60 protein-coding genes (2 of these 60 cut by a window edge) are annotated in these 55,745 nt (G+C 61.0%); 22 read left to right on the forward strand and 38 right to left on the reverse strand.

Annotation, left to right across the window (positions count from 1 at the left end):
• From IEY62_RS09780 to IEY62_RS09795, 4 genes are all read right to left on the reverse strand, one after another.
• On the reverse strand, nt 1-112 hold the beginning of the coding sequence (locus IEY62_RS09780) for a glycerate kinase (protein ID WP_189016723.1). 1,049 nt of this gene lie to the left of the window's left edge; 112 of the gene's 1,161 nt are visible here — the first part of the coding sequence; the start codon lies at nt 110-112; its stop codon lies beyond the left edge, outside the window.
• A 5-nt stretch (nt 113-117) separates the two neighbouring features.
• Nucleotides 118-1,596 carry a C4-dicarboxylate transporter DctA gene (gene dctA / locus IEY62_RS09785; RefSeq protein WP_189016727.1) on the reverse strand — a complete coding sequence of 493 codons (1,479 nt, stop codon included), beginning with the start codon at nt 1,594-1,596 and terminating at the stop codon, nt 118-120.
• 147 nt (nt 1,597-1,743) lie between these two features.
• A complete protein-coding gene (locus IEY62_RS09790; protein ID WP_189016730.1) occupies nt 1,744-2,841 on the reverse strand; it encodes a tartrate dehydrogenase in 1,098 nt (365 codons plus the stop codon).
• A 154-nt stretch (nt 2,842-2,995) separates the two neighbouring features.
• Nucleotides 2,996-3,889: a LysR family transcriptional regulator gene (locus tag IEY62_RS09795; RefSeq protein WP_189016733.1), complete on the reverse strand. Its 894-nt coding sequence runs from the start codon at nt 3,887-3,889 to the stop codon at nt 2,996-2,998.
• A gap of 560 nt (nt 3,890-4,449) precedes the next feature.
• Here IEY62_RS09795 and IEY62_RS21680 point away from each other — a divergent pair.
• Together IEY62_RS21680 and IEY62_RS09800 are read left to right on the forward strand one after the other, a co-directional pair.
• The gene (locus IEY62_RS21680) at nt 4,450-4,695 is read left to right on the forward strand and encodes an SOS response-associated peptidase family protein (RefSeq protein ID WP_268241114.1); all 246 of its coding nucleotides are present in this window, start codon (nt 4,450-4,452) and stop codon (nt 4,693-4,695) included.
• Between the two features lie 465 nt (nt 4,696-5,160).
• A complete protein-coding gene (locus IEY62_RS09800; RefSeq protein ID WP_229785175.1) occupies nt 5,161-5,358 on the forward strand; it encodes a hypothetical protein in 198 nt (65 codons plus the stop codon).
• A 142-nt stretch (nt 5,359-5,500) separates the two neighbouring features.
• On the opposite strand, the gene IEY62_RS09805 is transcribed toward IEY62_RS09800, so the two are convergent.
• Together IEY62_RS09805 and IEY62_RS09810 are read right to left on the reverse strand one after the other, a co-directional pair.
• Nucleotides 5,501-5,881 carry a hypothetical protein gene (locus IEY62_RS09805; RefSeq protein ID WP_229785177.1) on the reverse strand — a complete coding sequence of 127 codons (381 nt, stop codon included), beginning with the start codon at nt 5,879-5,881 and terminating at the stop codon, nt 5,501-5,503.
• The gene (locus IEY62_RS09810) at nt 5,868-6,617 is read right to left on the reverse strand and encodes a GAF and ANTAR domain-containing protein (protein WP_189016736.1); all 750 of its coding nucleotides are present in this window, start codon (nt 6,615-6,617) and stop codon (nt 5,868-5,870) included. Before IEY62_RS09810 ends, IEY62_RS09805 begins: the two co-directional genes overlap by 14 nt.
• A 211-nt stretch (nt 6,618-6,828) precedes the next feature.
• Here IEY62_RS09810 and IEY62_RS09815 point away from each other — a divergent pair, with 211 nt between their 5' ends.
• Nucleotides 6,829-7,560 (forward strand): GAF and ANTAR domain-containing protein, encoded by a 732-nt coding sequence (locus IEY62_RS09815; RefSeq protein WP_189016738.1) that lies wholly within the window; start codon nt 6,829-6,831, stop codon nt 7,558-7,560.
• 37 nt (nt 7,561-7,597) lie between these two features.
• Nucleotides 7,598-7,786, forward strand: coding sequence for a cold-shock protein (locus IEY62_RS09820; protein ID WP_189017320.1), 189 nt, complete (start codon nt 7,598-7,600; stop codon nt 7,784-7,786).
• Between the two features lie 272 nt (nt 7,787-8,058).
• On the opposite strand, the gene IEY62_RS09825 is transcribed toward IEY62_RS09820, so the two are convergent.
• Together IEY62_RS09825 and IEY62_RS09830 are read right to left on the reverse strand one after the other, a co-directional pair.
• Entirely contained in the window at nt 8,059-8,721 is a 663-nt protein-coding gene (locus IEY62_RS09825) for a DUF6766 family protein (protein ID WP_189016741.1), read from the reverse strand.
• Between the two features lie 938 nt (nt 8,722-9,659).
• Nucleotides 9,660-9,896, reverse strand: a complete 237-nt coding sequence (locus IEY62_RS09830) for a hypothetical protein (protein ID WP_189016745.1) — start codon at nt 9,894-9,896, stop codon at nt 9,660-9,662.
• A gap of 753 nt (nt 9,897-10,649) precedes the next feature.
• Here IEY62_RS09830 and IEY62_RS09835 point away from each other — a divergent pair.
• On the forward strand, nt 10,650-11,051 hold the full coding sequence (locus IEY62_RS09835; protein ID WP_189016749.1) for a DUF7793 family protein: 402 nt from the start codon (nt 10,650-10,652) through the stop codon (nt 11,049-11,051).
• Between the two features lie 1,138 nt (nt 11,052-12,189).
• Here IEY62_RS09835 and IEY62_RS09840 read toward each other — a convergent pair.
• From IEY62_RS09840 to IEY62_RS21865, 3 genes are all read right to left on the reverse strand, one after another.
• Nucleotides 12,190-12,609, reverse strand: a complete 420-nt coding sequence (locus IEY62_RS09840; RefSeq protein WP_189016752.1) for a DUF7793 family protein — start codon at nt 12,607-12,609, stop codon at nt 12,190-12,192.
• A gap of 795 nt (nt 12,610-13,404) precedes the next feature.
• Complete coding sequence (locus IEY62_RS09845; protein ID WP_189016754.1) at nt 13,405-13,662, reverse strand: hypothetical protein; 258 nt, start codon at nt 13,660-13,662, stop codon at nt 13,405-13,407.
• 364 nt (nt 13,663-14,026) lie between these two features.
• Nucleotides 14,027-15,499: an aminotransferase class I/II-fold pyridoxal phosphate-dependent enzyme gene (locus IEY62_RS21865; RefSeq protein ID WP_189016757.1), complete on the reverse strand. Its 1,473-nt coding sequence runs from the start codon at nt 15,497-15,499 to the stop codon at nt 14,027-14,029.
• Between the two features lie 121 nt (nt 15,500-15,620).
• Here IEY62_RS21865 and IEY62_RS09855 point away from each other — a divergent pair, with 121 nt between their 5' ends.
• Entirely contained in the window at nt 15,621-17,012 is a 1,392-nt protein-coding gene (locus IEY62_RS09855) for a M20/M25/M40 family metallo-hydrolase (RefSeq protein WP_229785179.1), read from the forward strand.
• A 408-nt stretch (nt 17,013-17,420) separates the two neighbouring features.
• On the opposite strand, the gene IEY62_RS09860 is transcribed toward IEY62_RS09855, so the two are convergent.
• From IEY62_RS09860 to IEY62_RS09870, 3 genes are all read right to left on the reverse strand, one after another.
• Nucleotides 17,421-17,687 carry a hypothetical protein gene (locus IEY62_RS09860; protein ID WP_189016763.1) on the reverse strand — a complete coding sequence of 89 codons (267 nt, stop codon included), beginning with the start codon at nt 17,685-17,687 and terminating at the stop codon, nt 17,421-17,423.
• A 110-nt stretch (nt 17,688-17,797) separates the two neighbouring features.
• Nucleotides 17,798-18,388, reverse strand: a complete 591-nt coding sequence (locus IEY62_RS09865) for a cysteine hydrolase family protein (RefSeq protein ID WP_189016767.1) — start codon at nt 18,386-18,388, stop codon at nt 17,798-17,800.
• A gap of 214 nt (nt 18,389-18,602) precedes the next feature.
• A complete protein-coding gene (locus tag IEY62_RS09870; RefSeq protein WP_189016770.1) occupies nt 18,603-18,755 on the reverse strand; it encodes a hypothetical protein in 153 nt (50 codons plus the stop codon).
• Between the two features lie 323 nt (nt 18,756-19,078).
• On the opposite strand from IEY62_RS09870, the gene IEY62_RS09875 reads away from it, so the two are divergent.
• Complete coding sequence (locus IEY62_RS09875) at nt 19,079-19,825, forward strand: GAF and ANTAR domain-containing protein (protein WP_189017284.1); 747 nt, start codon at nt 19,079-19,081, stop codon at nt 19,823-19,825.
• A gap of 531 nt (nt 19,826-20,356) precedes the next feature.
• Here IEY62_RS09875 and IEY62_RS09880 read toward each other — a convergent pair.
• The 4 genes from IEY62_RS09880 to IEY62_RS09895 all read right to left on the reverse strand — a co-directional run bounded on the left by IEY62_RS09880 (nt 20,357) and on the right by IEY62_RS09895 (nt 21,447).
• Complete coding sequence (locus IEY62_RS09880) at nt 20,357-20,536, reverse strand: hypothetical protein (RefSeq protein WP_189016773.1); 180 nt, start codon at nt 20,534-20,536, stop codon at nt 20,357-20,359.
• Nucleotides 20,537-20,555: 19 nt separating this feature from the next.
• Nucleotides 20,556-20,747 carry a three-helix bundle dimerization domain-containing protein gene (locus IEY62_RS09885; protein ID WP_189017322.1) on the reverse strand — a complete coding sequence of 64 codons (192 nt, stop codon included), beginning with the start codon at nt 20,745-20,747 and terminating at the stop codon, nt 20,556-20,558.
• A 121-nt stretch (nt 20,748-20,868) separates the two neighbouring features.
• Nucleotides 20,869-21,069, reverse strand: coding sequence for a hypothetical protein (locus IEY62_RS09890; RefSeq protein ID WP_189016776.1), 201 nt, complete (start codon nt 21,067-21,069; stop codon nt 20,869-20,871).
• A 75-nt stretch (nt 21,070-21,144) separates the two neighbouring features.
• Complete coding sequence (locus IEY62_RS09895) at nt 21,145-21,447, reverse strand: hypothetical protein (RefSeq protein WP_189016779.1); 303 nt, start codon at nt 21,445-21,447, stop codon at nt 21,145-21,147.
• 1,030 nt (nt 21,448-22,477) lie between these two features.
• On the opposite strand from IEY62_RS09895, the gene IEY62_RS09900 reads away from it, so the two are divergent.
• The 8 genes from IEY62_RS09900 to IEY62_RS09935 all read left to right on the forward strand — a co-directional run bounded on the left by IEY62_RS09900 (nt 22,478) and on the right by IEY62_RS09935 (nt 30,536).
• The gene (locus tag IEY62_RS09900; RefSeq protein WP_189016782.1) at nt 22,478-24,967 is read left to right on the forward strand and encodes a molybdopterin oxidoreductase family protein; all 2,490 of its coding nucleotides are present in this window, start codon (nt 22,478-22,480) and stop codon (nt 24,965-24,967) included.
• Nucleotides 24,964-25,425 carry a hypothetical protein gene (locus IEY62_RS09905; protein ID WP_189016785.1) on the forward strand — a complete coding sequence of 154 codons (462 nt, stop codon included), beginning with the start codon at nt 24,964-24,966 and terminating at the stop codon, nt 25,423-25,425. Before IEY62_RS09900 ends, IEY62_RS09905 begins: the two co-directional genes overlap by 4 nt.
• Before the next feature lie 138 nt (nt 25,426-25,563).
• A complete protein-coding gene (locus IEY62_RS09910) occupies nt 25,564-26,103 on the forward strand; it encodes an HPP family protein (protein WP_189016788.1) in 540 nt (179 codons plus the stop codon).
• A 492-nt stretch (nt 26,104-26,595) separates the two neighbouring features.
• On the forward strand, nt 26,596-26,802 hold the full coding sequence (locus IEY62_RS09915; protein WP_229785181.1) for a ribbon-helix-helix protein, CopG family: 207 nt from the start codon (nt 26,596-26,598) through the stop codon (nt 26,800-26,802).
• On the forward strand, nt 26,799-27,167 hold the full coding sequence (locus IEY62_RS09920) for a type II toxin-antitoxin system death-on-curing family toxin (protein WP_189016791.1): 369 nt from the start codon (nt 26,799-26,801) through the stop codon (nt 27,165-27,167). Before IEY62_RS09915 ends, IEY62_RS09920 begins: the two co-directional genes overlap by 4 nt.
• A 1,028-nt stretch (nt 27,168-28,195) precedes the next feature.
• Nucleotides 28,196-28,447: a hypothetical protein gene (locus IEY62_RS21870; RefSeq protein ID WP_189016794.1), complete on the forward strand. Its 252-nt coding sequence runs from the start codon at nt 28,196-28,198 to the stop codon at nt 28,445-28,447.
• Between the two features lie 456 nt (nt 28,448-28,903).
• A complete protein-coding gene (gene trxA / locus IEY62_RS09930; RefSeq protein WP_189016797.1) occupies nt 28,904-29,332 on the forward strand; it encodes a thioredoxin in 429 nt (142 codons plus the stop codon).
• A gap of 433 nt (nt 29,333-29,765) precedes the next feature.
• Nucleotides 29,766-30,536, forward strand: a complete 771-nt coding sequence (locus IEY62_RS09935) for an SDR family NAD(P)-dependent oxidoreductase (RefSeq protein WP_189016800.1) — start codon at nt 29,766-29,768, stop codon at nt 30,534-30,536.
• Nucleotides 30,537-30,692: 156 nt separating this feature from the next.
• On the opposite strand, the gene IEY62_RS09940 is transcribed toward IEY62_RS09935, so the two are convergent.
• From IEY62_RS09940 to IEY62_RS10015, 16 genes are all read right to left on the reverse strand, one after another.
• The gene (locus tag IEY62_RS09940) at nt 30,693-31,562 is read right to left on the reverse strand and encodes a universal stress protein (protein WP_189016803.1); all 870 of its coding nucleotides are present in this window, start codon (nt 31,560-31,562) and stop codon (nt 30,693-30,695) included.
• Between the two features lie 19 nt (nt 31,563-31,581).
• On the reverse strand, nt 31,582-32,052 hold the full coding sequence (locus IEY62_RS09945; RefSeq protein WP_189016806.1) for a GyrI-like domain-containing protein: 471 nt from the start codon (nt 32,050-32,052) through the stop codon (nt 31,582-31,584).
• An 89-nt stretch (nt 32,053-32,141) separates the two neighbouring features.
• Nucleotides 32,142-32,510 (reverse strand): DUF5655 domain-containing protein, encoded by a 369-nt coding sequence (locus IEY62_RS09950; RefSeq protein WP_189016809.1) that lies wholly within the window; start codon nt 32,508-32,510, stop codon nt 32,142-32,144.
• The gene (locus tag IEY62_RS09955) at nt 32,507-33,673 is read right to left on the reverse strand and encodes an ABC transporter permease (protein WP_189016812.1); all 1,167 of its coding nucleotides are present in this window, start codon (nt 33,671-33,673) and stop codon (nt 32,507-32,509) included. The genes IEY62_RS09950 and IEY62_RS09955 overlap by 4 nt, the downstream gene beginning before the upstream one ends.
• Nucleotides 33,670-34,842, reverse strand: coding sequence for an ABC transporter permease (locus IEY62_RS09960; RefSeq protein WP_229785185.1), 1,173 nt, complete (start codon nt 34,840-34,842; stop codon nt 33,670-33,672). Before IEY62_RS09960 ends, IEY62_RS09955 begins: the two co-directional genes overlap by 4 nt.
• A 2-nt stretch (nt 34,843-34,844) precedes the next feature.
• On the reverse strand, nt 34,845-35,774 hold the full coding sequence (locus IEY62_RS09965) for an ABC transporter ATP-binding protein (RefSeq protein WP_229785186.1): 930 nt from the start codon (nt 35,772-35,774) through the stop codon (nt 34,845-34,847).
• Nucleotides 35,775-35,823: 49 nt separating this feature from the next.
• Complete coding sequence (locus tag IEY62_RS09970) at nt 35,824-36,294, reverse strand: pyridoxamine 5'-phosphate oxidase family protein (protein WP_189016817.1); 471 nt, start codon at nt 36,292-36,294, stop codon at nt 35,824-35,826.
• A complete protein-coding gene (locus IEY62_RS09975) occupies nt 36,269-36,781 on the reverse strand; it encodes a hypothetical protein (protein WP_229785187.1) in 513 nt (170 codons plus the stop codon). The genes IEY62_RS09970 and IEY62_RS09975 overlap by 26 nt, the downstream gene beginning before the upstream one ends.
• Before the next feature lie 27 nt (nt 36,782-36,808).
• Nucleotides 36,809-37,339 carry a cation transporting ATPase C-terminal domain-containing protein gene (locus IEY62_RS09980; protein WP_189016819.1) on the reverse strand — a complete coding sequence of 177 codons (531 nt, stop codon included), beginning with the start codon at nt 37,337-37,339 and terminating at the stop codon, nt 36,809-36,811.
• 3 nt (nt 37,340-37,342) lie between these two features.
• Complete coding sequence (locus IEY62_RS09985) at nt 37,343-37,969, reverse strand: polysaccharide deacetylase family protein (RefSeq protein WP_229785188.1); 627 nt, start codon at nt 37,967-37,969, stop codon at nt 37,343-37,345.
• Nucleotides 37,970-38,292: 323 nt separating this feature from the next.
• Nucleotides 38,293-39,735 carry a DUF4389 domain-containing protein gene (locus tag IEY62_RS09990; RefSeq protein WP_189016823.1) on the reverse strand — a complete coding sequence of 481 codons (1,443 nt, stop codon included), beginning with the start codon at nt 39,733-39,735 and terminating at the stop codon, nt 38,293-38,295.
• A 2-nt stretch (nt 39,736-39,737) separates the two neighbouring features.
• Nucleotides 39,738-40,502: an ABC transporter permease gene (locus IEY62_RS09995; protein WP_189016825.1), complete on the reverse strand. Its 765-nt coding sequence runs from the start codon at nt 40,500-40,502 to the stop codon at nt 39,738-39,740.
• Entirely contained in the window at nt 40,499-41,482 is a 984-nt protein-coding gene (locus IEY62_RS10000; protein WP_189016827.1) for an ABC transporter ATP-binding protein, read from the reverse strand. Before IEY62_RS10000 ends, IEY62_RS09995 begins: the two co-directional genes overlap by 4 nt.
• A 1-nt stretch (nt 41,483) precedes the next feature.
• Entirely contained in the window at nt 41,484-41,930 is a 447-nt protein-coding gene (locus tag IEY62_RS10005) for a universal stress protein (RefSeq protein WP_189016829.1), read from the reverse strand.
• Nucleotides 41,930-42,397, reverse strand: a complete 468-nt coding sequence (locus IEY62_RS10010) for a flavodoxin family protein (protein WP_189016831.1) — start codon at nt 42,395-42,397, stop codon at nt 41,930-41,932. Before IEY62_RS10010 ends, IEY62_RS10005 begins: the two co-directional genes overlap by 1 nt.
• Complete coding sequence (locus IEY62_RS10015; RefSeq protein ID WP_189016834.1) at nt 42,394-42,723, reverse strand: DUF3040 domain-containing protein; 330 nt, start codon at nt 42,721-42,723, stop codon at nt 42,394-42,396. The genes IEY62_RS10010 and IEY62_RS10015 overlap by 4 nt, the downstream gene beginning before the upstream one ends.
• Before the next feature lie 126 nt (nt 42,724-42,849).
• Here IEY62_RS10015 and ppsA point away from each other — a divergent pair, with 126 nt between their 5' ends.
• The 4 genes from ppsA (at nt 42,850) to IEY62_RS10035 (ending at nt 49,896) form a co-directional block, all read left to right on the forward strand.
• Nucleotides 42,850-45,261, forward strand: a complete 2,412-nt coding sequence (ppsA, locus tag IEY62_RS10020) for a phosphoenolpyruvate synthase (RefSeq protein WP_189016837.1) — start codon at nt 42,850-42,852, stop codon at nt 45,259-45,261.
• A gap of 4 nt (nt 45,262-45,265) precedes the next feature.
• Nucleotides 45,266-48,433: an HAD-IA family hydrolase gene (locus IEY62_RS10025; RefSeq protein WP_189016840.1), complete on the forward strand. Its 3,168-nt coding sequence runs from the start codon at nt 45,266-45,268 to the stop codon at nt 48,431-48,433.
• The gene (locus tag IEY62_RS10030) at nt 48,430-49,455 is read left to right on the forward strand and encodes a 6-phosphofructokinase (RefSeq protein WP_189016843.1); all 1,026 of its coding nucleotides are present in this window, start codon (nt 48,430-48,432) and stop codon (nt 49,453-49,455) included. Before IEY62_RS10025 ends, IEY62_RS10030 begins: the two co-directional genes overlap by 4 nt.
• Nucleotides 49,456-49,638: 183 nt before the next feature.
• On the forward strand, nt 49,639-49,896 hold the full coding sequence (locus IEY62_RS10035) for a YegP family protein (protein WP_189016846.1): 258 nt from the start codon (nt 49,639-49,641) through the stop codon (nt 49,894-49,896).
• 239 nt (nt 49,897-50,135) lie between these two features.
• On the opposite strand, the gene IEY62_RS10040 is transcribed toward IEY62_RS10035, so the two are convergent.
• Complete coding sequence (locus tag IEY62_RS10040) at nt 50,136-51,149, reverse strand: zinc-dependent alcohol dehydrogenase family protein (RefSeq protein WP_229785190.1); 1,014 nt, start codon at nt 51,147-51,149, stop codon at nt 50,136-50,138.
• 203 nt (nt 51,150-51,352) lie between these two features.
• Between IEY62_RS10040 and IEY62_RS10045 the strand changes: the two genes are divergently transcribed.
• Both IEY62_RS10045 and IEY62_RS10050 read left to right on the forward strand, forming a co-directional pair.
• The gene (locus tag IEY62_RS10045; protein WP_189016849.1) at nt 51,353-51,799 is read left to right on the forward strand and encodes a universal stress protein; all 447 of its coding nucleotides are present in this window, start codon (nt 51,353-51,355) and stop codon (nt 51,797-51,799) included.
• A gap of 1 nt (nt 51,800) precedes the next feature.
• A complete protein-coding gene (locus IEY62_RS10050) occupies nt 51,801-52,244 on the forward strand; it encodes a pyridoxamine 5'-phosphate oxidase family protein (RefSeq protein ID WP_189016852.1) in 444 nt (147 codons plus the stop codon).
• Between the two features lie 84 nt (nt 52,245-52,328).
• Here the strand turns inward: IEY62_RS10050 and IEY62_RS10055 are convergent, their stop codons facing one another.
• From IEY62_RS10055 to IEY62_RS10065, 3 genes are all read right to left on the reverse strand, one after another.
• Nucleotides 52,329-53,192, reverse strand: a complete 864-nt coding sequence (locus tag IEY62_RS10055) for a universal stress protein (protein WP_189016855.1) — start codon at nt 53,190-53,192, stop codon at nt 52,329-52,331.
• Nucleotides 53,193-53,291: 99 nt separating this feature from the next.
• Nucleotides 53,292-54,677, reverse strand: a complete 1,386-nt coding sequence (locus IEY62_RS10060; protein WP_189016858.1) for an MBL fold metallo-hydrolase RNA specificity domain-containing protein — start codon at nt 54,675-54,677, stop codon at nt 53,292-53,294.
• Between the two features lie 101 nt (nt 54,678-54,778).
• Nucleotides 54,779-55,141: an SPW repeat domain-containing protein gene (locus IEY62_RS10065; RefSeq protein WP_189016861.1), complete on the reverse strand. Its 363-nt coding sequence runs from the start codon at nt 55,139-55,141 to the stop codon at nt 54,779-54,781.
• A gap of 239 nt (nt 55,142-55,380) precedes the next feature.
• Here IEY62_RS10065 and IEY62_RS10070 point away from each other — a divergent pair, with 239 nt between their 5' ends.
• On the forward strand, nt 55,381-55,745 hold the 5' portion of the coding sequence (locus IEY62_RS10070) for a response regulator (protein WP_189016864.1). It continues 334 nt past the right edge of the window; the window shows 365 of its 699 coding nt (coding positions 1-365); it begins with the start codon at nt 55,381-55,383; its stop codon lies beyond the right edge, outside the window.

The following is a 55,745-nucleotide window of genomic DNA, read 5'->3' on the forward strand; positions in this document are numbered from 1 at the left end:
AGCGAAGCCCTGTTGCCAGGGCCTGCGCTACTTCGCTGGCTGTGAGGCTGCCCTTGAACTTATCGGGTGCGATGAGGGTCCGCACGGTTTTGGGGCCGGTGGTTGTGTTCATGTCAGTTAGACAGTCTCCGAGCGGGTAGGGCGAGTCCCTGCCGGGGCAAGCCCGGCCACTGTACCTGCCTGCTTGGAAACACTTTCCTTGGATCCGTGGTGACCGTATTCGGTGAGATCTTCGTCGATGTCGGTGACCTCATCAACGTGGATGGGGTCCTCCGACGGCATGGGCTCCACAATTTCGCCGGCGAAGACGCGGCGAACGCGGTCTGCGTCCAGGGTACGGTCCCACCAGGCGATGAAGAGGGTGGCTACGGCGTTACCGGTGAAGTTCACCAGCGCTCGGCATTCGGACATGAACTTATCGATGCCGAATATGAGCATGATGCCGGCTGCCGGGATCGTGCCGATGGTGGTCAGCGTTGCGGTCAGGGCAATAAACCCGCCGCCGGCAACTCCTGCCGCGCCTTTGGAGGTCAGCAGCATGACCGCGAGCAGGCCCAGTTGCTGGCCGATGGTGAGGTCCGTGTTGGTGGCCTGAGCGATGTAGAGGGCAGCGAGGGAGAGATAGATCGCGGCCCCGTCGAGATTGAAGCTGTATCCGGTGGGAACAACCAGACCGACAGTTTCCTTCTTCACGCCGGCGTGCTCCAGCTTGCGAATCAGGCCGGGCAGGGCAGGTTCAGCGGTGGAGGTGCCCAGGATGAGCATGTACTCCTCCTTCAGGTGGCGGATCATCGTAAAGATGTTCAGCTTCAGGAAAGCCATCACGGAACCGAGAACAACGACGACGAAGAGGATCGAAGTGACGTAGAACAGGGCAATCAGTCCGCCCATGCTGGTCAACGACGAGACACCGTATTTGCCCACAGCGAAGGCCATCGCGCCGAAGGCACCGATGGGGGCGGCCTTCATGATGAAGCTCAGGATCTTGAACATGACACTGGTGAGGCGCTGCACGCCGTCCAGTACAGGGGCGCCGACCTTGCCCATGGCGTTCAGGGCGATGCCGAAGACCACGCTGATGAAGATGATCTGGAGGATGTCGCCCTCGACGAAGGGGCCAACAATGCTGTTCGGGATGATGTGCGTGAGGAACTGCCACCATTCCTGGTGCGCGCCTGCGTCGATCAGCTTTGCCGCGGAATCGGAGGTCTTGATGGTGCTGGCATCGGCGTTGACGCCGTCGCCCAGACGGAAGATATTGATGGCCACGAGGCCGAAGATCATTGCGAAAATGGTGCCGACTTGAAAGTAAGTGAGGGCCTTCAGGCCGGTCATGCCGACCTTTTTCAGGTCGGCGACGCTGGCGATTCCGCCAACGATGGTGAGGAACACGATGGGGCCGATGAGCATCTTCATCGAGTTCACGAACGTAGTGCCGATGGGCTCCATGGCGATACCGGCGGCCGGCGCCAGCCAGCCGACCAGGATGCCGATAACAATGGCTGTCAGTACCCAGAAGTAAAGCTGCCGGTACCAGCGGGTTTTCGGCGCCTTCGTGGCTGCCGCTGTTCCGCCGGCGGTGTTGATGTGATCCATGATTCCTACCTCGTTGTGGAATAGCTGGAGAGTCTTTTATGAATGTGGCCGACGGAAATGGACGGCGGCGGTATGCTGCACCGCCGCCCATTCCGGGCTGTGTACTGAGCGCCAGGGCTGGTCGGCCCCGGCGGCCGGAGTTTCTGGTTAGACGGTCGCTGGTGCGAGGGTCAGTGCCTTGACGATTGCCTCGGTGACATCGTCAGTGTTGGCGTTTCCGCCGACGTCGCGGGTCAGGTGACCGGTGCCGGTAGCGGTCTCGATGGCGGCTTCAACCTTGCGTGCTTCCTCGTGCAGACCGAAGTGGTCCAGCATCAGGGCGGCGGAGGCGATCGCGCCGATCGGGTTGCTGATGCCCTGGCCGGCGATGTCCGGGGCCGAACCGTGGACCGGTTCGAACATGGACGGGAAGCGGCGCTCCGGGTTCAGGTTCGCGCTGGCAGCCAGACCCAGGCTGCCGGCAAGCGCCGATCCGAGGTCGGAGAGGATGTCGGCGTTCAGGTTGGACGCCACGACGACGGACAGGTCTTCGGGCTTGAGGATGAACTTGGCGCTCATCGCATCAACAAGTACGCTCTCGGTCTGCACGTCCGGGTAGTCCAAGGCAACGCGGTTGAAGACTTCGTCCCAGAGGACCATGCCGTACTGCTGGGCGTTGGACTTGGTGACCGAGGAAACCTTCTTCACGGTGCGGGTCCGGGCCAGGTCGAAGGCGAAGCGCATGATCCGTTCGCAGCCCTTCTCAGTGAAGAGCGCGGTCTGCAGGGCTACCTCGTTGCCGGGGCCGCGGCCGCTCAGGTTCCGTCCGCCAAGGCCGGCGTATTCGCCTTCGCTGTTCTCGCGGACTACAACCCAGTCCAGCTCGGTGTTGTCGGCCTTGCGCAACGGGGACTGGACGCCGGGGAGGAACTTCACCGGGCGGATGTTGGCCCACTGGTCAAAGTTCTGGGTGATGTTCAGGCGCAGGCCCCAGAGGCTGATGTGATCCGGGACGTTCTCCCAGCCGACGGCGCCGAAGTAGATCGCGTCGAAGTCCTTCAGCGTCTCCAGGCCATCGTCGGCCATCATCTTGCCGGTCTCCGCGTAGTAGCCGCAGCCCCAGGGGAATTCGGTCCAGTCGAAGGCGAACTTGCCGTTGGAGTTCTCAGCCAGGGCGTCCAGGACGCGGCGGCCGGCGGAAACAACTTCCTTGCCGACACCGTCGGCGGGGATGGATGCGATGCGGAAATTCTGGGTGGCGCTCATGTGCCAGCCTCCTCGTTGAGTGTTTAGCAGTGAGCCTGTTAGCGGGGTCACACTGTTCTTCCTCTTCAAGTAGACGGCTTGCTCTTATGCGGCGTCCAAGACCAAGAATCGATACGGCTGATAGGAGATGCCTATCGATGGGGGTGGTGGCTGCTCAGGGTCCAGGGGAGGCATGGAGTTCTGCCACGGCCAGGAAGGCTAGGGCGGCGGGTGTCAGATCTTCCTTCCGGCTCAAGATCGCAACGTCCAGATGGGAGACGGGTTCGATGAGCCGGGTTCTGAGTCCTGACTTGTGGGCCAGGGGCGCCCAGGATGAAGGCATGACCGCGTGCCCGACGCCGGCGAGCACGAGGGGGAGGATGGAGGTCCGGTGGGCGACTTCGACAATGATTTCGGTGTCGACACCGTGGGCCAGCGCGTCATCGACCAGCCAGCGCATCAGGGAACCCCGCTGACTTGCGATCAGCCGGTGACCGCCCAAATCTTCTCGTTGTATCGCGGTTCCGGGGTTAAAGGTGTCCGCATGCGGGTTGACGATGAGAATCAGAGGTTGGCGCTCCAACTCAAGGACCTGGACTCCCGGCACCTTGATCGGCGTGGGAGAGCCGGCGAGCCCGATCTCGGTGCTGCCGGTCCGGACGGACTCTATGACTTCTTCGGGAGTGAAGGCGGCGCTGACGTTGAGCCGTACAGAAGGATGCAGCCGGGTGAAGCCGGCGATCATGGATGTCAGCGGTTCGATGCCCGGGGAGGGCATGGTGATGATATCCAACCGACCACTCCGGACGCCGCGCAGTGCCTGTACGGCCGAGGCCGCAGCATCAAGGTCCCGCATAACCAGCCTGGCGGGTCCGACGAGTTCCTTTCCCGCTTCGCTGAGGACGGCGCGGCGGCCAATGCGATGAAACAGCGGCACGCCTAAGTCCTTTTCCAGACTTGCGATGGTCTGCGAGAGCGAGGGCTGGGCGATCAGCAAATGTTCTGCCGCTCGGTTGAAGCCGTCGTGATCAACCACGGCCAGAAAGTACTTCAGCTTTCGCGTATCCAAGTCAGCTTCCCTAGGTTTCAGTCATTACGGTTGCAGGCAATTCTGCCCTGCTGCGCGTTGGCGAGGCGCCCTTTGATAGGTTGCGCCTATCGAGTGTATTGCTTCTAGGTCTTGGACGCTGCCGCAGAGGAGTGGCTCTAATGGGAACGATAGAGCAACCTGCTTGGAAGCGATGTTTGCGTGAATCAGACGTCTCCACTGGCATCCTACGAAGGTCATCATATGTACATCTCGAATCAACGGGCCTCCCTTGCTGTGCCCAGCTCACTTCGCTTGGAAGTGACGACCTGGCACTAGCTGAACGCCGGCGACACGATCGTGCTGTTGACCTCAGAAAAACTCAATCCACGGTTCGCGGGACGCATCGATGATGTCTCCCCGGATGGTCGCTACTTATGGCTGATCCAGAGCAATGGTGCCGGGCGCCGTCTATTCCACCGCGCCGAGGGGGTTACGACCCTTCTGGACTCAGTAGCGCCTAGGAATACGGATGCCGATATAAGGTAATTCGAAGCCGCGCGGGGCCTCCGCTTTAGCGGTTTTATGGGCAGAATGGGCTCATGTGCGGCAGATACGTGATGTCCAAAGCAACAAGCGACCTTCTGAGCCACTTCGATGCCAAGGAAGTTGAAGGCAACCCGCCGGGGCCGAGCTGGAACGTCGCCCCCACCCAGAACGTGCCCCACCGCTCGAGGATCTGCCGGGGAGACTCGGAGAGCGTTGAAGGATTTGGATGGTCCAATTCTGTGAAGGGGCCTTGTATTTTGCCCACACGACGCTGGGGGAGCAGGCTATGGGAGCAGTGACCGTACTAGCTGTATTGGCCATGCTCGGCCCGTTGCGTCCTTCCAGGTCCAACGGCTTTCCGGTGCTTCATTCGCTGTTGCCCCGTTTGAAGTGCCTGCTGAGCAAGACAACAGTGCCGAAACGGAGTCCTTGGTGGCTCCCTTTTTAACCGTTCTCGTGAATCCCCAAGTCTCCTGGCCATGCATGCCGGTCTGGTGCTCCGATGGAGCCGTCATGCAGCCGGCGGTTTCCACCGTGGAGGGTCCCCGGCCGGGCGGCGATAGCCCGCCCTTAGCGGTTGCTGGGCTTCCTTGAAAATTATTGGCGGACAACCTCCCGTCAGTTGAGCGCGCTGATCGGCCACGGCGTGGGTCTACTCGCCGGGATCGCCTGCCTGTACGCCTTCGGCCTCCAGAACGTTCCCGCAGGCGCCCGTCGGTGGCCTCACACCCCTCCACGTTGTCGCCGGTGCCCTGTCCGTGGCAGTGACCACCCTCATCCTGACCTGGCCGAAGAAACCCCACCCGCCAGCGGGCGCGACGACACTCATCGTCAGCCTCGGCACTCTCAGCCAAGCCCTGGAACTGCTGACCATGGCATGTGCCATCATTTGCGTGACCGCTCTCGGCTGGGGGCTCAACCTCTCGCTCGGGGCCGATCCAGCACCCAAGAACAACCCCTGAGCGGGCCTCAGCCGACGAATGAGGGGCCGGTTTCAATGGTGCGACCCTGCTGCGGTAGACCTCTAAATCGAGCGATGCCCAATAGTTCAGCGTCACCCAGGGGAACGGGGGCGGCCGGTCCGTATTCGCTGTAGGTTGGGGATCAAGGGTGCGGCTGGTGCAATAACTTCCATCTCGGAGGTAGCTGCCGGCTATGTGGCGTCGTGCCCCAAGGATGGGCCAGGGTTGCCGGGGGAAGGTTCTTCGTCGTCTTTGTAAGGGGCGCGCGGCCGGGCCGGAGGTCGTCAATGATTTCGTTCGCCGCGTGGGCCAATAAGTCCCGCTGCAGCGGGGGCAGAGACAGCAGGGATTCGAGATAGGCGTCTACTTCGTATTCACCGACCAGTCCGCCGATGCCGAAGTAGTGCAGCCACAGTTCTTCAGCGTCGATGCCGGCGCTGTCCATGGCCCGGCGAAGCCCGCCAAGTTGTGTTTGTTCATCCCGGCCCAAGCCCTCCGGATGGTTCCTCTCAGGTTCTGTCATGGGTGGTGTTCCTCGTTCCGCTGAGGATTTCGCTGCTGACACTGGCCAAGGACTGCCTGCTGGTCCGGGACAGGTGGAGGAGTTCCTCAAAGGCTTCGTCCGGGCCCAGGCCGAGCTGGCTCATGAGATATCCCTGGGCGCGGTTGATGGTGTCCCTGTGGGTCAGGGTGTCGATCAGGATACGGCTGAATCGGTGAGGCTTTTCGGAGATTTGGATGTTGTCAAGCAAGGTGGCTGCTGTAGCAGCGAGCTTCTCCAGAGGCCGCGCCGTGGCCGCGTTGTAGGCTTTCGCTTCGGTGGAGTACAACTTCAGCGCACCGATACAGGTGGTACCCGCTGTCATGGGAACACTGATGGCAGAGGCTATGGCCAGGCCTTTCGCGGTCGGGGTCCATAACGGCCAACGGTCCTCCACGCCCGTGTCGTAGAGGATCACGGTGCGCTCTGTCGCCCACGCGGTCAGGCAAGGGCCTTCGTCCAGCTCGTACTGGGCCTGGTCGGCTTGAATGACCAGCGGGCCAGTGGCCCCGGCGCTGGTTCTGCGGCCGCGCTCGTCCAGCAGCGAAACTCCCGCCCCTGCGCTTTCGGGAAAGGCGTCCCGGATGCCTTCGGCCAGCAACTGAACAGCCCTGTCGACTTTCTCCTCGGTCAGGAGCAGGCCCTTCACGCGGGCCAGTGTCAGGGTCAATTCGGCCAGGGGAAGGGCATCAGGGTTGATTGGGAGTTGTTCAGGCATGGACGCGGGCCTTCTGGTCGAGGACAGGACGATGTCCTGTTGCCGAGGCCTTCTGCTAAACCCACTACCGGGAAAAGACCGGTACATTCCAAGCCTACGAGACATCGCCCGTGATCCGGAAGGCCCCCTTGCGCCCGGCGCGCCTGCACCGTACGTTCAAAGGTGAACCCGGTAGCGGTGACGTACGCGGGGGAGGAAGGACACGTCGACCATGCGAGAGACAGAACCGGGCTCCGTTGCCGGACAACTGGAAGAACTCATCCTTGACAGCACTGATGTCCGGGACTTCCTCCAAGAACTGACAGAGTTCACCGCAAAGGAGCTTTCCAACACCATCCCTGGCATCCACGCCGCCATCACCTTGCGTAGACGCAAACGAAGCACCACCGCTGCGGCCAGCTCCCCCGAAGCCCATCTCCTCGACGAGATCCAACAATCCCACGGACAAGGTCCCTGCATCGCGGCCATGAACACCGCCCACACCATCGTCGTGGCTGATACCCGGGCCGAGCCCAGATGGCCCGGGTACTGCCAGGCTGTGGCGCATCGAGGCTACCGATGCATCCTTGGGGTGCCACTGACACTTGATGAGGGTGCCACGGCCGCACTGAATCTCTTTGCCCCCGAACCGGACAGTTTCCACGGAAGGACCGTAGAGATTTGTGAGAGCTACTCTTGCCAGGCCGGAAGGGCGCTGCGGCTCGCCGTACGGATCAGCAGCAAACAACTCCTCGCGGATGACCTCAAAGCTGCCATGGAAACCCGCACCGCGATCGACACCGCGGTGGGCATGATCATGGCCCAAAACCGGTGCACCAATGAAGAAGCCTTCAACATGCTCAGGCGGGCATCAGCCAACCGCAACCGGAAGATCCACGACCTCGCCGAAGACCTCATCAACACCGTCTCCCCAGGCCGGGCCACCACCCACTTCGAGGCATAGAACCGCCTGGACCTGCGCCGGACAGGCGCCCCGCAAGTTGAGCGATGTTGACGCGGCGAAGGGTTTCGGTTTCATCGTCCCGGACGACGGGTCCGTCGAGGTGTTTGTCCACTACACGGCCATCCTCAGCGGAAGCTACTGGACCCTACAGCGGAACCAGAGAGTGCGGTTCAACCCCGTCGGCGGCGAGAAAGGACCGCAGGCAGAGAGCGTCCAACCCCTGTAGCGGCCGCCAGGGCGCGGATGGAGTTCGAGCCGGCAAGGAGCCCGGACCGGCGTTCATGGCCTGGGTGCTGCTCGACGAGCCCGTCATGATACGGAGACTGTTCCAGCGTTCTTATCAAGGGGGTCCCCTGCAGCATGCCCCCTAACCAACCCAATAGCGAACCGGACCCGCTGGTCGGGCAGGCGGTTGCGAACGCGACCGGCAACTGAGGACCAGCAAAGCGTCCCAGAGATGCGGTCTGCATAGTCTTGGGCTGCCACCCGGTTGCTGGGTCAGGCGCCTGTCTCGTAGTGAGGTTCGGCGACGGGCTTGGACTCGGCCGAGCGCCGTTCGCGCAGGTAAATGGACGCCCCGACGATAACTGCTACGGCAAGGAACTCGCTTTGCCAGTTTTGGAATGATTCGAACCAGAACTGCGAGGTCCCGATGTATTCGAGAACGGTGACCGGTGGTTGGCCGTGGGTGATTTGTTCCTCGCTGTAGGCGGTGGCGCCGCCGATAGCGTGCAGAAAGATGGACGCGGCGAACAGCAGGAAGAAAAGGCCGGACAGTGAGTGTTCGTAGATTTTCAGGATCCAACCGCCCCGCCGGACGGGCCAGGGAGTGCTCGGACCGTGCGTGGCCTTGCGCGGGTCCTCGTCCTGGGGCGCTGCTTTGCCCACTGGTTTGGACTCGGAGGATCCTTTCTGGAAAAGGTAGGCCGTAAGGACTACGTACATTCCCATCTGAAGAAACTCCGACTCCCAGTTCTCAAAGGTCGCTTCGACGAACGCGCCCGTGGCCAAATATTCACCGATGCCCACCGCGGCTTGGCCATGGGCCTGCTGGTCCTCGCTGTAGGAAGCAGCGCCGGTGATGACCATCCCCACGAAGAAGATGAGAAAAAGGGCGATATTGGCCAGCAACAACCCGTGGTTCCGTATCCAGTCGCGCATCAGAGCACACTCCCTTCCGTTGCGGCAGCCTTTGCCCCGGCAGGGTTCCGGTTGTCGCTGCCATGTCCTTCTGATCGTTCCCATCTAACCAGCACTGACCCCCGATCCAAGCAGTGCCGGGCACTTGCCGCCGCACAAGCGAGGCTACACGTGTTCAGTACGCACGACCCACGAGAAGGCATTCAAGAAGATTCAGCCACACCTCGAATTTGGTCGTCCCGGGTTTTGTCGCTTTGAGACAATCTTGAGCTTTCCTTGAGGGGCTTCCGCCATTTTTGGAATGTCTGACGGAAGTGTAGGCGTCCCGTGTGGTCGGGTCTTGCAGTGGGCCGGTCGCGCAGTTTTCCCTTCCTGCTGGCTATGCTCTCAGTGAAAAGGGCCGGGAGGTTTAAGGTAGGCCAGGTTGATTTGAGTGACTGTTCGGTGCACCTGGAGGGCGGCGACGTTCATCAGTTGCGAAGCACGCACAGTGTTCGCCCAGTCCTCCTCCGCTTCCCGGATCGCTCTGCTCGGTGCCGACCCACCGGACCGAATGATGGTCGACTAGCAACTCAGCACGGGACAAGTCCCCTGCCCCACCCGGTTCTTCACCTCACACCCAGCTGCGCTGGCATGGCTTAGGGAACAAGAATAGGCATCCGACGAGGCCCTTCCAGCCGGCCTCTGAGCGCGGCGAATCCCATGCCACTGCCCCGCGACCGGCGGACCTCTCATTGGGAAACTTGCGATGGTCAGCGATCGCTAGAGTTCCTTGCTAAATTATTTGGCAGACCCTGCTCCTGACTCGAGGAGCTCCGTGGAAACGTGCGCCCGTCAAGTGCCGTCAAGGGTGTTTGGGCTTTGGCAGCAAGGCTCCTCGAATGGTAATACCTTGGTACGCATCTTACGCCGTAGGCGTTCGCCAGTGAGTGGGTATAGCTGTGAGCCGGGAAGAGTGTCTACCAGGGTGCGCCATCTGTTGCCCGGTGGGCCCGGGTGATGATCGTCAGGGCCGGGGCAAGGAGTTGCTTATCGGTACTGCTAACCGGGATCAGCCCATAGATGTAGGCCTCAAGTTCGATCTTTCCGGCTTTTCCGCCTAGACGGTAGAAAGCGGACCACAAATCGTCCATGGTCATTCTCTCTGTGCGTACGAGTTCCCAGGCGGCCCGCCGCACATTTTCCATAGACCTCATGATAGCCCTGTACCGCAAGTCATTGTCCCAGTCAACCAGCTGGGGGAGTTGGTAGAAGTAGTTGTATATGCTGCCGGGTCAAGGCCGGCAGGCCCTTCCCTGGGAGTTGACTGGCTGGCACGGCGCACTCGGCCCGGGAAGCGACCTAGGCCTGGCTTGAGTGCAGAACCAGGTGCAGACATGTGAAAGCCCCTCGGGGCGCTTTCACGATGAACAGGAATGGGTGCTTGGATTGGTCAGCGGTGATGCGCCTCTCCTCTCCGGACTTTTGGCCCATGTCGGTTTCAGCTCCGGTTCTGTAATAAGAGTTCTCCAACCCGGGGAGCGTGGAAGGTCACTCTGATGCGCGTCGTGCGCACGCGCCGGTTTCCCTTGAGGCGGCCTACCCCCGGGAGGTCGCATAGCAAGGCTAGTTGCCGGGTGTGCACCGATGGTTTCTGGTTGAGGTACTTTGCCGCCGGCCAGGGCGGGAGGGTGGATCCGCTCAGCCTGGACAGGCAGAGCTGCCCGCTGTTTCCGGCTCCGGCAAGTAGACGCCGCTCCACTGGCGGAAAAATTGAGTACCAATTACCCGTGCACAGTCATGGTCGGGGGTTTTTACTGATTCCAGGGATCCACGTTCTGGCGAAGATTCCCTCTGGTGGCGGGGCTGGGTAGGGTGCGTTGGAAGAGGGTTCAAGATCCTGCCGGGCCGGGCGTTCGGCCTGCGTTTTGTGTTTCTCGGTGAGATCAGGAGATATCGGAGGTGCAAGGATGGAACCGATTGATCTGGGCGACTGTTTTCTGCGTCTTGAGGGTGGTCGCTTCCTGCATCTGGTCTGGCGTCGTGGTGTGCGTATTGACGCGCCCAACGCGCGCGCTGCCATGGACGCCGTGAACAAAGCAGCCAATGGTCTGAGGTATCCATTGTTGGTGGAGATGGCTGGGACCGGTTTCGTCAGCCGCAGCGCACGGGAGGTCTTCGCGGAACCCTCGGCTGCGTCCCGGCTTGCTCTACTCGGGGCGAGCCCGGTAGACCGCGCACTGGTCGAATATCAACTCCAGACGAGCGAAGTCCCTTGCCCGACCAGGTTTTTCACGGCAGTGGCAGAGGCGTTGGCCTGGCTTGAGGAAGCCGACACGGCCGAGGACGTATCCGTTCCTGCCACGTCCTGATCCGCACGACAAATCCGGATCAACGAATGCCCGAGCAATGTGAAAGCGCCGGCTAGCATCCCCCAGGTCGCCGGGGCAACAAACCGGTTCATGTGACCAGAATTCCCGGCTTTCGCGTCGTGAATCGAACCTCAGACGCACCATACAACCAGAGAGATATCGGCGAGGTAGTCAGTCTCGGCGGCGGGCCCATCCCGTAAAGGATGCGAGGGCTTTGAGCCAGATAGTGATTTGTTCCGGTGCTGAAACGGGCGCTCATCGGGAGAAAGCTGTGGCCATGACCCAAAGCGTGCCACTGTCTCCCACCGCTCCGCCGCAGTCCGCGGCCCGCAGCGAGCCGCGCGGAAATCTGCGGCTATCCCGGTCACAACCCCGTAACCGGGCAGATGCTTGCGTGGGCAAACGCCCCGAAACGGCCGAATCCCAGCTTCAACACCGACTCCGGGACAGGCGCCCCTCCGAAAAATAGCCCGCTGTCCCAAACCCCCGGGTCGCCTGGACAAGCACCGCCGTGGTGTTGGTTGTCCCGTCATCTTGGTATCACTGATCCCGCCGGCAATGGCGCATGCAGTGGCCAAGAGGCGCATAGTTGGAAGATGACAAGCCCTTATCTGCGCGGCGGTTCCATCAGTAGCCGGGCTTCCCGTGAACATATTGAACGTGCCCTGACGGACTACGGGGCGACTGATGTCCTTTTCAGTCACCAGGGAACCCGGACTGCCATCGCGTTTCGCGGTGGAGCGAGACAGTTCCGTATCGTCGTTTCACCGCCACGACCGGATGGAACCCTGAAGGTATGGGCGGACTCAGCCGAAGGTCCCATCAGCGAAGCTAGGGCAAAAGACCTCGAACGGGCCACCCGAAGGTTTTGGTATGCCCTGGCGTTAGCGATAGATGCCAAACTGGGTGCGGCAGCAGCCGGCGTGGCCACCCTAGAATCGGAATTCCTCGCCCATCTCGTTCTCCCCGGGAACCGAACTGTACTGGTCGAACTCGAACCCATCATCGAATCCGCCTATCACTCGGGCAGAAACCCTCACATCGAGGTCCCGGCCCTGCCAACGGTGGACCCGCAACCGGCCCGGCCCCTAAAACCCTGAGACAGGGGGACAGCGTATACCCGGAACCACCGAGGCAGTCACCGTGTTGGTTTGCGTTTCCTGGAGATCCGGGCCGGGACCTCACGCTCCTGAAGCAGGAGCCACTTCATGGCTTCAGGCCGGGACGTAAAAAAGCGGGTCGGGCAGGGCGTGTCGTGCAGTCTGGGAGACCACATGGCCAGAACCCGGTCCACGGGGCCATCGCCGAGCAGCGCTATCCGCGACGCTGCGCACGGCGACGCGAAAGCCGCGCGCGCCTGACGGCTCAGCGAAACTATTCTTGCCATGTCAACCAGCATCGGATGGGATTTGTTCGCGCTGATTCCATTGACGGTTTCCATCGCAGCGACGGCATCGCGCGCCTCAATCCGGGACCCGGCCTTCCATAGAAGGTAGAAGACGTCGTCATCGCCCAGCTCTACCGATCCCTTGCCGCCTTCGAATGTTACTGGTTCCACCGGGCTTGCTCCCGAGTTCCGTCGCTCCATGCCCGTCGACACGAATAATTGCGGCCCGACGACGGCATTAGGGACCCTGTCGGGCAAAGAAGGTCCGGCCGGAATCTGAGGGACTATTCCTCACCTTAGCCACCCCGTGCCACATTCGGCAGGGGCCGGTCCATACTGGTTCACTTGGGACCCACCCAGGATCGAGGGCTTCTCGCCGTTATTCCAGGCCCGCCCTCCGGGGCGGAAAACCCAAGGGCATCCTGCGGGGCCCATCAGACCCGGAGCCGGTGTTCGGTGCCGGTTCTATGCCTCGAAGTGGGTGGTGGCAGGGCCTGGGGGGCGGTGTTGATGGAGGTCTTCGGCGAGGTCGTGGATTTCCAGGATGGTCGTCTTCTGCATCTGGTCTGGAAACGCGGTGTGCGCATCGACGCAGGAAACGCCCGCGCGGCCACGGAAGCTGCTTGATAGGGTCGCGAATGGTCGGAGTCGCCCGTTATTGGTGGACAGGGCGTCCGCAACGTTTCTCAGTCGCCACGCCGGGAGATCTTTGGTGAACCGCGGGCCGCGTCCAGGATCGCGTTGCTCGGAGAGAGGCCGGTCGACCGCGCAACTGGTCGACTATCAACTCCGCACGGCCCGGTCCCGTGCCCAACAAGATTCGTCACTTCACGGCCCGAGGCACTGGCGTGGCTGCCTAAACGGGCCCGCTGGAGGAGTCCCCGGTCCAGGCTGCTTCCTGATCGGAAGACAGCCCACGGGCGGGGACCCAGGTGGGCTACGAAAGAGACCGTATTGCCGGCGACTTTAGAATGGGCTGGCCAACGTTCTGAGCCCCCTATTCGGCTTTATTCCATCAACAACGGATCCAAGAGGAGCTATTTTGGGGGCGTCTTCTCCGTGCGGCACCATGGCGGCCACGTTCTCCGCAGCATTGGTTGGTGCGTATATGACTGCGGTTTGGTGGTCCCTGTTCGTGCGGTCGAGACCAACCAGCATTGACATGATGACTCCCACCCACAGCACAGCCGTCAGCAGGACGATACCCATCAGGACAAGGGGCATGTTGGAAGTGTAACGGGCAAGCAACGTCCGAACGAGCCCTCTGGATTCTGTGCGCGCTATCGGTGCCAACGTGACTGGCACCTTCATTCCAGGAATGCAAAGTGGGTAGCGGGGTCCGGACGGGGAAGGGCCCACCGAAATCACTCGTGTTTGAACGCCGTGCACGGTCAGGAAGTCCTTAGTTCTTTGAGCTCCCGCAGTATTGCGAGATGCTCCCGGGTTGATGGTGATCAGGAGTTTGATTTCTTCTTTTGCCTTGGAAAGGCTCCCTGATTTTTCCCGGAAACGATCTCATAATTCAAGAGGGCCGCGCGGGCGACTGTTTGTGAACCCGCTGCAAGATGCAAGCTGGGCCGGCGTCGGATTACTGGTCGCGTTGGTGTGCCACCACCCTGATGGTCTTCACTGTTGGGTCTGCCGGGTCCGGGAGGACCATTCCTGCCGTGGCCCCGGTTCGGAGGTAGTCGACCACGGCTGCGTTGATTCTTTCGCCGGGGAGGATGGCAGGTACCCCTGGAGGGTAGGGCGTGATTTGTTCGGCGGCGATGCGGCCGACGGCTTCTTCGGCAGGCACGTTTTCCACGGGGCCGAAGAAGGCATCCCGGGGGAGTAGTACGGTTTCCATTTCCAGGTCTTCCGGTTCCGGGAGCTGGACCTTTGGCGGCTTTGGCATCTCCGGAGCGGCTTCGATGAGCTCTTGCAGGCCGGTGAGCAGGCGTTCGGTGGTTTGGTCGTCGTCGGACTGGGAAAGGGTTGCCTCGATGCGGCGGTGGTCATTGAGCCCGAGATCGATCCGGCAGTTGGCGCGCAGCCAGTCTATTGCTTGATAGCCGCTGATGCCCAGCTCTGCGACGTCGATCAGGACGTGGAGGGGATCAAAATCGTGGGACGCTTCGGCCCGGATCAGTTCGGGTCCCAGAACGTGGAGTCCGTCCATTGCGTCGATGTCGGTCCTGACGCTGTCGGCAAGGTGCAGTGCCTTTTCCAGCAGGCTTTGCCCTTCTTGAACCATTTGCCGGCGCCAGCCATCGATCGCGGCGTAGATCATGACGTTGGCGCTGGTGGTGGAGAGCAGGTCCGCGCACTGGCTGAGTCGTACTGGGTCCACCAGGTTTCCCTGGAGGTGGTAAATGGATCCTTGTTCGAAGCCCATACCCATCTTGTGAACACTGACCACGCAAATATCTGCTCCGGCGTCCATCGCCCACGTGGGGAGCCGGTCGTGGAACGGCAAGTGCGCACCCCAGGCCTCATCGATGATCAAAGGCTTGCCACGGGAGTGGCAGATTTCGGCGATCTTTTCTATGTCGGCGCATGTCCCATAAGGAGTGGGGCTGGTGATGAGCGCAGCAGCGGCGTCCGGGTACCTCTGCCACATCTTCTCCACCTCTTCCGGGGACGGCGGATGAGCGATATGCAGGTCCCGGTCCCACAGCGGGCGGATCCAACGGGGCTGCAGGCCGGAGAGGATGATTCCGGCCACCACCGACTTGTGCGCGTCCCGACCAATCAACAGATCCCCGCTGCCCTTTGTCACGGCGAGGATGGAGGCTTTGACCGAGAGGGAACTGCCGCAGGTGGAAAAGAACGCCTTGTCAGCACCCACCGCTTCGGCCATGAGTTCCTCAGCTTTGCTGAGGAATTCGCCGGACGATTTGCGGTCGTCGACACCTGCCGTTGAAAGAACATCGTCGCGGAACGGATCGGAGCCCATGATCTCCAAGGTCCGGGGATCAGCACCCCGTCCCTGGCGATGACCGGGTGGCGTAAAGCCATAACGGTCCAATCGGTGGTAGTCGGCCAAGGCCTCGAGCAACGGCGCTTTATTCTGGTCCACGGTATCCTCCATCCCTTGCGGCAAGGACAAATAAGTAAACTGACAATTTATCCAGTTCTCCTTCTTCGTACCCCTCAAGGCGCAAGGTGAATCAGCAATGATGCTGCAACAGCAACTACCCATGGACACGGTCGCAGCTATCGCGGCGGCCGTGGACTCGACCATGGCCGTTCACTGTGAGGTTCTCAAGAGCTTGGTCAAGATACCGGGCGTGGCACGGCCAGGCTTCGACCCTGCATTGTTGGAGGTCAGTGCGGCTCGTGTTCGTGAACTGTTCCAAGCCGCGGGTTTCCCTGATGCGCGGATCGTTCGTGGCCTCGGCGGAACAGGGAAACCCGGGGCGCCTGCCGTGCTGGCCCGGCGAGCCGCAGCACCCGGATTTCCCACGGTATTGCTCTACGCCCACCACGACGTCCAACCTGCCGGACCAAGCGAAGCCTGGACTACTCCGCCCTTTGAACCAGGTGAACGCGACGGCCGGCTCTTCGGACGGGGCGTGGCCGATGACAAGGCGGGCATCGTCATGCATCTCGCGGCCGTCCAGGCGATGGAGTCGGTGCTCGGACCCGGCCACGGTCTCGGACTCAGTATCTTCATTGAAGGGGAGGAAGAAGCGGGTTCTCCCACGCTCGAGGGCATCTTCGCGGAATACGGAAAGGACCTCCAGGCGGAGACCGCCATCGTGGCAGATTCGGGAAGCTGGAAAATCGGGACGCCAGCCCTCACGGCCAGCCTGAGGGGAATGGTGGACGGCATTATCACGGTTCGCGTCCTTGACCATGCCCTGCACTCCGGAACCTACGGTGGCCCGGTCCTTGATGCGCTCACGGTTCTTGCCCGGCTCATGGCCAGTTTCCATCACGACGACGGGTCCGTCGCGGTGGAGGGGTTGTTGTCGAGTTCCGCGCTAGGGCCGGATATGGAGGAGGGCGTGTTCCGTAAGGACGCCGGCGTTCTCGCCGGGGTGGAACTTGCCGGCCGCGGTTCGCTCACGTCCCGGCTCTGGAACAAGCCCGCACTATCATTCGTGGGTCTGGATACCGAACCTATTGCCACGGCTGGCAACATCCTGTTGCCCGAAGCGTCAGTGAAATTCAGTCTTCGGATTCCTCCGGGGAACGATCCCGGGCAGGCGATGGAAGCCATCCGGCAGCACGCAGCAAAGCACACCCCCTTCGGAGCGGAACTGACCTTCATCCCGGGGTCATGGAGCAAACCCTTCACCGTGGCTGCCGACGATCCGGCCGTTCAAGCAACCCTATGGTCCCTGGAAACGGCCTGGGGCTCCAGCGCCGTCATGATGGGCGTTGGCGGGTCCATCCCCTTCGCCGCGGCACTGGCGGAAGAGCAACCTGGGTGCTCCATCCTCATCACCGGGGCCGAAGACCCTGATACGCGTGCCCACGGCACCGATGAATCAGTCCATCTGGAAGAACTGAGGAACGCGATCCTGGCCGAAGCACTATATCTGGCGCACTTACAGTTCACATCCGACCTCGCGGTCGGACGGTGAACCGGAGGGAGAAGGGGTTCAGGTCCCCGGTAGGTGATCATCGGCCTGAAGGCTGCCTGGTTCGCTAAGAAGAAATTCAGTCTGCTCAACGAGCTGGGCCAGGAGGGCGCCGGCTAATACCAGGACCAGCTGACGGCCGGAGAAGCGGACGGGGCCTTCGCTGAAGGAGACCAGCGCCCATTCCTTCGCATGGTCCGGACTCTGATCGAGCCAGAGCTCCGGGCGAAATATGTCAGCTTCTGTAAGCAGCCGGCTATCCCTGTAAAAGAGCGGCGCGAAACGAGCACCGCATTTGCCGGGCACCCTCCCGTGCGGCCACTGAACCCCTTCAAACATGTCGCCAACCTCCCGGTTCGGAAAATGACTCAGAGTCCAGGCAGCGCTCCGCCGAACACTGTACGGCGAGCGTCATGTTGACGACCGGTCTGGCCCGAGACTCCCGCCTTGAGCTTCGCGGGCTGTGATGGTCCCGGCAGCCTCGGCCTTGTGGCGAACGAAGTCCCTGTCCTCGCGGGTGAGTATCAATTGACCGTGGCGGTCGAGGTCAACAGGTTCTTCGGCCTGCTCGATGATCCTCGCGGCCAGGGCAGCAGGAATGATTGCGCATCCGTAGTTGTGCAGAATCCAGTTCTTTGTCTCTTCGTCGAGCCGAGCCCACACATCCTCGAGTCTCATCGCACGCTCCTGTCGGTCACATCCACGGGAGGGCTGCGTTATGGATGTCCGATAAGGCTACCCGCGCCGCGCAGTGGACGTGCATGTTCGCGCCGGCTCTTTTGGATCGTCTATGTGGGGAACTTCGACTTCCAAAGGTCTGAGGGAATGGGGGTGCCCAGGATCTCGGTGACGACCGTCAGAGGGAGTACCTGCTGGCGGTACTCACGGGAAAGAATGCCCTGAACGGCTGTTGCGGCTTCGTCGTCTTCCGAAGCGGTGGCGTCGGAGGCATGGACGATCCGGATATTGTGTCCGAACGCGTCGGCGGCCGTTTGCGCGATGCAGTTGTGGGTTGACACGCCAGCGAGCACAACTATGTCCGCGTCCCAGTTCCGCAAGCGCTGCAGCAGATCTGTGCCGAAGAAGGCGCTGTCCCTGGTCTTCACAAGTTGCGGCAGCCCCTCGGTTCTCAGACCGGGTAAGAAGGCAGCTTGGTCCGAGCCGCGGAAGATAAAGCCTTGGTCATCGTCTAGCATGTTCAGCGTCCATGTGGACTTATCCCTCTCATGCTCCGTTTTCACAAGGAGGACTGGCGCGTCGTTCTGCTTCGCTGCGGCTATCAGCGAATTGCACGCTTGAACGATTGCTTCCTGCCGGCGTCCCAGGGCCGGGTCCTCGAAGAATGCGTTCTGCATGTCAATGACGAGCACTGCAATCACGGTGGTCCTCTCAGATGTTCGGGCGTGCATGTCTCAGGCCCAGCCATACTGGCAGAGGCGCCGACTTCGTGCCAATCATGCACAACCCGTGATGGTCCTCTGGAGTTCGATCCGGGCTGGCGGTGGCATGAGGGCCTGCAAACAGTCACGGTGCCGGTTTGCCTGGCTAACATCTGCCTGTCGCCTGGCCTCCGGCACCGCGGGCCTAGCTGGACTATTTCGCGTCCTTGGGCGCTTCATCGTCCTCCGGTGCGGCGCCGGGCACCAGCTCCGGATCAACAACAGGGGAGAAAACATCTGCGGGAATCTCTTTCCCGCCCGGCTTCTCCGCGGGATCGGCCGGATTAGCGTTGGGAAACTCACTCATATGAACACCGTAGAACCACTCTGTAGCAGAGTCCATGGGATGCCGGCACGCTTGCCCAGTCGGCACGTTTCATGCGTGGCGTCCAGCGCCTACTTGATCACAGCAAGTGGGAACGGAGAGGGCCCAGGACGAGGCATGGCGTTGGAGATGGATCTTGGATTATTGGTGCTCCGGTCGCCCGGACGTGGGAAGCAGTTGGAGTCCTTCGAATCCGGTGTGCACCGGCTCCGCAGTCCAGGTAGGCCCCGACGACCTCGAGAAGACTGGTCGCCCTGGTCGCTCGCGCAATCGTGGCAGTAGGAATCGACGGGACCGGCCCTGCGATGGTCCTTAAGGAACCCCCAGTACACGCCGAACACTTCCTCAGCCTGCATGAGCTGGTGACCGGCAGCACCGACATCACGAGCATCCTGCGGGGAGTAACCGGGTTTGCCTCTACCGCGATGACCCAGGCCGCTGGGGCGCCGATTGACTGTGCGCCGACTTTGCGGAGGCGTAAGCGAACGGCCACGGTCGCAGGCAGCAGCGATAAGGCTGTGCTTCTGGACCACATTGAGCAAAAAATTGGGCAGGGCCCTTGCTTGGATGCCTTGAATGTGGGGCATCCCGTGCTGTTGGCTGACGTGTCCGCGGATACTTCATGGCCGGAGTACAGCCGAGTTCTGACAAAGGAGGGATGCCGTAGCGCCCTGGGTGTTCCGATGGACTTGGGCGAGACCTCCGAAGCCGTGCTGAATTTCTTCGCACCCGAGGCTGGGTTGTTCACCCCGGAAGTAATCGGCGAGGCTACGGCCTTCGCCGATGTTGCTGGGAGCACTCTGCGCCTGGCCATCCGCATCGAAACTGCTGACCAGCTGAACGCTGACCTGAAAAGCGCCATGGGCACCAGGACTGTCATCGATCTCGCCTGTGGGGTGATCATGGCCCAGAACCGCTGTACCCAGGACCAGGCCTTCAAAATGTTAAACAACGCCTCCAGCCATAGAAACGAAAAGGTCCACACTGTAGCCGCGGACATCGTCGCCCACCTAGGCGGCAACGCAGACGTGTCAGCACACTTCGAGGACTAACCACGAGGACGGAGGGTTCGCCGCGAAGTGGATCATCGCCGGATTCCACTCGCCGGTTGGTTATGTTTCGCCATACGAATCGGAGAGGCAGGCGATGGGCCAGATTGAGTTGAGCGATTGTGCTATCCGGTTGGAGGGCGGGAGCATCCTGCACCTGCTCTGGAACGTCGGCACGCGGATTGAAGCGGAGAACGCTCGAGCTGCCATGGAGTCGGTCAATGCTTTGGCCGAGGGAAAAGTATCCACTGTTGGTGGAAATGGCCGAAGTGAGCTTCCTCAGTCGTGAAGGACGCGCTATTTTTCGCCGGGCCCTGTGCTGCTTCAAGGATCGCTTTGTTAGGTGAGGGCCCTGTGGACCGCGTGGTCGGTGACTATCAGCTCAAGTCGGCGCCGGTACCATGTCCCACCAGATTCTTCACCACAAGGGCAGAGGCCCTGGCTTGGCTCAGCGCGGAAGCGGACAGCCGGGGCACCCTTGCATTTTGAGGAATAACGCGGCCGTTCAGGAGCGCCCTGCTGCCGGCCAATTGGTTAGTCCCAGATGGCCCAGACCACCATTTCCGCATCTGCGGCGAGGTGCCTGCCGGTGTGTCCTTTGTCGAGAACGCAGGACGCATCGATTCCGAGGTGACCGGCTAGTGCTGTGCACTCAGCCGCGGTGAAGCTCAGGACATCCAGTGGGATGACGTCACCTATCTTGAAGTCGTTCATCGCTGCGCTCTCCGGGCTGCTAGCTGCCGAGACGGATCGTCGCTGCGCGTTCGATCAGGACGGGAACGTAGTCCCGGATCGGGCCGTCATTAAGGGCGGAATATTCCTCGCTCACGATCTCCTCAACCTCGGTTCGTGGAGTGTCCGAAGAGCTCCTGATCAGTCTGTTGATAACGGCTGCTACAGCCTGCGCTTTGTCCTGCTTAGCCATGAGCCCAGTGTCAGCGCAGAACGATAACCCCGTCAATGCTGTTCCGGTTCCAAAGAAATGGGACCCTCATAAGAGCCGTTGGTGGTTCCCGGGTTCAGATCGTTGCTCAGCTCCGGTGAGACTATTGGGCGAGCATAAAGTCGACCACGAGGTCTTGTACGGCTTTGACCATGTCGTTGCCGTTGGCAGTGTTGCAGCCGGCAGCTTGTGCTGCAGCGATGAGCGGTGTGGTGCCGTGTCCGGCGATGACGTCGCCGACGAACATGTCAGAGCGAAGGAGCGTGGGACCCACGGGGATCGGGTCTCCGTCTTCCATGCCCATGGGGCGGCGTTGAATACGAGATCGAAGCCGGTCGGCTCTGATGGACCAACGCCGACATTTGCTTTGCGGTGGTCTCTAGGAGGTCTTGAAGCACCTGGGCTGTGCTTGGTCGGCGTCGTGGATGACGAGTTCTTGCACTCTGCTCTCCAAGAGTGCGAGGGCGATGGCACTTCCCGCGCTACCCGCGCCGATAAGCAGCGCCGGGGTTCCTTCGATTTTGGCGCCGTGGTCTTGCTGTGCTTTAACGAAGGCAAGCCCATCGAGCATGTCCCCGTGCCAGGTGCCATCAGTATTGCGGCGGATCATGGAGGCGACGCCGAGGGTCCGCGCTCGCTCGGAGCTGGTGGCCCACTGCCAGCGGGGGTGAGGCCGCGTCAATGATGTTGCGGTTCTAAGGAAGTGGGCGCGCCTTCGCAGGCGAAACGAGTCACAGGGGAGCCGAGAACGAGCGCGGGCTTCGTCCTCCTGTCTGGAGGAGCTCTAAGGTGTCTGGGGGGCGTTCGCGTAAGGGGCGTGGCAGTTGTGCTCCCTGCCCGCCGGTTCCCAAAGGGGCCGCTGCCTTCACATCCTGGAGCTCAGGGCCAGACGGGACCATCCCAGCGATCAACTCCGTGGTCTCGCAGGGATCATCACACGTGAGCCACGCTCGTGGTCATTAGCTCGTGGTCATCAACCGGCAGGAGGGTGCCGCCCACGCCGGACCACACCCTCCTGTCATTGTCTGAAGCGTCCAATTTGTAGGGTTCCGGTTTATGGAGTGCGCTTTCTAAGGAGCGGATCCGGAGGCGCTGGGAGCCGGTGTGTGGTGCTGCTTCCACCGGAATCGTCCGCGTCTCCATCATTGCCTCCCGGCTCATGTCCGCCTCGGTCGCCAGGTCCTCCGTGGTCGCCGCGGTCGAAGCCACGCCGATTTAAGGTAGAGCTGATGGGAACGTGCACATCTTCAGGAGAGCGACCTCCTATGCGTGGGAGCCGTGCTTCACCTAGTTGCCACGCGTCGGCTCGGGGGAGCACAAGCGAGGCTTCGATGTCCTGTTGGTCGTTATCCGTCGTCTGCTTTATGGACGTGGTGTACCAAGTTTCAGGGCCCGGAGTGCCACACCCTCACATATTCGACAGCCCACTCAGCTGATGCTGATTCAATTCAAGACCTGCTGCCGTTTCCGTGCACGGGTAGACGGTACCCATTTTTTCGTCACAGCACATTACCGCTACTTGGAACCGTGGACGTTGGCACGGGCGGCTGGCCACAACAGAATTTCCCCCTGGTGACGTTATGGACGGCGCCGTGTGGGTAGGTCTAGTTTGACATCAGTGGTGGTAGCCCGCGGCAACCACTTACCCGGGGTTGGCTCACTCCTGCAGCCGGAACGCTGTGGCTTGGGCCTTTGCGCGATGGAGGATGGTCATGGTTGATCGTATAGCCCAGATTTGGGGAACCCGGACGCCGTTTGGGCGGGGTGAGCGGTGGCCGGTTCGGGTGGACCAGGTTCTGGCACAGGGTGTCGCGGAATCGGACGTGCAGCGGTGGGTTCAGTCCGCGTGTGTGCTGTGCAGCAACGGGTGCGGCATCGACATCGGGGTCAGGGACGGGATAATGGTCGGGGTCCGCGGCCGCGCGGGGGACATCGTCAATCACGGCCGGCTCGGGCCTAAGGGGCTTTTCGCGAGCTGGCAGGGAGTGCAGAACAAGGACCGGCTGACCCGTCCTCTGGTGCGGGAGAACGGTGAGCTGGTCGAGACCGACTGGGACACCGCCATGGAACGCATTGTCTCCCGGAGTCGGAGCCTCTTGGACACGAAGGGGCCTTTGTCGCACGGGTTTTACACCAGTGGACAGTTGTTCCTTGAGGAGTATTACGCCCAGGCGATCGTGGGCAAGGCCGGTATCGGCACTCCCCACATGGACGGGAACACTCGTCTGTGTACGGCGACGGCGGCAGCGGCGATGAAGGAGTCTTTCGGCTCGGATGGCCAGCCCGGCAGTTACGTGGATATTGACGAGTGCGATGCGATGTTCTTGTTCGGGCACAACATGGCCGAAACCCAAACGGTTCTTTGGTCGCGGGTGCTGGACCGGATCGACGGTCCGGACCGGCCGAGAATCGTGTGCGTTGACCCGCGGGAGACCGAGGTTGCCCGGCACGCGGAAGTGCATTTAGCGGTCCGGCCCGGGACCAACCTGGCCCTGATGCACGGCCTGGTCCGAGAGTTGTTCGTCAATGGCTGGATTGATCAGGACTACATTCATCGGCACACAATGAATGTTGATGAGCTGAGGTCCACTGTCGAGCCGTGGACCCCGGAAGCGGTGGCGGACACCTGCGGCGTGGAAGCGGAGGATGTGCGTCGCGCCGCGGAAATCTTCGGAACCTCGGAGCGGGTTCTCTCAACGGTGCTGCAAGGGTTCTACCAGTCGTCCCAGGCAACGGCGGCATCATGCGCAGTCAACAACCTGCACCTGCTCCGCGGCATGATCGGCAAAGCAGGATGCGGCATCCTGCAGATGAACGGGCAACCGACAGCCCAGAACAACCGAGAATGCGGTGCCGACGGCGATTTGTCCGGCTTCCGGAACTGGGAAAACCCCGACCACGTCCAGGAACTCGCGGAGCTGTGGAACGTGGACCCGGCCATCATCCCGCATTGGGCCCCGCCCACCCACGCGATGCAGATCTTCCGATACGTCGAACAGGGATCCATCGAATTCCTATGGATCTCTGCCACGAACCCCGCCGTGTCGATGCCACAACTACCCCGGATCCGCGACATTCTGGCCAGTGACTCCCTGTTCCTGGTAGTTCAGGACCTGTACCTGACAGAGACGGCCCAGTTCGCCGACGTCGTCCTGCCCGCCGCGGCGTGGGGAGAAAAAACCGGCACGTTCACCAACGTGAACCGCACCGTCCACCTGTCAGAAAAGGCCGTTGAACCGCCCGGGGAAGCCCGCAGCGACCTGCACACCTTCCTGGACTACTCCGCGCGGATGGGCTTCCAACAACTCGACGGATCACCCCTGCTGGACTGGAACCAACCCGAAGACGCATTCAACGCATGGAAGGAATGCACCCGTGGGCGACCCTGTGATTACACGGGACTCACCTACGACAAGCTCCGCGGCGGCAGCGGCGTTCCCTGGCCATGCAACGAGAACCACCCCGACGGTACGGTGCGCCTCTACCATGACGGCGTGTTCCCCACAGACCCCGAGTATTGCGAAACCTACGGCCACGACCTGCTCACCGGGGCAACGGTAGGACCCGAAGCCTACAAAGCAATGAACCCGGCAGGACGCGCCATTTTCAAAACCGCCCCGTACCATCCCGCCCATGAAACACCGGATGAAGAATTCCCCCTCCGGTACACGACCGGGCGCACCGTCTATCATTTCCACACCCGCACCAAGACCGGCAGGTCCCCCCAACTCAACGATGCAGCACCAGATGCATGGGTCGAAATGTCAGTGAACGACGCCGAAACCTACGGTGTGACCGAAGGCAACATCGTGCGCGTGGAGTCCCGGCGAGGACACATCACAGCACCGGTACGGGTCAGCGACATCCGCGACGGCACCATTTTCGCCCCCTTCCACTACGGGTACTGGGACCAAAGCGGGACACCAGACACCAGACACCGCGCAGCGAACGAACTCACCATCACCGAATGGGACCCGGTCTCCAAACAACCCGTGCTGAAGAACGCAGCAGTCCGGGTCACGAAAATCGCCGAAGGTACCGGCCCCTCACCGGCACCCACCACGACAGCCTCCCGCCCCGCCACACGCGGAAAGGCACGCAGACACCTGCTCCCCACAGCCGGCGGACCGGCAGCACAGGCCACCGAAAGCATCGCCCCTGTCACGGCGCCCACAGTAGCCACAAAGGAGGAACAGCCATGAAACTCCCGGTCTATCTCGGCCTGCTGCACAAAGCCGAAGGCACCCTCGCCCAATCATTCCGCCAGGTCGCCGAAGGCCACGGCCATGAACCCGACGTTCACTTCCTCTGCCAGGCCCTCGCGGACCAATGCCAAGAACACCAACAAGCACTCCAGCCCATCATCGACCGGTACGGAGAAGTCGACCACGACGACGAGCCCGAAAGGCTCCAGGCTGACGGTCTACAAAACACCCGCTCAGGCCCAGTAGGTCTCCTGCGCGACCTGCAGGACCTCTACCTCCTCGCAAGCCTGGTCGACATCACCTGGACAATGATCAAACAAGCAGCCCAAGGACTACGGGACAAAGAACTTCTCAGTATCGTCAACGACTGCGACGGCCAAACCAGCACCCAACTCAAATGGCTGCAAACACGAATGAAACAAGCAGCCCCACAAGCCCTCATCGCCGCAAAATGAAGTCCTTGATCGCCCTGGACCGTCGTGCAGGTCATCAATCGCCAGCAGCCATGAAGCCTAACGTCCCCGGGACTATACCGAGCACGGTCGGTTCCTTGCCTGCACCCAACAGGACTCTGACGATCGGCAGGAGACCTTATGTCGAAGCAATCGATCCACACCCGACTGACAGAATCGGGCAGGCGCCCAGGTCCAGCCCTGTACGCAGCAACACTGTCACTGATTGTTCTCTCAGCCAGCGGCGCCATCGGGCTGGCTCTACACAGCCCGTGGCTCTTCCCCAGCCTGGGTCCAACGGTCATGTTGTTCTTCGAATCCCCACAAGAGGAATCGTCCCGACCATCCAACGCCCTGATAGGGCACGGAGCCGGACTTCTGGCCGGCATCGCGTGCCTCTACGGCTTCGGGTTGCAGGACGACCCATCGGTTCCCGCCGGAGGCCTGACCACACCACACCTCCTGGCCGGGGCGCTCTCGTTGGCCTTGACCACCCTTGTTTTGACGTGGGCCCGGAAGCCCCATCCACCGGCCGGCGCCACAACGCTTATCGTCAGCCTCGGCATACTGACGAGCCCAGCCCAGCTGCTGTCCATAGCTGCAGCCATCATCTTCACCACCATCCTCGGCTGGGGACTTAACGCACTTCTGGGAACAAAACCCGCACCCATGCGAGGGTAAGAGTAACCGGGCAACCGTGACTGGGTGGCCGGTCGGTGACCCGGACGATTTTCCGCAACATTACGGGCCGCAAGGCTGTCACTGAGGTTGTTAAGCGCCTGCTCGAAAGGATCCCCCTGAGTCGCTCCCCAGAGGGTTTCTCACACGGCGATAGGGAGTGTTTGGTCAAGCTAATATTGCTGTTCGATCGAGACATGCGTCCAGGCATCGGCACAAGTTGAGGGGCTAAGACAAGCGCGTCAGGGCATGTCGAGGTTGGTTTTGTAGGCGGTGGTTTTGTTGGTGTTCCCGCCTGCGAAGATGCCGCCTCCGAGCATGTGGTCGGTGAGGCGTGCGAAGCGGTATCCGGGTCGGTGTTTAGAGCGAGTTGGAGGTATTGGTGTGCTTTGGCTCCTCTGCCTTCCCACCAGGTGATCTAGGCGATGGTGGTGTTGCCGTGCCAGTCTTGAGTTGGTCACGGAGAGGTGGGTACCGTTTTGGTACCATGGATCCATGGCTATGAATCTTCGTGTCCCGGAAGACCTTGATCGTCGTTTGGAGAAGCTGGCGGCCGAGGAGCACACGTCCAAGTCCGCGCTGTTGTTGCAGGGGGCGGAACTGGTATTGCAGAGGAACGCCCGGCGGCGGGAGATTAGTGAGGGCTTGGACTTTGTGATGAGTCATGACGCTGAACTGCTGACCCGCCTTGAGGACGCGTGACCGCGTATCTGGATATAGAGGATGCTCTCCAGGTTGTTGACCGGTACGGCTTCCATATCCGTGACGTTGGGCTGCTGGCTTCGGCTCTGGCCAGGCCCGCGACAACCGTCATGGGGGTCGAGGCTTACGGTGATCTGGCCACCAAGGCGGGTGCATTATTGGAGTCGGTGGCCCGCTTTCATCCATTGATCGATGGCAACAAGCGCACGGCGTGGACGTTAATGGTGTTGTTGTTGTGGATCAATGGCTACCGTCACGATTTCACGACGCATGAGGGGTTCGAATTGGTTGTGGGCGTCGCTGCCGGGCGGATTGATTTGACTAGCTCTGCCGCGGAAATCTCCAAGCACCTGCTTTCTCGCTAGTTCCGCCGGTCGGAGCTGGAAAAGGAAAAGGCGCGTGAACATTGTCCACATTTCCAGCCCAGGACTGGGCCGCACAAGCGCCGGACTGGCTCGAATTGGCTATGTTTTCTGGAGTTCCCCCTGCTAACAAGCCCAAGAAACCCGTTCGAGTCCCACCTCGGGCACGGCATACCCCCTCCTCAGAGGGGGTTTCTGCTTTAAAGTGTGTACATTCTGCTTGGTCAGGTCCCTCTGACACTGGCCGCGGGGTGTGCCTGACGCTGCGGGTCGCCTGTTTGGTTGTGGGGGAGCGGGTTCAGGGTCGTGGCTGACCGGCCCTCCGCTTGCTCTGAGCTGGCTTATGGGTTCCAGTCTTTCGTCCGATAGGTCGTCGTTGTCCTACACCTCTTCATGGGTAGGGTCGTTGGTCACGACGTGACGAGTAGATCTTCTTGCGGATTTGCTTCTGGGATCGTCCGCGAGAGGAACAGATGTTGTGGCCCGGGAGTCGCAGGGCACGATCCCGGCGAGCATGAGCAGCTTGGGTGTCGATTGCTCCTGTTGAGACGATCACTTCGCGGGCTGCGCGGAAGGTGCCTTGTCATTTTCGATACCGACGGCGCGTCCGTCCTCGACGAGGATCCGGTGTGACGGGGTTTCGGGCTGTAGCGTCAGGTTGGAGGGCAGCTCCGATGTTGGGAAGAGACCGGCGACGGCGGTTGAGACCCGTGCGCCGTCCTGCTCCTTCAGGGAGGCTCGTCGTGCTCATTCGGCAACCCAAGAGTCACAAGAGGGTCCTCAGCCGTGAGGGGGACGGAGAAGTCCTCGATGGTCTTCCTTGCTCCGGTGGCGTCCGTCTTCCCGCTTCCTTCAGGTCTTTTTGCGGCTCTCCTCGAAGGTGGTTGACTCCGCACCGCGGTTCACCATGTTAACCAGCGCATCAGGGTCGCTGGCGCCGAGCATCCCACTGAGGCCGGAATTCCGTGGCAGACCGGGGAGTGGCCGGCGAAAACATCTGGTAACGCGTTAGCCCTTTGACTCTGTAGGAGATGACGGGTTCGCCCGACGGCGGCTGGTTGGTTGCACTACCGGTCCTCACCGAGCACAGTGAGGTACTCGCGGTACTGCTCTGCTGTGAGCTCCCCTTTGGCAAAGCGCTCGTCGAGAATCTCTCGGGCCCTGCTACCTTTCGTCGGTGGCAGGTCGTTTGGCTCCTGTGGGCCCGTCGGCACGTAACCCCCACGGCCCTCGCCCGTGACCCTTACTGCCAGGAGTACAAGCAACGCGACGCCAACCAGTAGCAGAGGAACCCAAAGCCACATCCACACCATGCCTTGTCCATAACCCCACATCATGATCAGTACCCTCCACCTCTAAGATTTACTCCCAGTCTCAACCCTGAATCGGTGCTGCCAACAGAGTCCGAGGTCCCGGTTCATCACCCGTGCCGCCAGTGGGGTCAGCGCCCCAAGATCGTCCGTTCCCACCGGAAAGCACGGAACGATGCCTCAAGGTGTGTCCGCGTAGGTCGTGGTGGTCCTACACTTTTTCCTGAGGAGGCGGATCATCTGTTGGATCCGGGTTGGCGCTTGGGCTGCATGTAGGGGCGCGACGAGATTGGCCGTTTACCGGTACGTCATGTTGTTGTTTCCGTCGTTGGGACTGCCACAAATCCAGGGAATGGTTCCGCTGACAGTATCCGGAAACGAGCTTGCTCCTGTATGCATCGCAGTGGAACTTAGGGAGGCTGTAAACACATGAACAGAGCCGTCATTAGATGTCCTCAGTGCGGCAAGTCGAACCGTGTGCCGGCTGTGGCCGACGGCCGGCCACGCTGCGGGAACTGCCACCGGGATCTTCCTTGGGTGGTTGAGGCGGGCGACGCCGACTTCAGTGCGATCGCCGAACGGCCCGGCGTTCCGGTATTGGTGGACTTTTGGGCGGTGTGGTGCGGCCCGTGCCGGATGGTGAGCCCTGTGTTGGACAAGTTGGCCCATGAACGCGCTGGGCATATCAAACTCGTGAAGGTCGATGTGGACCAGACGCCGCAGCTTTCCGCCAGATTCGACATAAAGGCCGTGCCAACGTTGATGGTGATAGTTGACGGCAAGGTCGTCGCGAGGCGGGCCGGGGCGGCTCCCGCGCCGGTGTTGAGGAATTGGTTGGAGGTAGCACTCACGAAGTAGCCGGGATCAAGGGACGACGGCGGCAGGTGCGGTGTCCCACCCCGCTGTCGTGACCAGGAAGGCCTGTCCCGGGGGCGGCAGATTTCAGCGGCAGCGGCCATTGGCGTCCCGAATGGTTCCCTCGGCATTGCTGCTACATTGCGGCCGAATCCCACGGCGTCGACACTCCGCGGGGCGACTACCCGGTTGCTACGGTCGGCTACGTGGTGAACTACGAAGCAGACGCGTCACGGGCTGACCAAGGCTGACACATCATGAGATGGGGGTCTTGCCTTGTGCAGGGACTTTTGGCCCTGTTACAGGTTCTGTGCCGGACACCATCCTGATCTCATTGAGGCCATTCCGGTCCTGCTTGTACCATGCCCCAACATTGTTCAAACAAGGCAGGGGTGGGCCGGGGACCAATATCCACGTCTACAACGAGGAGACTCCAATGAGCGCCTGGCAGGAAAACATTACGCCCCGAAGGTTCGACGGACAGACCGTTATCGTGACTGGGGCGGCCTCCGGCATAGGGCTGGCCACTGCGCTGCGAGTAGCACGTGAGGGTGGCAGGGTAGTGGCCAGCGACCGCAGCGAAGAGGGCCTCAGCAAGCTGATGACCGAGCATGCGGAACTTGGCCTAATACCGGTGGCGGGTGACATCAGCACTGAGGAGGCCGTGCAGCGTGTGGTGGCCGCCGCGGGCGAACGGATTGACGCACTGGCTAATGTGGCGGGAATCATGGATAGTTTCCAGCCGGTGCATGAGCTCGATGACGATACTTGGGCGCACGTTCTGGACGTCAACCTAACATCGATGATGCGCCTGATGAGGGCGGTGGTGCCGGCCATGTTGGCAGCGGGCAATGGTTCCATCGTGAATGTCTCGTCCGAAGCAGGCCTGAGGGGCTCAGCGGCCGGTGCTGCGTATACGGTCTCAAAGCATGCTGTCATCGGCCTGACACGCAATTCAGCCATCATGTACGGACGCCGCGGCATACGTGTCAACGCAGTGGCTCCTGGCGGCACCAGAACGAACATCCATGCCGAGTTCAAGTCCCAGCTTGCAGCTGAGGTGCTTGGTCCCTTGATGCAGGTCAATGTACCGCCCGTTGCTGAGGCCAGCGAGCTCGCCGCAGGGATCACCTTCCTCTTGAGTCGGGACGGTTCCAACATCAATGGTGTGGTTCTTGCCTCGGACAACGGGTGGAACGCAATTTGAGGGTTCAGTGAACATGGTCAGAGCACTAGGGAGACTGGGTTCCATGAGCCGACCAAGGCTGTGGTGTACAGCCATAACGGCGGGCCGCGGAGCTCATCAACCAGCCGTGGTTCCTGTCTGACGCATTCCAGGTCGCTGTCTGGGCTTCACTTGTGGCTAAGGCTGCTCCGAAGCGTGCTCTGGTGGAATGACGATGGTTGGGCAAGCTATATGCGTCAAGACACCGTGCGCGGTGGAGCCCAAAAGCAGTCGCGAAAATCCACCCCGCCCCCGACTACCCAGAACAAGCAGCCTTGCGTTTACTGAGGCTTCCACCAAGGCCCGGACCGGCTCCTTATGGGGCTCCGAAACCTTCTTCACAGGCAGATCGGGATACGAGACGCTCAGTCCGGCAATAGTCTCCGCCAGGATGAGGCGCTCTTGGTCGTTGATAAGCCGCCTGAGTTCGGCTGGTGCCAACCCGGCGTCGGTGGACGGCTGGGGCGCATTGTACGCATGGAGTACCGTGAGTTCCTGCCCGTCCCGATCTGCCTCTGCGGCGGCGAAAGCCACGGCGTTGAGTGAATGCTCGGAACCATCCACACCGACAATGACTCCCTGCCTGTCCTGATAATCGGCTGTCCCTCCAACAACGGCTACAGGTCCTTTCGAAGCGCTTGCTATCTGAAGGGCGCGGTCCGTCAAGGTGCCGCCAAGGTGGGGACTACCCGAAGCGACGACCATAAGCGAGGTGTTCCGGGCGTACTGCCCCAAAGATGCGGCCACACTCCCGACCAACAGTTCGGTGGTGACTTCGATCTGGAATAGCTCGCCGATTCGGGCAGATGCAGCCTCCAACAGCTTCTCGCCGGAACGCTTGAATGAATCCCTCCACGATGAAGGTTCAATCAGCCACCTGTCATCAACCACATGCACTATGGTCAGCGGCACCCGAAGTTGCTCGGCCCGACGTCCAGCCCACATCAGAGCTGCTTCGCTCTGGGTGGAGTCCTTGATGCCCACGGCTATGACGTTGTCAGCGCTCATGATGCTGCCTGCTCTCTGCTCAGATGATGGGCCAAACAACCCGGGTCTGCCATTTGGCCGGATCCGGCTCTTGTCCGGGATCGCTCAAATAGAACTCCCACATGGTCTCTGAAGGTGTCATTCCTTCTGCGCTCATACGCTCCAGGATGAGCGCGTAGGTCCGCTCCAGGGTGTCGTAAGGTCCCTTGTGCACGGCTTCGATGGCGTCCGACGCCGGCAGCAGGCCACTGATAACCTCGCCCGTCGCGGAGAAATCAGGGCTCACGGCGAAGCCCGCTTCAACTTCCACCGTGTCGGTTGGCATCCCGTGGTACATGGCGAACGGCGGTCCGGTGGGGCTGGTGTTCTGGGCCTGAGCGGCGGCCATGACTGCCCCAAACGCACGGCCGAAGAATTCCCTTAGATTTGCCATGGGGACGCGCTCGCGGACCACTGCGGTGGGCTGGTCGGTGGTTCGAATCAGGGCGGGTTGCTGGTCGAGAATGCTCATAGTTCAAGATTTCCCCCAGTGGGCTGGCAGCAGTAGGGTCAAACGACTCTAAAGAGGCGGCGCTCAGGTTGGCACCTGCGGCAATTCACCTATGCGGCCTCAAAGGCCTGCGTGATCCATTGCCGCACTTCGGCATCAACCATGGTGTGATCGTCAAGTTCCACGTGATGCATCCACACGGAAGGAGCGGGGTGAACGATTTCTTTGAACCTGGGGGAGTCGAGTTCGAAAGGCAAAGCCAATGACAACACGGCCGGCACCCTCGAATGAACATACTGTCCCGGCCGCCACAAGTAGGCGAAGCCACGGTGCCGCCGTAGGGCGATCTGGCTCTTCGAGACGCGGATGTGTACGTCGCCGAGGCCACTGGCGATGGCAAGGACCGCCTCGCAAATGGCAAGACCTTGAGGAGATCCAGCAAAGAAGGAAACCACGTCCGGCGGTAAATCTGTGCTCATAGGGCCCTTTGGAGGCTGCGCCGCAGGAGCCACGCCCCGCATAAAAGGAGAAACGCGGCCATCACTGCAAGGACACCCAAAGAAGGCAGAATGTCAGTGAAGGCAGCATCCCGACGTTGGATGGCCGCCAAAGCGTCATAGGCCCAGCGATGGGGAGTGAGCCACGAAAATGACTGCAGCGGTTCGGCGAAGAACTCCGGTGGCACCATACAGCCTCCCAACCCAGCCAAAACGAGACCTGAGCCTATTCCGATACCTGTTGCCGCGCCGTCGTGATCCAAGAGCGAGCCGATAATCATGGCGCCTGCTGCGGCCACGGCGCTGAAGGCCACCAAGACCAGTGCGGTGAGCCATAAGTTGCCCCAATCGACGCCGAAGAGCAAGGCAGTGCCAACCAGGATGTACGCACCTTGCACCGATGCGATCCCAAACCTTCCCACTGCCTGGCCGGCGATCGTTTGACGGCTGGATACGGGTGCTGCCAAGGTGCGCGAGATGACACCGAAGCGGCGGGCCTGGATCAGCGTGGCGGATCCAGTCAAGGAGCTGAGGAAGATGAAAAGCAGCAGCTGCTGCACCGCTCCAAGATCGAAAACCCCAAGTCCACGGAATTCTTTTGCGGTGTTGTCGGTGTCAAGAATGTCTACCCGGGGTGCCTGGACAGCTTCCCGTGCGTGCGTCAAGGCGGACTTTGCGGCCTCTGCTGCCAGTCCGCCCTGTTCCAAGGCCGCGAGCTGGCTGTGTCGCATGCTGATGGCCTGCAGGGAACCCCTGACTTGCTGCAGGGCGGCTTGTGCGGACGCCTGCGACGCTGTCAGAATCTCCAGCTCCGTCCGGCGTTCGTCGTTGAATGCGGTGGCGGCTTCGTTGCTGATAATGAGCCCGACGTCGGCCCTTCCGCGCCCCAGCTGTTCGCGCACCACTTGAGCGGTGCCGGACTCCACCTGCATGCCGTCGGCTTCCAATTGTTCTGTCAGAGCGGTTAGTAGCGCTGTTCCGGACCCTCCCGCCAAGGCCACCCGGGTTTCTGCGCTGCTGGAGCCGAACTGGGTGCCCAGCAACAGGATCAACAGGAGCGGGAAGATGAAGGCGAAGAAGATATTGGAGCGGTCGCGCAGGAAACGCCGCACCTCGACGCCGGCGATGGCCAGGATCGCTTTCACGACCTGGCTCCCCGGTCCGGCAGGAAACGGGAGACAAGGACGCACACAACCGCGAATCCCCACATTGTTATCAGGGGCATGGCGATTTCTGCGATGCCGCCGCCACCGGCCGAGATTCCCAGGCCACGGATGAACGCTCCCACAGGGTTAAGGTCCATCAGCACGGCCATGAAACCTGACGCCTGGATGGGAAAGAAGGCACCTCCCGCTATACCCAACACCATGGCAACAATGGATTGCGCCACATTGGCTTGTTCGGCTGTCCGAACCACCTTGGCCACAATAAAGGTCAAGCTGGTCGCCGCCGCCGCTGCCCCGAGGACCAACAAACCCACAACGGACGGGGAACCGAAGTTAACGCCGAAGAGGAGCGTGCCGCTGGCAAGCAGCACCGCACTTGCGGCGACTCCCAAAGAAAAACCAACAGCCGCTTTGGCGGCGACAATGGTCCATTGCGGCACAGCGGTGGACCTGATCCGGCCGAGGGTTCCTTGTTCCTTCTCCGCCAACAGTCCAAGGACGCCGAACCCCACCGTGAACAAAAGAAACAACCCCGTTTGACCGGCCACCAAACCGGCTCGAAGCGACAACTGCCCAGCTGGCACGGTTCCTTCCGTGATATGGAGAATCGGTTCGCCGACCACCGCGATCCGCCCAATGCCTGCCGCCGCATCAGGGGGGACTCCACCCAGTTTTGCGGCCGCCTCCGTTACTGACGCAGCGGTGAACTGGTCTACGATTCCGGTGACGATCGAGATCAGGACACTCGTCTCGAGGACGGACCCGCTGCCTTCGATAAGTTGGAGCGTGGACGGTTGCCCTGTAGCCAGGGCGGAACTGAAGCCGGCCGGGATGACGATGCCCAAGGCGGCACCGGTAGTGCGGGTTTCGGAGCTCACGGCATCCGCTGGCACCTCACGGACAGTGACCTTCATGGCCTCGATCGAACCAAGCGAGTCCAGCAGCGCAGCTCCTAGCGGACCGGAGTCTTCTACGCTGGCTACGACCGTGGCTGGTTGCAGGTCGACGCTGCCGGTACCCAACCGGCCAAAAGCCAAGCTCAGCACGCCCATCAGCGCCAGGGGGACAATGAGCGAGAAGATGAGTACGGACTTATCCCTCAGGCGTTGCCGGAAATCATTGCCGACCATGGTCCACAGTGCCCGCACGGTCAGTCCCTGAGCGCTTTGCCGGTCAAGTGCAGGAACACTGATTCGAGGTCAGGACGCGTCACGGATACTGAGGCCAGTGTCATCCCTGAGCGGACCGCGGTGCTCACAATGCCTGCGAGGAGAGCTGCACCGTCCGTAACGGTGAGTATCAACTCGGTTCCTCCTGAATCGGTGACGCGATGAACGCCGTCGAGCGACCTAAGTGCTTCAGCGGCCGCTGCGGACCGCCCGGCCCCCACCAGGCTGATCCGGTCCACGCCGCCGGTTAGCGTGATGAGCTCGTCCCTGGTTCCTTCGGCCTGGATCTGGCCTTGGTCAAGAATGGCAATCCGGTCACAGAGGCGCTCGGCCTCTTCCATGTAGTGGGTGGTGTACAGCACAGCGGTGCCCCCCGCCGAGAGGTCTCCCACCGCCTCAAGAATCGAGTTTCGGGACTGAGGGTCAACGCCCACAGTAGGTTCATCCAGGATCAACAGACCGGGGCGGTGCAGCAAACCTATGCCAATGTTTAGACGACGCTTCATGCCGCCCGAGTACTTTTTGGTTTGTTCACCAGCCCGCTCAGCCAGTCCGAGGAGTTCCAGAACCGCATTGACCCTGGAGGATAACTCCTTCCGGCCCAAACCTTGAAGCCGACCGAAGAAGTTCAGGTTCTCCCGGGCCGTCAGATCCGGATAGATGGCGAGCTCTTGTGGAACCAGGCCCAGATGACGTTTCACCGCAATGCCTGCCGGGTCCATCCGGATACCGGCCACATCCACGGAGCCGGAATCGGCGGGGATCAGACCGGCCACCATGTTGATGATGGTGGTCTTTCCGGCACCATTCGGACCAAGGAGACCGTAGGTCTCACCGGGACGGATAGCGAAAGAGACGTCGTCGACGGCGGTCAGCTCACCGAATCTCTTGACGAGCCGGTCCGCTGACAAGACAGTTCCTGTTCCAGGAGGTGCCACCGGATTCTCACGGCTGACCGGACTACTCCAGGCCGGCCCGCGTTGCATCGTTGAGCGGAGTGCGCAGGGACATCGGCGCCGAGAGGTCGAATCGTCTCCCGGTTACTGAAGCCGGAACGATTCTGAAGAGGTGGTCCTGACCCACTCCCTGCCACGGGAAAAGGGCACGCCTGACCTCATCAAGTCGGGGGCCTTCAGACCCGGCGTCTTCAGCTGTGCCTTTGAGGACCACACTCCACGCAATCCCGAATTCTGCACTGACGGAGTCGGCCTCCATGGCCACTACGGGCTCATCCTCCATGGCCCACTGTTTGGTCCCCGGCCCGGTCCTGAAAACCACTGTGTTGTTATCTACGGCGAAGTTCACGGGAAAGATATCCGGGTGACCATTGACGATCACAGAAAGCCGCCCGACGTTGGCCTCACCGAGGAGCCTCCAACAATCGTCCGATTCAAGTACTTCCGCCTCAGGCACTATGTTTTTGTCGGTCATGGGGAGATCCTACGGCCGGTTCCCGGCCCCCAACAGGGCCCAAAGGCCCGAGTGATCCCAGAGCAGTACCTGCAGGCACCCGCGCGGCGACTCCCAGTAAGAGCAGGAGTAATCCCACTTCCGCCAACCCGGCTCCAAAGTAAACCGCTTGCAGTGCACTGAACGGAATCAGTGCCATTTGCACGAAGATCCAAACAAGGATGGAGTAGCCTGCCGCGGCAGCTGCCAAGGATGCGAAAGCACCCCGCCGAAGATGCAGGACGAAGGCCAGCCCATGCAGTCCTCCGACGACAACTGCCAACAGAAGACCCGGAACCAGGTAGGTGCTGAAGGGCGATCCGCTCAGGTATTCCTCCGGGAGTTGAAGCTCGGGTGGAAAAGCGCTCCTGTCCACTCCCGGCCAGGATCCCACGGCCATGACCAGGCCGCCGGCAACTGATGTGACGGCAACCAGCCCCTGAACGATCAGAAGCATCACTCGAATCATCGTTCCTCCTCAATAGTGGTGTGTCGACTAGATAATGGAGCGCCGAAAATGTTTGTCAGCGGCCACTGCAACGGACGCAACCAGACCCACACCCAGAATGCCGATCCACGCCTCGGGTGTAAGGGGCGCGGTGTGGAAAAGATAGTTCATGACCGGAACGTAGGTGATTGCTGCCTGCCCTGCGAGCTGGATCAGGACTCCAAATACCAACCAGCGGTTGCTGAAGGGCCGGAGTCTCCATACGGATTGGGTCAAAGACCGGCAGCTGAAGAGCAAAATCACGGAACTGTCGACGTACTCGCCCAGTAATACGGTTACGGTGGCTGCGGCAATCAGGACATAGATCAAGGGGTTGTTGAACTGACGGGCTGCTGAGCGCAGGAGGCTTTCGCGTTGGATACCAGGCAGTCGGTTGGGCCCATAAACCCCGGCGCGTTCGGACACTTCATTGGTAGTTAGCCCACGGGCTGCGTCGGCTTCGAGGAGCAGAACAACCTCGTGTGCCGGCAGGCCATGATGCGCCGCGTCCGTGGTGCCGTGGTTCAAAGCGCCTGCCATGCCCTAGCCAGCTAGCATGCGGTCGAGGGTCACCATGCGGTACCCGGCCATCTTGATCTCTTTGATGATGCCCGGCAACGCGTCAGCATCCAGGGTCGTGCCGTCTTCCGGATTGGAACCAATGTGCATCAGCACAATGGCACCGGGGCGTAGGCCGTCAACAACGCGCCGAAGGACCGTCTCCTGAGTAGCGCCACCGTTGGTTCCCTTCCAGCCGAGCGTGTCCACACTCCAGCGCACAGCAACATAGCCGAGCCTGTTGACGGTGGCGATGACCCGGGAATCCCGTTCGCCGAAGGGGAACCTGAAGAATGGCCGGGGATCGCCGCCGGCAGCGAGGACCGTCGCCTCAGCTCCGCGAATCTCCTCTGCGATCTGCGCATCCGTCAGCTCTGTGAAACCCTTATGACTCATGGAGTGGTTACCCAGCCGATGCCCTTCGGCGAGGATCCGGTCCACGCTCGCGCTGTTTGCCTGGGCCCAGTCCCCGGTGAGGAAGAACGTTGCCTTGACTTGCTCTGTTGAAAGGGTTGACAGAATGCTCGCCAAAGCCGCTGAGTTTGCCCCGGCGTCGAAGGTCAGCGCTACCTCGTTCCCCGCCCCCGGCAGTTCCTCAAGATCCCGTCCCAACAATGCCTCGGGCAGCGCTGCAACCGACGGTCCACCAGTTTCCGACTCACCAGGCTCAGGCCCAACGCTCGGCGATCCATCCGGCTCCGGTGAAACTGCCGACGCACTTGGTCCAGGTGAACGTGAATCCGTTGACGTTGTCGGCGTCATCATCGACGAGGCCGACGTTGTTGATACCGCTCCTGGTACCCCCTGTGGCTGCGTAGTGACCAAGAGTATGGCCCCTCCGGCCAGAATTATCAGGGCGAGTAAAACCACGACGGCGACCACTCGCCGTCGTGCGCTTCTTTCCGACGCGGCGGCTGCTGCCGGCTCGGCGTCATTCACGTCTGCCTGGCCGTCCCGTCAGTATGCGGGGGTTGCAGTGGCTCGGGATCGAAGGCGCCCTGATCCAGGCGGAACGGCGGATATTCGTCGCGGAGGAGGGCCCCGTAGATGAGCACTCGGTAGACCCAGCGATTGATGCCCATAATAAAGGCGAACAGGGGGCGCGGATAGCTGCCGGTGAACAAAAGGGTTAGCAGGGCGATGAGGACCAGCAGGCCCAGCAAGGACAGTCCTCCGCCGCGATCGTTGATCACACCGGCAGGTCCGTCCTGGGTTCTCCAAGCCCACGTCGCCGTTCCAGTGAACGCCCCCACGATCAGCAGGTGCGGTATGAGCAGCAACCAGGACTTTATAAGAGCAAGGCCCCGGGAGAGGCGGGCCGGATAATCCACCTCCAGGTTCGCCGGGTAGTCCGTTCGGGAGAGACTGAACGGCGGATAGTGATCGGTCCCGCCTGCACCGTAGGTGTAGAAGGCCACGCGCCAAGTCCATCGGAGAACGCCCACATTGAAATGGAACAGGGGAAGCGGGTAGCGCCCAGTGAAAAGGATGGCAAACCAGGCAATGATGCTGGTGACAGCGAACGCGAACCAGAGGAAAAACAGCACGAAGAAATGGGGGATGGCGAGGAACCACTTCACCAGCCACATCCACGGCGACAGAGCAGGGTCCAGCTGGCCGGTGAAATGAAGCGCCGAGCTCGTGGTGCCTGCCGATGCGCCGTGCCCTGCCGCAGATGTCGAAGGAAGCTGGCCGGAAGATCCTCCGCCGCGGCCCAGACCTACGGCGCCAAGCACCAACAGAGGAACGCCGACGAGGATGGCCAGCACGCCGGCGGACAGCAGGCCCATTGCTGCCGGTTTGATGAGGTCGGAACGGAAACCGGCCTGCAGATCCGCGGAGACTCCGCTACTGGCGTCAGTGTTCATCACCACCACCGTCCAATTGCCGGGCGCGATGTTCCAGGTGAGCTCTTGCTCACCCGGGCCGGAGGCTGATGCTGCCCAGAACTGCTGGGCACCGGGCGCTGCGGGGGTGGATGATCCCGGAACGTCCCTGTAAACCGGCCGGAAGGGTTGGAACTTCACTTCACGCAACTCGGTGTGGTGCACCCCGGCAAGGTACCCGTCCACTTCGTTTTGGGGTGCAATGCCGATGAACACTTCACGGCCGGCCTCCGTCGCAGTGGCCCTGAGCCTGAGGGTTCCGACGTCGAAGGGAAGCCTTTCGGGGGTGCCCTCGCCCACGGCATCGAGTTGGGGAGAGACCAACGCACGGGACGAAACCGTGTACCGCTCTGTCGGGGAGGTGAAGAAAGCTCCGTCATCCTGGGAAGAGGCGAACCATGCCCCCGCCGCACCCGCCGCTGCCATCGTGAAGCCGAGCAAAGAAAGCACTATACCGATTACAAGGAGGACGATATGACCTGGCTTTTTCATGGCTACAGTTCTTTCCGGTTGAAGATCAGGGAAGCAACGCCGAGGGCCGCGGCAGCGGCAACAAGGCTTGTTACTGACGGCCAAGCCGGAGAGACATGTTCCTGGCCAGCGGCAATCGCGGCTGCGATGCCTGGCACGCCTGACGGCCCGAACGTCGCGAGCGGGTCCCAGGCCGCGCCCACGGCCAGCAAAGCGTAGATCCCCAACCCTGTTCCAGCGGCCCCGGCGGCTGCCGGGATCAAAACCGAGAACAGCATGGTGTAGGACAGTGCCAGGAGGCCATGGATCAGGAGCAGGAACGCCGCGCCCCACAACTGCCCGGAAGGCGCGGTTCCGAAGGTCAAAAAGGTAACGAACCACGTGGTGAGGGTCCCCAGGGCAAACACCACCGTGATGAACATGGCATGGATGGATGCCTTCGCCGCTATGAAAGTGGCCCTTGAAACGGGTTTGCTGAGTACGAAGGCAGCGGTGCCGTCGCGGATCTCACTGGAAACCACTCCGCCGTACATGATGATGATGGTGAACAGGACGATTTGTGAGAGGTTCTTTATCCACTGCCCGTAAGCGTCACTGAAGGTGGCATCCGGCAGCGCCAACGAACCGGGCGCAGACCCTGTCACGGAGCCTAAAAGCTCCGGAGTTATTTTTGCCAGGGGCGGCCCAACCACTGCGAAAAACATGACTATTGCGGGCAGCACCCAAATCCTCCACGTACGGAAGATTTCGTTGCCTTCCTTGGCTGCCAGAACTGTGAAAGTGCTCACTGGTTTCCCTTGCCGACGAGTTCCAGGAAAACCTCTTCCAGGCCGGATTCAGCGTTTTCCATGCGTATGAGACCCGTACCCTGCCTGCTGACCAGGCTGGGGATTTCACGCTGGGCGGTTTCCTCATCCGATACCCGCACCTCAATCTCACCGCGCGGCCCGGGTTGGACTGAGACTGCCCAATCCTGTTCTCCGAAGACTCTGGCCAGTGCTTCCGCACCGTGACTGACATCGATCAGAATTCGCCGTTGCCCACGCCGGGAACGCAGCTCCTCCATGGTGGATTGGGCCAGTACACGTCCTTTGTCCAGGATGGCCACGGAGTCGCAGATACGCTCCACGTCGCTGAGAATATGGGTTGAGAAAAACACCGTGGTCTTACCGCGCAGCGCTCCAATGAATTCCAACAGCTCCCTGCGGCCCTCCGGATCAAGGGCGCTGGTGGGCTCGTCAAGTAAAAGCAGCCTGGGAGAATTGATCAGCGCCTGAGCCACCCCAAGCCGTTGGCGCATGCCACGGGAATACTTACCGATGGGTTGATCGATTCCGGTGAGCCGGACAAATTCCAGCAACTCATCCGTCTTGGCATCCAACTCCGGTCCGTCAAGCCCAAACAACCTGCCTGCGAGGTGCAGCGTTTGCCGTGCGTTCATCCATTCATAGAACGCGGGTACATCCGGTAGGTAACCTATGCTGTGGCGGATCGAGGTCCCGTTTATCGTCGCGTCTTCGCCGAGAAGGCGCAGTGAACCCGAACCCGCCCGGGAAAGTCCGCTCATGACACGGAGGAAGGTGGTCTTGCCGGCCCCATTCAACCCCAAAAAGCCAAAGATGGAACCCTCGGGCACCTCCAGGGTCATGCCGTTAAGCGCATGATTCTTCCCAAATGTCTTGGTCAGCCCTACCGCCTCGATCACAGCAGACGCGCCGGCCACCCCTCGCTCTGGAGCTGTTGGGATGGACATCTGTCCTGTGGTCATCTCAATGATCCTTTTCAGGGGAGTGGACCACCAGAACCGGGCAGTGCGCGTGCGCAACGCAGGCCGAACTGACCGAGCCAAGGAGAAGTCCACCAAAACCACCGTGACCGCGGCGGCCTACCACCAGAAGTGATGCATGTTTGCTGCCTTCAACAAGTCCTGCTCTCGGAGACCGTTGAACAAGGCGGGAACTGACGTTCCTGGGCTTCTCAGTACCGAAAGCCTCCACCACTGCCTTATCGAGTCGTTCCTCGGCATCATGGGCAAAGCCATCCACACCCATGGCCAGATATCCCTCGTATCCCAGCGGCATCTCCCAGCACCCCCACGCTTCAAGCGGTGCATTGAGAGCCAGCGCAATGCGTTGTCCCTGGCGTAGTGCTTCCACCGATGCGTCGGAGCCGTCCACGCCCACAATGATCTTGCTCGGGTCAAGCCATCCTGCCATCACGCACTCCTCTGGGTTCCATATTCTTTGGCAATGGACAAGAGTTCTTCACCCCACGCAGTTGCGCGGGACGTCTCTCCGTCAAGCAAGGGCCCCTCAGTTCCCTTGACGTAGAAGGCCATGGGCTTGGAAATAGTGCTGGCTCCGGCCTCTTTGAGGGTCTTGGTGATTTTCTTGGCTGCATCACCGTGGATGAATAACTTCACCCTCGTATCAAAGCCGGCCCCAACCACCCCTGCGAGCCCACGGCTACCAAGGCGGGACAGGGCCTCCATCGTCTTCTGGGTGGGACGCCATCCATTGATGGGGCTTCCTACCACCAACAGGTCACCGGAGGAGATATCGTCGGGTCGGAGCTGTCCGACGGGCAACACTTTCGCGTCGAGTGAGGCGAGACCCGTTGCAATGGCCTCAGCGATCGACTTGGTGTTGCCAAAGCCGGAATCATAAACGATGAGTGCTTTCATGACTGTTCCCTGTTTTTCTCGTGGGCGTTTGTCCCGCCGTGAAGCTTCCCGGACAGAGGGCGGTCACCTATGAAAATGGTTGCCCAATACGTTCCTGCACCCATGGTGAGGAAACCCAGCACGCCCAGTGCCAGACTGCCGAGGGGGAAACTCACCAGCAGCAATCCGAGCCCGCCGAGCGCAGCGAGGACGCCTCGCTTTATGCCCTTCCAGCGGCGCCGATTCAGGTTATCCAAGCTCATCAGTGCTGCCAGCCTGGGGTCATCCTCCTGAAGAGCTTTTGAAATTTTCTCCAGTTCGAGCCGTTCGAACTCCGAAAGCGCCATGGTGTGCCTCCTGCCTTCACTCCCAGCATGTGTGGTGCCGGGATCAGGAAACAGGGCCGAAAGTCACCCCGGGGTTCGGGACCAAAGACTCTGCCCGCACTGTCCTGCACCGCCCAGAATCAAGCCATGGAGCCAGCCAGCGAAGAGTCATATGTCAAATGGTTTGAGGACATTGGAATGAGCGATGTCCCCGAAGTGGGCGGTAAGAACGCGTCACTGGGTGAACTCACCACATCGTTGCGTTCAGCAGGGGTCATGGTGCCCGACGGCTTCGCCACGACCTCCGGCGCGTACAGGAAGTTCCTGGCTGCCAACGGACTCGACACGGTCATCAGTCATTCCATTAGTGAGCTCAGGTCGGGCAGGTTGTCCCTTCGCGAGACGGGGCATGCCATCCGCGATTCGATGTTGGCCGGGGAATTTCCGGCCGGTCTTATCGAGAGCATCAGGCAGAACTACCGGCGCCTCGGCGAACGGGCCGGGCAGGAACGGTTGGCTGTAGCTGTGCGCAGCAGCGCTACGGCAGAGGACCTGGCGGATGCCAGCTTTGCCGGGCAGCAGGAAACATTCCTGAATATCTCCGGTGAGAGCGCGCTCCTTGATGCCTGCCGACGTTGTTTTGCCTCGCTTTTCACTGATCGCGCCATTAGTTACCGGGAAATCAAAGGCTTTGGACACTTGGACGTGGCACTGTCCATAGGTGTCCAGCGCATGGTTAGATCCGACGTCGGTGCTTCAGGAGTGATGTTCTCCATCGATACGGAGTCGGGCTTCCCACAGAGTGTTGTCATCAGCGCGGCGTGGGGATTGGGCGAGACCGTTGTCCAGGGAACCATCAACCCGGACAAGTACCAAGTGTTCAAACCGCTGCTGGATAACCCCGCTCTGGTGCCTGTGATCGAGAGATCCGTGGGGTCCAAAGAGCGGAAGATGATTTACCGCCTGGGAGGGACCGTCTCCACGGGGATGGTGGAAACCACCGATAAAGAACGACGTGCCACTGTTCTCCCGGACCTCGACATCATCAAGCTTGCGCGGTGGGCCATGTCCGTGGAAAACCACTACGGACGTCCCATGGACATGGAATGGGCCAAAGACGGCATCACAGGCGAGTTGTTCATGGTTCAGGCGCGACCGGAAACAGTTCAGGCCCAACAAAGCGGGACGCTCTTCCGGATGTACCACTTGGGGCAGGAAGGCCGTGTCCTTGCCTCCGGCGCCGCCGTTGGGAATTCCATTGCTGTGGGCCCCGTGTGCATCATCCGGGATGCCAAGGACATTGAGGCGTTTGTGGATGGGGCCATTTTGGTGACCCGGATGACTGACCCGGACTGGGTTCCGGTGATGAAAAGGGCAGCAGGGATCGTGACTGACCACGGGGGACCTACCAGCCACGCGGCCATAGTGAGCCGCGAACTTGGCGTTCCGGCAGTGGTCGGCACCGGCGACGGAACTGACGCGCTGGCAGGCAGGGAAGTTGTCACGCTCTCGTGCGCCGAAGGAGAAGAGGGACACGTCTACGACGGGATGCTGGATTTTGACGTAGAAGAGGTGGACACCGGGAGCCTTGCCACAACACGCACGGACATCATGGTCAATATCGCCAGTCCGGCTGCAGCTTTCAGCTGGTGGCGTCTTCCTGCGGCCGGAGTCGGCCTCGCGAGGATGGAATTCATCATCAACAACCTGATCCGTGTTCATCCGATGGCCCTTATCCATCCCGAGTTGGTGATGGATGACGCCGAATCTGCTGTTATTGAACAACTGACCAGGGACTACACCAGCCCCGAGGAGTATTTCGTCAGTGTCCTTGCCACAGGCATAGCCAAGATTGCTGCTCCCTTCCATCCAAAACCAGTGGTTGTCCGGCTCAGTGATTTCAAGAGCAACGAGTATGGACATCTCGTGGGAGGCAGCTTCTTCGAACACCCCGAAGAAAACCCCATGCTGGGATTCCGAGGGGCTTCCCGCTACTACAACGAGAGATACCGTGAAGCTTTCGCACTGGAATGCCGGGCCGTGAAACGCGCACGTGAAGTCATTGGGTTCTCAAACGTCATTGTCATGGTTCCTTTTTGTCGCACTGTGGACGAAGCGGACAAGGTGCTCAATGCGATGTCGGAGAACGGACTTGTGCGTGGAGAGCAAGGGCTGCGCATTTACATGATGTGTGAGATCCCTTCCAACGTGGTGCTGGCGGAACAATTCGCCCGCCGCTTTGATGGATTCTCCATCGGCTCCAATGACCTGACCCAGCTGGTGCTCGGCGTAGACCGTGACTCGGAACAATTGGCGGGGCTCTTCGATGAACGCGACGAAGCGGTGACCACCATGATCTCGGAGGTCATCGGGAAGGCACATGCAGCAGGAATCCGGATAGGGATTTGTGGTCAAGGTCCAAGCAACCATCCGGACTTTGCAGAGTTTCTTGTTCGAGAAGGCATTGACTCGATTTCACTGAACCCCGATACCTTCATCCGGACGGTACCCTTGATAGCTGCTGCAGAAAAGCACGTCAACCGGCCGGACCCAGTGTAGAGCCATGAAGGGATCACCCACGGCGGCTGCGGCGAGACCCCCCTACGACGCGGTCATCTTTGATCTGGATGGAGTTGTCACCCGGACAGCCATGGTGCATCAGCTGGCGTGGCGGGACGCTTACGAAGCGATTGTGGGTGATCCCAGGTTTCCCAAGCTCAAGCCCACGCGGCCGTTTACTTCAGGCGACTATCTTTCCCTGGTGGACGGCAAACCCCGCGAAGCCGGGCTTATGAGCCTGCTGGCGTCCCGGGGCGTCGTCGTCGACCTCGGCGCGCCAACCGATGCAACCGGTGACTGGACCGCCTACGGGCTTGGGGCGCTGAAAAACAAGGCGTACCTCGCCCGCCTCAAGAAGGACGGCGTCCAGGCTTACCCCGGAACGCTGGAACTGCTGGACAGCTTGCAGGCGGCCGGGGTTCCAGCAGGAGTGGTCACTTCCAGCCGCAATGCCACACCTGTACTGGCCGCAGCGGGAATGACCGAAACCTTCGCCGCCGTGGTGGACGGTACCGTCGCCTCAAAACTGGGGCTCCCGGGCAAACCTGAACCGGATGTATTCCTTGAGGCTGCCAGGCGCCTGGGGGTCCCGCCGGGTCGCGCCGTGGTCATAGAAGACTCGGTGGCGGGGGTGGCATCCGCGCGCCGCGGTGGCTTCGGGCTTGTGGTGGGCATCGACCGGCAGGGGACCCGCCAGCAACTCGAAACAGCTGGTGCGCACGTGGTCCTCAACGATGTGGGCGAGCTGGACCTGGGCCTGGTCATGAGTGATCCCTGGCAGCTTACCTACGAAGGGACTGCGCCGGAACACGAGGGGCACCGGGAAGCCCTCACGACGCTGGGCAACGGATACATGGGTGTCCGGGGGGCTGTTTCCGAGGGCAGACGGGAGTCGCGCTATGCCGGCATGTATCTGGCCGGTGTCTACAACAGGGTGGTCGCCAAGACGGGCGGGGAATCTGTTATCGAAGAACACATGGTCAACGCACCCGATTGCCTTCCCCTGGACCTCTGCCTGGAGAACGGCACGTGGTGGTCCGAGGGCGGCTTGCGTTTGGTGGAGGAGCGGCGGACTTTGGACATGGGTCAGGCTCTGTTGGTTCGTCATGTTCTCCTGGAGTCCCCGGACGGTCGGCGACTGGACGTCTCCGAAAGGCGTCTGGTGTCCATGGCGGAGCCGCACGTGCTGGCTGTCGAGACCCTCTTGACGCCACTTGGCTGGAACGGAACAATTTCGGTGCGGGCCGGCGTTGATGCCGGCACCAGAAATGCGAACCTGCCCGAGCCGGCACTTGGAACCCACGCCCACCTGCGCGACAAGACGGCAGGAAGCCGCGGTGGCCCAAGCTGCGATCTTCTGGTCGAAGCTGAAACCAGCCAGAGCCAAGTACGTATTGCTATTGCCTTCCATGCAGATACCTCAGGGAAGGCCAGGTCTCCTGGAAGCGTCAAGGCGTTCCACTTCCTCACTTTTGACGTTGCTTGCACTGATGGTGCGCCAACCGCCCTAACCAAGGTTGCCGCTGTCGTGACCTCCCGGGACAAGCCCATATCGTCCGCGGCTACGGCCGCTTCGGCTGTTCTTGCGAGGGCCGGCACAAACTTTGAAGCCCTGCTCAGCTCCCATGTGGCCGCGTGGAAGCGGACCCTTCGGCCCTTCCTGGTGGAACTCGACTCTTCCACCCAGGTCCAATTGGTCATGAACCTTCATCTTTTCCACCTCCTGCAGACCCTGACGTGCCATACGGCGGAGCTCGACGCCGGTGTTCCGGCCAGGGGACTGCACGGCGAGGGATATCGGGGGCATGTCTTTTGGGACGAGCTCTTCGTCCTGCCCGTTCTTACGGCCAGAACCCCCGAGGTGGCCCGGGCGCTGATCGAATACCGCTGGAGGCGGCTCCCGGCAGCAAGGCAAGCGGCGTACAGGCTCGGTTTGCCCGGAGCAATGTTCCCGTGGCAAAGCGGCAGCGACGGCAGCGAAGAAACTCCGCACTGGCTCTATAACGTGAGGTCTGGGCGCTGGGTGCGGGACCATTCCAGCATGCAACGGCACGTGGGGCTCGCGGTTGCCTTCAACGTCTGGGAGTACTTTGAAGCCACTGGTGACAAGGCGTGGTTCCTGCACAAGGGAGCTGAACTCGTTGTGGAAGTGGCACGCTTCTTTGCTGCAATGGCCGCTTATGACCACAACGATCACCGCTTCCACCTGAAAGGCGTTGTGGGCCCGGATGAGTATCACACCCGCCGTCCAGGGGAGCCCGATCCGGGCCTGGATGACAACGCCTACACCAACGTCATGGCGGCATGGACCTGCGAGCGCGCCGCCGAGATTTACGGGATGCTGAAGGGCCATGAGTTGGCCGACCTCACGGAGCGTTTGAGCATCACGGCTAACGAAGTGTCGTTGTGGAAACGGGTGTCCCGGAGGATGTTTGTACCGTTCCACGCCGATGGTGTCATCAGCCAGTTTCATGGGTACGAGGCGCTGGAAGAACTTGATTGGGACAAATACCGCCAGGTGTACGAGAACATCGAGCGCCTGGATCTCATCCTCGAAGCGGAGGGCGACGACGTCAACCGCTACAAACTCGCGAAACAGGCCGACGTGTTGATGTTGCCGTATCTGCTGGGCCATGAGGGGCTCCGCGAGTTCATGGCGAGACTTGGTTACGCTGTGTCCAACGAGCAACTGGACCGGACTATTGAGTACTACCTGGCCAGGACGGCTCACGGTTCCACTCTGAGCCGCGTTGCCCACGCCTCTGTCCTGGCTTCCGTGGACCCGGATAGGGCATGGGATAGCTTTCGGGACGCGTTGGACGCAGATCTCGATGACACCCAGCACGGGACAACCAAAACGGGTATTCACCTGGGTGCCATGGCAGGTTCAATAGACGTGGTTCAGAGGAGCTTTGCCGGTCTGAAGTTGGGGCGGGATGGTTTGTCTTTCACTCCGTGCATGCCTAGGGGATTGCGCGCGGTTACCTTTCATGTGAAGTACAAGGGACATTCGTTGAAGATCCAGCTGAAGGACGGTCGCCTCCGCGTATTGTCCGAGGATGGCGATGCCGCCCCCATTTCTCTTCGGATGGAAGGGCAGGCTGTCATGCTGGCTCCCGGGGAGACCAGGAGTTTCAGGATGAAGCCTGGCCAGAAGGCGCGCCGGTCATGAGGCGCTTGGGGATTCTTACAAGTGGCGGTGACTGCCCGGGTTTGAATGCTGTCATCCGAGGTGCAGTTCTCAGGGGGACAATCGGCCACGACTTCGAGTTCGTTGGATTCCGCGATGGGTGGAAAGGTGTTCTGGATGACGATGTTATCCCACTGCCCAGGCCTGCGGTGCGGGGGATTTCCGGTCTGGGTGGCACCATGCTGGGGACGTCCCGGACCAATCCTCTAAGGGACGGTGGAGCGGGGCCAGTCAGTCAATCACTTCGCAGACATGGTGTGGACGGGTTGATCGCCATCGGGGGTGAGGGAACCCTTGCGGCGGCCCGCGTCTTGTCAGAGCAGGGAGTCAACGTCATCGGTGTGCCAAAGACCATCGATAACGACTTGGGCGGTACGGATTACACGTTTGGATTCGACACGGCTGTGCAAACTGCCACTGATGCAATCGACCGCCTGCGGACTACGGGGGAGTCTCATCATCGGTGCATGATTGCTGAAGTCATGGGTAGGAATGCCGGGTGGATTGCCTTGCATGCAGGGATGGCCTCCGGCGCCCATGCGATCTTGATACCCGAGCACAGGGTTTCCTTGGAGCAAACAGCAGTTTGGGTCAGCTCGGCTCATGAGCGCGGCAGGGCCCCGTTGGTAGTGGTTGCAGAGGCCTTTTCACCTGCGGGACAGGAGGAGCCGTATGCACCAAGGGGCCTGGATACCTTTGGCCGGCCACGTCTCGGTGGCATCGGAATAATGTTGGAAGGGCTGTTGCAGGAGATGACCGGGATAGAGACCAGGGCAACCGTCCTCGGACACATCCAGCGTGGCGGCGCACCCACGGCTTTCGACAGGGTCCTTGCCACCCGCTTGGGTATGGCTGCGGTGGGTCTCGCTTCTGCAGGGAAATGGGGGACCATGGTCTCCTTGAAAGGCACCGACATCACTGACGTGCCCCTCGCGTCGGCTTTGGGGGATCTCAAGACCGTTCCGGAGTCGCGCTTCAAGGAAGCGGAAGCCTTGTTCGGATAGCGGGGACTTTGGTCTGCCGTAATGTGGCATGCCTTCCAGCGTCCAATGTCCTGCAACGCGGACCGGGAATCCAGAAGCAACGGGACTTCCGGCCCTTATGGCCCAACTCTGTCTGCGGGCATGCTGATGGAAGGCATAGGGAGACCGATATGCCGTGATCAGCACTTGCAGAAGGGCGGCCCCATGAATGGGATCTTTGAGCTTTTTACGGACGGCCAGGCCAATGTCAGGTTCCGGCTGGTGGACTCCGAGGGGCGGGAGCTCGCAGTGTCGTGCTCATACGTGGACAAGGACTCCGCGGTGCAGGGCATCTCCCATGTCCGTGAGTGTGCAGGGATGGGCTTGGTCCGGGACCACTGTTCGCCTATGACGCCAGCCGACACGAAACCTGAAGGCAGCCGGGTTCCCGTGAATGGGCGGATGAGCAGGGCTGCCGAATGAAGATCGAACGCATTCCTGAGAATCCGGATCCGGACGGACAACGCCCATCTGGGGCGGTTGAGCCAGCGACGGGCAATCAGGGCCGGCAACCGCAACGCGGAAGAGTCCGTTCAATCCCACAGAATCCGTTGGTTCAGCAGTTGTTCCGGCTGGGAAAACGCCGCGAGGACGCGGAAGCGAAGCTTGAGAAACGGTTCGCTAAAAGACAGAAGACCTCAAACCCAGAGCACGCTGACCCGTCATGAAATCCTCAACACAGCAGCTCCAGTGATTCTGTCATTCGCGAGATCGTCCAGTGCCTGGTCAGCTGCTGCGAAGGCATATGCCGTGGTGGTGGGAATCAATGGCATGTTCGCCGCAAGGGCAAGCAATTCCGTTCCGTCAGCCCTGGTGTTGGCCGTGACGCTGCGGATTTGCTTCTCGTAGAAGAGTTCGTCGGCATAGCTCATCGAGGGGATGTCGGAGAGGTGGATCCCGGCGACCGCAAGAGTTCCGCCCCTGTCCAACGCCCTCATCGCGACAGGAACCAGGTCACCGACCGGTGCGAAAAGAATGGCAGAGTCCAGCTTTACGGGGGGAGCGTCGAATGCGCCGCCGACGTATTCTGCCCCCAGGCTTCGGGCCAAAACCTGCGCCTCCTCCGATCGTGTCATGACGAAGACCGACGCGCCTGAATGGATTGCGATTTGCGCGGTCAGGTGGGCTGAGCCTCCGAACCCGTAGATGCCCAAGCGGCCGCCGGGGGGAAGGGAAGCCCGCTTCAGGGCGCGGTAGCCAATGATTCCCGAGCAAAGGAGTGGCGCTGCGTTTTCGTCGCTGAATTGGGGAGGGATGGCGTATGCGAAGTCCTCCCTGACCGTCATCATTTCCGCGAAGCCGCCGTCCCTGTCCCAGCCCGTGAAAACCGGTTTGCTGCACAGGTTCTCGGCGTCGCGCCGGCAGTAGCGGCATACCCCGCAGGTGCCGCCGAGCCATGCCACGCCCACTCTGTCGCCTTCTTTGAATCTGCCGGTACCGGGGCCTGATCCCACGACGATTCCCACAGCTTCATGACCTGGAACAATCCGGGAATGACGAGGAGGAAGGTCACCTTCAGCCAGATGCAGGTCCGTGCGGCAGACCCCACACACATTGACCTTGACCAGCAATTCGCCCTCGTCAGGTATCGGCACGTGCTTGGTCCCTTGCTCCAGCGGATGAGTCGAAATGCTTCCTGGCCTTCCCACCCACCACGCCTTCATCATGTTTGCCATGCAATGAGCGTGATGGAGATGAGATCCGGCAGCAAGAGTCAAAGGTCCTGCAGTCAGGGGGTGGGAAGCCTGTTCATCTCAAACGAGGTTCGGTCCGAAGGCAACGGACACGGGGTCTCCACTGTGACCTTCGGCCCTGTTCGATGCTGTCTGTTCACGGCATTCTGACAGGAAGGAAAGTCACAAGCGCCAGGAGGACAAAGATGAGCAAGGACGGATCACCAGGGAAGATCGTTGTGGGGGTGGATGGTTCGGAGCCGTCCATCGAGGCGCTCCGCGAAGCCCAACGTTTGGCAGTCGTCTTGGGGACAACTGTGGAGGCAATTGCGTACTGGGATTTTCCGCCGGTCTATGAGGGCTATGCGGCCGTTGGGATCACGGGATTTGAGGAGGCTGCCGGGCAAGTCCTGAAGGTGTCAGTCGAAAAGGCATTCGGCATCGACGTGCCGGACAACGTCATTTCGCATCTGGAACAGGGCCATCCCCGGCAAGGACTGATCAAAGCAAGCCGTGGAGCAGAGATGGTGGTCGTGGGCAGGCGCGGCCATGGCGGATTCGGCGGCCTACTGATGGGATCGGTCAGTTCGGCCTGCGTCGCCCACGCACATTGCCCGGTTCTTGTAGTGCACACCCCCGAAAAGGAAGCATGAAATGAGTGTCCCCAGCCAAGAACCTGTACGCATCGATGGTGCCCGTCACGTCAGCGAAGACCTTAGTGATGTGCAGTGCTGGGAGAGGCTGCAGTTGCATGACACAGGGCGAGTAGGTTTCGTCCACCACGGCAGGGTGATGATCTTGCCTGTCAACTACCTGGTTCACGATCACGCCATTTACTTCCGCACATCGCTGGAAGGGATAATTGGGGGGCCGGTGGCCCGAATGCAAACATCTTTCCAAATCGACGATGCCAGGGCTGATCGAAGCGAAGGGTGGTCGGTGTTGGTCAGCGGATCCTCGTCCCATGTGGTAGACCGGGAGCTACTCACGCGCCTTTGGGGCAATATGACGGCAGAACCATGGGCTGGTGGGGACAGAGGCCTCTTCATCTGTATCCAGCCCGCCATCATGACAGGCAAGCACGTATATCTCGCCTAGCTGACACCGAAAAGTGCGGGCTTGACCGGGGATCCGGTAAGCCCGCACTTTTCGTGACCCCGGTCTGGGGTGCAGCGGTTGCTTTCAGTCGGAGTGCTTGACTGCGCTGATCCTGGTAATGATCGTGGGACAGGGCAATTTGGTGAGAACTGCGTGCGCTGTGGAACCCAACAAGAGGCGTTTGAAGCTGCCTCGTCCGCGGCTTCCGACCACAAGCAACTGTGCTGTGGCCCCGGCCGCGAGCAATGCTTCGGCGGGCCGTGTGTGCGTGTCCAGAACCTGGTGCACCACCAAATCAGGGTACTTGTCTGCCAATCCGGCGACAGTCTCGGCCAAGACCACGCGCTCCTCTTCCGTGATGACCTCGAAGTAGTTGGTGTGGGGTACGCCGCGGGTTACCCATGGTTCTGGTGTGAGGAAAGCATGGAGGACAGTCAGCTCTTGGCCCTGGCGGTCGGCCTCTGCCGCGGCAAACGCGACGGCCTGTGTGGCCTCTTCAGAACCATCCACGCCAACTACGATCCCTTTGCGGTGTGTCATGTCGTGCTCACCAATAACTGCTACGGGACAACGCGCAACGGCGGCAACCTGTAAAGCGCGATCTGTCAGGGAACCGCCAGCCCAACCATGGCCGGAACCAATGACTACCATGGCGGCCTTTTTGGACCTCTTGCCCAAAGCGTAGCCGGCCCCACCAGAGACGAGGTCCGTGGTGATATTGACGGTGGGTTCCATCTTGGCGGCCCGGTCCTTCGCGGCAGCAAGGAAGTTGATGCCGGATTCCCGGATCCACTCGTTGTACCCCACAGCGTCGTACACCCAACGGTCATCGACTGCATGCACGAGCTGTACCGGCTGCTTCAAGACGGCTGCCCGGTGCATGGCCCACCCCATGGCGGCCTCGCTGCTGGGGGAATCGTTGACACCGACGACAATTGCTTCATTCATGGCTGGGCCTGTTCTTCGTTGATGGGTTCCCGGACGTCGGCCGGGGTCTTGTTGCCAGTTTGTACCGGGTTCACGAGGGCCGGTTAGGGCCGGAAGTCCTTATTCCGGGTTGGCGATGGAAATGGTCTCTGTGTACTCCGGGACACGTGCCTTCCAACCCAATTCATGCTTTATCCGGAGGCGCAGAGCATCAGAGGCTTCCGGCTCGCCATGGGTGATGTATGTCATTCCCGGTGCCTGGGGTGCTGAACGCATCCACCGGATAATGGCGTCCGAGTCGGCGTGGGCGCTGAATCCTTCGAGTTGGACCACCTCTGCCCGGATGCGGATGTCCTGCCCGTAGACCCTAAGCTCTCGTGACCCGGCAGCCAGTGCAGCGCCCCTGGTGCCGGCAGCCTGGTAACCACTGAGGACGATCGCGTTGTTTGGATCGTTGCCGTAGGCCGCAAGGTGATGAAGTATGCGTCCTCCGGTCAGCATGCCGCTGGCGGAGATGATGATCATGGGACCACCTCTGAGGTTGAGGAGCTTGGAGTCGTCCGCCGTTCGGGTCATGGTCGCTACGTGGTACATGTCCTGGAATTCTTCCGGGCGCAGGCGGTGTTCGTCCGGGTGCTGCTGGTACATGTAGGAGGCATCGATTGCCATGGGACTATTGAGATAGATGGGAATCTCGGGAATGAGGCCTTTTCGGCGAAGCCGCGCCAACTGAAGCATGAGTGTCTCCGCCCGGCCAACGGCAAATGCCGCGATCAGTATGACCCCGCTGCGCTTCGCCACTCGGGAAACCACCTCGCCGAGTTCCATCTCGGAGCTACCGGCTGGGTGGGTCCTGTTGCCATAGGTAGACTCCGTGACAAGCACGTCAACGGAATCCAGCTCCCTGGGTGGGTACATCAGGGGGTCGTCGTCGCGGCCCAGGTCGCCGGTGAAATGGACTGTGCTTCCGCCTACCCGGATCTGAAGCTGGGCTGCTCCCAGAATGTGGCCGGCCGGTACGAACGTGGCCTCGACGCCCCTGCCGAGGTCCAAGGACTCGTCGAATTCAACGGGGCGGAAACTATTGAGTGACTGCACTGCCTCCGCCGCGGTATACAAGGGCAGGGCGGGGGTGTGGATGGACGATCCACGATGGTCGGCGTAACGTGCCTCTTCTTCCTGCAGGTGTCCACTGTCGGGCAACAGAAGCTTGCACAGCTCATTTGTCCCATGAGTGGTGTAAACGGGACCCACGAAACCATCCCTCACCAGCCTGGGAACATAGCCAGTATGGTCCAAATGGGCATGCGTCAGAAGGACAGCATCAATGGATGCAGGGGAGACAGGAAAAGGCTGCCTATTGCGTAAACGGAGGCGTTTGTAGCCTTGGAACAGCCCGCAGTCGACCAGGATTCGTGTTCCGTGGAAGTCCACAAGGTAGCGGGAGCCAGTTACGGTATCCGTGGCGCCAAGAAACTGCAGCGTTGCGGGATTTTTGGTGGCCATGACGATGCTCCATCCTTAAGGCAGGGTACGGCTCCACGGGTGAACCAAGGCCCTGCCGTTGGCGCCGCGCGGTGGCGCGGCGCCAATGGGTGATTTGGTGGTTATGGCGTAGACGCCACATGGTGGTGCCTGTATTCCTCAGTGCTTGGCTTGATCGCCAGAGCGGTCACCACCAAGGCCACCGCACCTGGGATCCAGGCACTCCATGCCGCGCCGGTCGCTGAGGTGAAGCCGCCCAACCAAGGAGCCAGGAGGAGGGCTACTGCCACGATTGCCTGCGCCCACTCAGCAGCGGGCATTCCGGGCATCGCCAGGTTAACCGCTCCACCAATGACCAGTAAGAGGCCCAACGTGACCATGATCGCCGTCGACGACCCGGTTTGTGTGGTCCACAGAACAGACAGAGCTGCATATGCGCCGGCAGCGATCACGGTGTAGTCCTGCCAACGCGTCCATTTCTTCATGGGGATCGATACTCCTTCATTTTGTTCGATGCCGGGGCCGCCCACCTTCTGCGAGCGGTTCGGGTCTCCCGTTCTTCCAGCGTCGGTAAAAAGGCGCGTTCTCAACAGGGCCTAAAGTCACACGCGCCGGCAGGGTCCTTGGGCCCTTGTGGGCAGGGCAGGCAGTCGGCAAGAATTTGGCAGAGCCGCCTACACAAAGCTCTCGATATTGCGGCCATCGGCCGCCAGACAGGAGAATCATGGATCGCCCAGAAACAGCCGGTCAAGCCACCGGCGTTTCCCCCGGAGAGCCAATCCGCGTTTTCATCCTCGACGACCATGAGTTGGTTCGCAGAGGCCTCCAGGAACTCTTGGAAGGCGAAGGTTTCGTGGTTGTCGGCATGTCTGGTTCGGCGGAAGAAGCGACGCGCCGGATTCCGGCATTGCGTCCCGATGTCGCTGTTCTGGACGCACGGTTGCCCGACGGCACCGGAATCGAGGTGTGCCGGGACGTTCGCTCCGTGGACCCTGGACTGCATTGCCTGATCTTGACCAGTTACGACGACGAACAAGCCCTCCGCGCCGCTGTTCTTGCCGGGGCTGCAGGCTACGTCCTGAAGGAAAT

The sequence above is a fragment of the Paenarthrobacter histidinolovorans genome, from assembly GCF_014647595.1.
GTDB classification, from domain to species: domain Bacteria; phylum Actinomycetota; class Actinomycetes; order Actinomycetales; family Micrococcaceae; genus Arthrobacter; species Arthrobacter histidinolovorans.

Coding starts and splice junctions, on each gene's coding strand:
- IEY62_RS10005 (WP_189016829.1), bottom strand. CDS start 41,930: ATGGCAGGATGGCTTGACCCGAGCAAGATCATTGTGGGCGTGGACGGC.
- IEY62_RS09860 (WP_189016763.1), bottom strand. CDS start 17,687: ATGAGACTCGAGGATGTGTGGGCTCGGCTCGACGAAGAGACAAAGAAC.
- IEY62_RS09815 (WP_189016738.1), top strand. CDS start 6,829: ATGCGAGAGACAGAACCGGGCTCCGTTGCCGGACAACTGGAAGAACTC.
- IEY62_RS09970 (WP_189016817.1), bottom strand. CDS start 36,294: ATGACCGACAAAAACATAGTGCCTGAGGCGGAAGTACTTGAATCGGAC.
- IEY62_RS09945 (WP_189016806.1), bottom strand. CDS start 32,052: ATGAGCATTCTCGACCAGCAACCCGCCCTGATTCGAACCACCGACCAG.
- IEY62_RS09825 (WP_189016741.1), bottom strand. CDS start 8,721: ATGCGCGACTGGATACGGAACCACGGGTTGTTGCTGGCCAATATCGCC.
- IEY62_RS09885 (WP_189017322.1), bottom strand. CDS start 20,747: ATGGCTAAGCAGGACAAAGCGCAGGCTGTAGCAGCCGTTATCAACAGA.
- IEY62_RS10010 (WP_189016831.1), bottom strand. CDS start 42,397: ATGAAAGCACTCATCGTTTATGATTCCGGCTTTGGCAACACCAAGTCG.
- ppsA (WP_189016837.1), top strand. CDS start 42,850: ATGGAGCCAGCCAGCGAAGAGTCATATGTCAAATGGTTTGAGGACATT.
- IEY62_RS10040 (WP_229785190.1), bottom strand. CDS start 51,149: ATGGCAAACATGATGAAGGCGTGGTGGGTGGGAAGGCCAGGAAGCATT.
- IEY62_RS09875 (WP_189017284.1), top strand. CDS start 19,079: ATGGTCCTTAAGGAACCCCCAGTACACGCCGAACACTTCCTCAGCCTG.
- IEY62_RS09935 (WP_189016800.1), top strand. CDS start 29,766: ATGAGCGCCTGGCAGGAAAACATTACGCCCCGAAGGTTCGACGGACAG.
- IEY62_RS09915 (WP_229785181.1), top strand. CDS start 26,596: ATGGCTATGAATCTTCGTGTCCCGGAAGACCTTGATCGTCGTTTGGAG.
- IEY62_RS10015 (WP_189016834.1), bottom strand. CDS start 42,723: ATGGCGCTTTCGGAGTTCGAACGGCTCGAACTGGAGAAAATTTCAAAA.
- IEY62_RS09940 (WP_189016803.1), bottom strand. CDS start 31,562: ATGAGCGCTGACAACGTCATAGCCGTGGGCATCAAGGACTCCACCCAG.
- IEY62_RS21870 (WP_189016794.1), top strand. CDS start 28,196: ATGACGGGTTCGCCCGACGGCGGCTGGTTGGTTGCACTACCGGTCCTC.
- IEY62_RS09810 (WP_189016736.1), bottom strand. CDS start 6,617: ATGCCTGAACAACTCCCAATCAACCCTGATGCCCTTCCCCTGGCCGAA.
- IEY62_RS09855 (WP_229785179.1), top strand. CDS start 15,621: ATGGACACGGTCGCAGCTATCGCGGCGGCCGTGGACTCGACCATGGCC.
- IEY62_RS09845 (WP_189016754.1), bottom strand. CDS start 13,662: ATGCCCCTTGTCCTGATGGGTATCGTCCTGCTGACGGCTGTGCTGTGG.
- dctA (WP_189016727.1), bottom strand. CDS start 1,596: ATGGATCACATCAACACCGCCGGCGGAACAGCGGCAGCCACGAAGGCG.
- IEY62_RS10050 (WP_189016852.1), top strand. CDS start 51,801: ATGAGTGTCCCCAGCCAAGAACCTGTACGCATCGATGGTGCCCGTCAC.
- IEY62_RS09905 (WP_189016785.1), top strand. CDS start 24,964: ATGAAACTCCCGGTCTATCTCGGCCTGCTGCACAAAGCCGAAGGCACC.
- IEY62_RS09900 (WP_189016782.1), top strand. CDS start 22,478: ATGGTTGATCGTATAGCCCAGATTTGGGGAACCCGGACGCCGTTTGGG.
- IEY62_RS09950 (WP_189016809.1), bottom strand. CDS start 32,510: ATGAGCACAGATTTACCGCCGGACGTGGTTTCCTTCTTTGCTGGATCT.
- IEY62_RS09890 (WP_189016776.1), bottom strand. CDS start 21,069: ATGGGCATGGAAGACGGAGACCCGATCCCCGTGGGTCCCACGCTCCTT.
- IEY62_RS10065 (WP_189016861.1), bottom strand. CDS start 55,141: ATGAAGAAATGGACGCGTTGGCAGGACTACACCGTGATCGCTGCCGGC.
- IEY62_RS09835 (WP_189016749.1), top strand. CDS start 10,650: ATGGAACCGATTGATCTGGGCGACTGTTTTCTGCGTCTTGAGGGTGGT.
- IEY62_RS10060 (WP_189016858.1), bottom strand. CDS start 54,677: ATGGCCACCAAAAATCCCGCAACGCTGCAGTTTCTTGGCGCCACGGAT.
- IEY62_RS21680 (WP_268241114.1), top strand. CDS start 4,450: ATGTGCGGCAGATACGTGATGTCCAAAGCAACAAGCGACCTTCTGAGC.
- IEY62_RS10030 (WP_189016843.1), top strand. CDS start 48,430: ATGAGGCGCTTGGGGATTCTTACAAGTGGCGGTGACTGCCCGGGTTTG.
- IEY62_RS09980 (WP_189016819.1), bottom strand. CDS start 37,339: ATGGCAGGCGCTTTGAACCACGGCACCACGGACGCGGCGCATCATGGC.
- IEY62_RS10025 (WP_189016840.1), top strand. CDS start 45,266: ATGAAGGGATCACCCACGGCGGCTGCGGCGAGACCCCCCTACGACGCG.
- IEY62_RS10000 (WP_189016827.1), bottom strand. CDS start 41,482: ATGACCACAGGACAGATGTCCATCCCAACAGCTCCAGAGCGAGGGGTG.
- IEY62_RS10035 (WP_189016846.1), top strand. CDS start 49,639: ATGAATGGGATCTTTGAGCTTTTTACGGACGGCCAGGCCAATGTCAGG.
- IEY62_RS09830 (WP_189016745.1), bottom strand. CDS start 9,896: ATGAGGTCTATGGAAAATGTGCGGCGGGCCGCCTGGGAACTCGTACGC.
- IEY62_RS10055 (WP_189016855.1), bottom strand. CDS start 53,192: ATGAATGAAGCAATTGTCGTCGGTGTCAACGATTCCCCCAGCAGCGAG.
- IEY62_RS09975 (WP_229785187.1), bottom strand. CDS start 36,781: ATGATTCGAGTGATGCTTCTGATCGTTCAGGGGCTGGTTGCCGTCACA.
- IEY62_RS09870 (WP_189016770.1), bottom strand. CDS start 18,755: ATGAGTGAGTTTCCCAACGCTAATCCGGCCGATCCCGCGGAGAAGCCG.
- IEY62_RS10045 (WP_189016849.1), top strand. CDS start 51,353: ATGAGCAAGGACGGATCACCAGGGAAGATCGTTGTGGGGGTGGATGGT.
- IEY62_RS09990 (WP_189016823.1), bottom strand. CDS start 39,735: ATGAAAAAGCCAGGTCATATCGTCCTCCTTGTAATCGGTATAGTGCTT.
- IEY62_RS09910 (WP_189016788.1), top strand. CDS start 25,564: ATGTCGAAGCAATCGATCCACACCCGACTGACAGAATCGGGCAGGCGC.
- IEY62_RS09805 (WP_229785177.1), bottom strand. CDS start 5,881: ATGACAGAACCTGAGAGGAACCATCCGGAGGGCTTGGGCCGGGATGAA.
- IEY62_RS09790 (WP_189016730.1), bottom strand. CDS start 2,841: ATGAGCGCCACCCAGAATTTCCGCATCGCATCCATCCCCGCCGACGGT.
- trxA (WP_189016797.1), top strand. CDS start 28,904: ATGAACAGAGCCGTCATTAGATGTCCTCAGTGCGGCAAGTCGAACCGT.
- IEY62_RS09880 (WP_189016773.1), bottom strand. CDS start 20,536: ATGAACGACTTCAAGATAGGTGACGTCATCCCACTGGATGTCCTGAGC.